The organism is Tangfeifania sp., from assembly GCF_055108615.1.
In genome coordinates, this window is the sequence record NZ_JBSQIC010000011.1 from 1 (window position 1) to 57,671 (window position 57,671).

The following is a 57,671-nucleotide window of genomic DNA, read 5'->3' on the forward strand; positions in this document are numbered from 1 at the left end:
TTTTTGGCCAGTGCCGATGTAATGGACGAATCCAGTCCGCCGGACAGCAACACCCCGTAGGGAACATCCGACATCAGCTGGCGGTGAACGGCATCCTCCAACGCCTGCGATAATTCATCGATATCTGCCGGATTGTCTTTTACATTTTCGTATTCCATCCAGTCCCGCTCGTACCAGCGTTTCAGTTCGCCGTCTTTGCTGTAAAAATAGTGCCCCGGCGGAAACTCCTCAATTTTGGTACAGTAACCTTCGAGCGCTTTCAGTTCCGAGGCCACGTAATAGTTTCCGTGCTGATCCCAGCCCTGGTAAAGGGGAATAATCCCGATATGATCGCGGGCAATGAGCCAGGCATCGTTTTCTTCATCATAAAGTCCGAATGCAAAAATGCCGTTCATATCGTCGAGGAATTTTTCTTTCTTTTCTCTGTACAGTGCCAGAATGACTTCGCAGTCGGAGCCCGTTAAAAACTCGTATTTCCCTTCAAACTGTTTTCTGATTTCCCGGTGGTTGTATATTTCCCCGTTTACACCCAGAATCAGCTTCCGATCTTTACTGTACAGGGGCTGACCGCCCGATTCGGGGTCAACTATCGAAAGCCGCTCGTGGGCAATAATTGCTTTTTCGCCGCAATAAATACCCGACCAGTCGGGCCCGCGGTGACGCAGTTTTTTCGACATCTCCAGCACCTGCGGTCGCAGAACCTGCGGGTCTGTCTTTAAATCAAATGCACATACAATTCCACACATATCTTTTAAAATTAAATGTTTTTACTTGAATTTTTTGTCAAATATAAACACTTTGACAATAATACAAAACGAACAATAGATATTTTCTCGTTTGCTTGATTTTTTATTTACATTTAGTAAGATTTCCAACAACCTTAAAATGATTTACCAGACTGACACCAAATGTGTAATTCTTCAAGGGTTGGTAGAATTTTCTACGCCAGGGCTGCAAAATTTTTCACACAAACGACGCTATGTTCACGAAGAATGCAATTAGCTAAACATGTCGTGTGCCTTTATTGCCGGGTTTTCTATCCGGAAGCGAAAGAATCAGAAAATCGGTTTGAACGTTAAATCACTTAATTTGTTTACATTGCAGTAGTAGATTGTTTAACAAAAAAAAGCAAATTGATATGAGTTATTATTTAAACACAGTAGTAAAAGGAAAAAGTTTTGACGAAGTAATTGAACTGGTTAAAAACGAACTTCAAAAAGAGGGGTTTGGCGTACCTGCCGATGTGGATATGCAAAATACATTTAAACAAAAAATTAATGTCGATTTCAGGAAATACCGGATTCTGGGGGCCTGTAATCCTGCGTTTGCCCACAAGGCAGTAACTAGCGAAAAAAACATTGGCGTATTATTACCCTGCAGTGTAGCGGTTCAGGAACACGAAAATGGCGATGTTGAAGTAGCTGCAGTTGACCCTGTTGTTTCTATGGCAGAAGTTAAGAACGAAACAGTGCAGGAAGTAGCCGCAGAGGTTAAAAACCGACTGGAAAAAGTGATTCAGAGATTGTAATCTCACCTGAATAAGAAAACTAACCAGTTGACAAAACGTCAGCTGGTTTTTTTTGCAACGACCGTTTCAACTCGTGCATCAAGTGATTGAAGTAGTGCGACGACCATTTAAAGTTGTGCAACAACCACTTGAAGTATTGCAACAACCATTTGATATTCTGCAACGTGCAATTCAAGTGCTGCAATGGGCGTTTGAAGTAATGCAACGGGTGTTTCATGTATTGCAATGAAAACGGGGCTCCTGCTTTTTTGTTGGCCAAAAAATCTTGAAAGGATTCATCAACATTAGACCCGGATGTAATCCGGGGTACAGACGTGCCCATTTAAAAGAATCCTGATGGGATTCAACCAAATCAAACAGTTATTATTGCATCGAACCCCTGTCTTTTTCTAATTGACACCAGCTCAATGTTCTATTCCAAATTCTTTTGCCCTTTCTTTGTTTACCAATTTCCCATTTCTTAGTCCCGCATAATCCTGGCATGAAGAGAATTCCCAGTCTTCAGGGTTCTTCACAAATCCTGCTGTTACAGGATTTTGATGGATGTAGTTGAAACAAACCTGCGGGTAATCTTTCTCTCCATCAGGAATATTAATCGATGAACCAAATGCTGTTTCAAACCATGCCGGTGTTACACCTGAAATATCAGTTAAACAATTAGCTTTTGTACGGTGCTGGAAAAGACTTCCGGTGAAACTCTCCTGTTTTTGAATGGCTCTTGTATATGAACGGAGTAAAATAGAAATGGAATCATTAATAGACCGCGCCTTAGTGAGCTGGTGACTTTCGGTCACCTGCTCACTAATATTAAAGTTCAATTTCCTATCATATAAAGATTTTTTTGCGTCCGCAGTATCATTCGGCCCCGTACAAAAACCGGAACTGTTTTTACCGTTTCGCCAATGCTGTTTTCGGCTACTTTTTGAAACGAGTCGCCGGGTTTTATAATGGTGCAGTCGCCTTTTACATTAAAAAAGTAGATGTTGCCGGCCGCATAAACGGGCGACGCATTGAAATTGCCGCGCAATTTTTCTTTCCAGGTTGGTTCACCGGTCATCGCATCGAGGCAGGTAACCATTCCGCGATCGTGCACCATATACATTTTACCATCCACAATTACCGGAGTGGGAATTTGCGGCACCTCATCCTCGTACATCCATTTCACATGCGTTTCGGTTACATCGCCCTTGCCGGTGGGATCGACGGCATACTGCCGTGTAAAAAAAGGCTTGTTGTCCAGAAAAATCCATCCTGAATTGACAAATACCAGCCCGTTCCAGTAAAGCGGCTGGCTCACGGTTGAATCGTAGCCGTATTCGATGGTCCAGACCACTTCGCCGGTATTTACATCGTGGGCAAAACACATAAAAGCGGCGTTGCTGATTAGGAGTTCACGCCCATCCGCCTCAATTACAATGGGCGTTTGGTACGATTTCCGGTAAACCGGTTCCAGCGGGTCGTAAATTTCAGCAGGCCGCACACTTTTCCAGATGGTTTCGCCGGTTTTTTTATCGAGCGCCACCACATACGGATTTTCCGTTCCTTCCAAATGCACAATCAGCATATTTTTATGAAGGATGGGCGAAGATGCCGGTCCCTGCATGTGGTCGCATTTCAAATCCTCGCGTTTCCACTCCACTTCAAAATTACGTGTATTAATACAGGCGGTGCCAAAAGTTCCGTAATGCACGTACACATAGCCATCTTCAATACAAGGTGTGGGCGTAGCATACGAGTTGGTGCTGTGAATGTGTTGCGGATTTTCGCTGGTAAACACGGTTTGTTTGTTCAACAGTTCTCCACTTTCAAAATCGAAACACAATGCGTAAAATTCAGTGCCGTCGTCGGTAGCAGATGTCAGCCAGATTTGATCGCCAAAAACCACCGGCGACGACCAGCCCTTCCCTTCAACCGGTACTTTCCAGGCAATATTGGTTGAATCGCTCCACTCAAGCGGGGCTGATTCCACATTGGCATGTCCATCCATTTCCGATCCTCTGAAATGGGTCCAGTTTTGGCCCGGTTCTGATGTATTACACGCACTTAACAACAACAAAGAAACAATTGAAACAAACAAGCGGCTAATCATGATTTTTGATTTAAGTTGATTTGGCAACTAAAATAAAAAAAGAATATGAAATTATGACATTTCCATGTTCACTCATTCTCCGCGAAACAAAAATAAAATATAAATTAGCCCAAAAACACATTAATTTTGAAACAAAAGACCTCAAAATACGCCACTTATTTTCTGATTCTGTTTTATTCAGTTGGGGCATTGGGATTTGCAATTCTATACATTAAAAATACCTTTGACTGCAGCAGGATAACTGCCAACAATTACAGCACATCATTTTCGTTTGGCATAAAAATGTTTAAAAAAATTACAGGCCGGGCATTTACGGCATATCCGGCTTTGTGGGATTTGCCGATAAAATTGTTGACACTTTTCATAATCACAACCAGAAAGAACTGGTAGCAAACCTGCGCGAGGAAACCTTAAAAGCCATTAACGATCAATTCAGTACCAATCCTATTTTGTAACCATTTCATAAAACCTTGTCTTTAACAGGTCATAAATCAGTTTCTGTTCAAAAAAATTCACGACCTTTACAATCTTTAATAAAAAAATGAAAACGGATGGAGGAATTCAACCCACATATCCGGACAGAAAGAGGTAGATGAAATGAAAAAAGTTTTGATTTTGGGGGCAGGCATGGTTGCAGGTCCCATAGCACATTATTTGCTCGATAATAATTTTAACGTTACAATAGCCAGCCGCACACAGGCAAAAGCCGAAAAAATTATCAGTTCACGGCAAGGCGGCACAGCCCTTTCGTGGACAATTGACAACACAGGACTGCTGGATAAACTGATAGCCGAACATGATATAACCGTAAGCCTGCTTCCCGCCGAGCATCATGTTGAAGTTGCACGGCATTGCCTGGAACACAAGAAAAATTTGGTTACTACTTCCTACGTTTCAGCGGAAATGCAAAATTTACATGCCAATGCTCAGCAAGCTGGTGTATTATTTTTGAATGAAATTGGAGTTGATCCCGGTTTCGATCACATGACAGCCAAACGCATTATCGATAAAGTGCACGAAAATGGCGGAAAGATAAATGAATTTTACTCACTTTACGGGGCTTTACCCGCTCCCGAAGAAGCCAATAATCCTTTTGGTTATAAATTTTCGTGGCCGCCACGCGGTGTATTAAAAGCCAGTAACAATGGCGCAACGTTTTTAAAAAATAACGAGGTGGTAGAAATCCCAACAGAAAACCTGTTTAAAAATCCGTTGAAAATCGATTTTCCCGAAGTGGGCAATATGGAGGTTTATCCCAACCGCAATTCGCTGCACTATGTTGGACATTACGGGATACCAGAAGCCCGGACTGTTTACATGGGAACATTCAGGCATCCTCACTGGTGCGAAGCTATGGATGTGATCAAGTCGCTCGGTTTGCTTTCGCATGAAATACAAAACTTTGAAGGGAAAAACTTCAAAGAAGTAGTTTCAGAAAAAATTGGCGTTTATCCCAAAAACGTGAAAGAAAAACTGGCAGGAACGTTAAACCTCGAATTGGATCATCCGGCAATTATTGCTTTGGACTGGCTTGGCTATTTCGACAATAACATGATAAATCTGAAAGAAGGTTCAACTTTCGACCTCACTGCCATGTTAATGTTACAAAAGATGATGCTGCCCGGAGAGGCCCGCGATATGGTTGTGATGCTGCATTTCTTTTTAATTGAAAATTCAAAAGGTGAAAAAGAGGTCATCCGGTCGCGAATGCTCTATTTTTCGACAGCTGGAAACACATCGATAGCGCGCACTGTTGCCCTTCCGGCCGCAGTTGCCGTAAAGCTGATTTTAAACGGGGAAATTAACAATACCGGGGTTCAGATTCCGGTTATAAAAAGCATTTACGAGCCAGTGTTAGACGAACTGGAAGCCCTCGGAATTAAAATGAATGAAGAGTGGGGCCTGCCTGAAAGCGCTAAGTTGAACTAATGACATAACGCATGGAAACAACTAAAAGAATTTATATTTTTCTGATTATTGTTACCCTGGTAATGGTGCTGATTTATGCACAGGGAATCATCATACCTTTTATTCTTGCCATCCTGTTTTTATTCCTCATACGGGTTATCAGAAACATTCTTTCAAAAATTAAATACGTAGGCAGGCTGCCCCAATGGGTTCTAACAATCATATCATACGTGCTTTTGCTTACTTTCCTGGTTTTTACCGTGGAAATGATAAGCCAGAACATTCAGCAACTATCGAAGACTTTGCCGGTTTACGAGGCCAATGTTAATAAAATAACCAACTCCATAAACCAACAATTCAATGTGGACTTATCATCGCTACTGAGCGATTTTGCCGATGAATTGAATTTTGGAGACATTCTCTCTAAAATATTCTCTACACTTACCGGGCTGTTTGGCGATGCTTTCATGGTTTTCCTTTACTTAATTTTTCTTTTACTCGAAGAACCCATTCTGCCCAAAAAAGTAAAAGCCATGTACCCCGACCCAAAAAGTTACAACAGGGTTAACGGCCTGATCAAAAAAATTGACAAATCGGTAAGTAATTATATAGCTGTAAAAACTCTTGTCAGCCTGATAACCGGAATGCTGAGTTATTTTGTGTTGCTGATTATTGGTGTGGATGCCCCGCTTTTCTGGTCGTTCCTGATTTTCGTGCTGAATTTCATCCCATCCATCGGGTCGCTGATAGCAACTCTTTTCCCCGCCATTTTTGCTATGCTTCAGTTTGGCGAAATAACACCTGCAATCCTGGTGTTGGCAATTGTGGGTGCTATTCAACTTGTCATGGGAAACCTGGTTGAGCCGCGCATCATGGGCACTTCTTTGAACATCAGCCCGCTGGTGGTTTTTCTTACACTTGCGCTCTGGGGAGTTATGTGGGGTGTTACAGGAATGTTGCTCAGTGTTCCCATTACGGTAATCATTATAATAATCATGTCTGAATTTCCTGACACCCGGCCAATCGCAGTACTTCTCAGCCAGCACGGGGAAATAAACAAAAAAAAAGAAAAAAGATAAACTTTTTATCAATAGAACATTCAATGCCTCCCGTTACAAAAAAAAATTAATCCACAAAAAACGAAGTCCCTTTTTTGAATTTGGTTTGGATTTTTGAGCTTTGGATTTTGACCACTTTATTCTTTAATGCGCGCAATTTCAAAAGGCACGGCATATTTTGCCGGTTCCATTTTATACCTGTAAAACAGCGAAAACTGGTAGGTTAACTCCACCCCAAAATAAAAAATGATGGACACAAAATAAATCCAAATAAGAATTACCACAAACGAACTGGCAGCTCCGTAAACCGCTCCAAGATTGCTGTTCCCGATAAATAATCCAATTATTATTTTCCCCACCGCAAACAAAATGGAGGTAAAAACAGCCCCAAACCAGCTGGCACTCCATTTTACCTTCACATCAGGCAGGAAACGGTAAATAAATGCAAAAACGGTGGCAATAATTACCAGCGATAATATAGTATTCAAGATTTGAGCTACCACCACAAAATCGGGGCTGAACCGGTCAGAAAGGAAATCTTTCAGAAAGCCAATGGAAGCGTCAACAACAAGCGAAACCAGCAACACAAACCCTAAACTCAAAATAACTCCAAACGATAAAGCACGGGTTTTCAGCAGGTTTAAAACACTCATTTTCAAATTCGACCTGATTCTTATCCGCCAAATATAATTGATGGAATTTTGCATGGCACTGAACAGTGTTGTAGCCGAAACCAGGAAAAACCCAATCCCGATTATTGTTCCCAAACCACTGTTTTCAGCAATTTTGTAATTTGTAATGGCATTTCGTAAAACCCGCGTACTTTCCGAGCCAATGAGCAGGTTAATTTCATCAAACAATTTTTCGCGGATGGCTTCATCACCTGCAAAATATCCAAAAATAGAAATAATGATAATAAGTATTGGCACCATTGAGAAAATAGCAAAGTAGGCGGTTGTCCCCGCATGCTCAACCGGCCGGTTGCTGTTAAAATGCAAAAGCGCTTTTTTTACTATTTTAAAACCATCAATAGTTTTTGTAACCAAGTTATTTTTATACATTTTTTTGTCCACTATTAACACAGGTTCAAATCGGTAAACAATCTGAAAAAACTATGCCATGCACAAAAACCCACTAAAAAGCCCCCCAACAAATAGAAATGGAAAAAACTTGTTGGGTTTTTCCTTAAAGTTGTGGAAAAGTGTGGAATTTTATCCACGAAAAAGATTTAAATTACGGCTCATTTTAATAATCTGTCATTGGTACAAATTTGGTAACCAATCAACATTTACAATGTTATTGTTACAAAAATTATTCGAGACCTTTTGTCAGGAGATTGAACATTAATTTATGCGGTTCCGGTTTTCAACTTTCATAATTTCCATATTACTTGTTTGCGGAAATATTTTCAGCCTGCAAGCACAGGAAAATTATGAAGTCCGCCGAATAACTTTTCAGGGAAACAAAACGCTCGACAAAGATTTCCTGCTGGACAAAATGGCGTTAAAAGAAGTTTCTTACCTTGAAAAAGTTTTCACCGATAAAGAACCTTTTTTATACAGCGAAGAGCTGGTTAATCTGGCTCTGGAACGCCTCATCCGGATTTATCAAAGCGAAGGTTTTTTAAATGCCCGGGCAACACTTCTGCCACTAAAAACAAATGAGAAAAAACAAACCCTGAAACTAACAATTGAAGTTGAGGAAGGCGAACCGGTTGTAACCGACAGTGTTTCAATAACTATTCAAAGTAAAACTGAAAACATTGACAGCCTGCTGGAAAAAGAAAAGGTAATAAAAAAACTGGAACTGGTTAAAGGAAAGCGGTTTCGCGACAAAGCCATAAATGATGATCTCCGCGTAATTGAGGATGCTTTTAAAAGCCAGGGATACGCTTACGCCACTGCCACCTATATTTTAAACCTTAAGCTCGATGACAACAGTACGGGTATTCATTACTCCGTCAATCCCGGCCCCAAATCATACATCGGAGAAACTACCATTTCGGGCAACAAAAATGTTTCGGAAGAATTCATAAAAAAACAGCTGAAGTATTCCGATGGTGATTTATACAGCAAATCGGTTTTAAATGAAACCCGTCAAAATCTTTACCGTCTCCGCATGTTCAGGGTGGTTTCCGTTTTTCCTGAGAAAGTACCCGAAACGCAAAAAAGTCCCATCCCCGTTTCGGTTTATATTGAAGAAGCACCCCGGCTGAACACGAGGCTTGGTGCTGGTTACGGTACGGAGGATAAATTCAGGGCATTTCTCGATTTAAGTTACCGTGGATTTTTGGAAAGTGCCCGTCGCCTCAACCTTTACCTGAAACACTCGGCACTCGAACCCTACTTGGCACGGTTAAGCTGGATTCAGCCCCAATTTCTGGGCATGAACAGCTCCATATCTGTCAATCCGTTTATCAACCGAAAAGAGGAACCCGGCTACACAACCCGGACATGGGGAGTTAATGTGCCGGTAACGTATCATTTCAATCCCCGGTTAAACAGTAAACTCACCTATTATTACGAAGATGTGGAACAGTTACTTGAAGCCGGCGACGAAGAGTTTTCCGATTTTGAAAGCGACAAGTTTCCGTACAAAAAATCAGGGGTTTTGCTCAGCACTGTCTTTGATAATTCCACCCCCAGGTTTTCTCCGTCCGATGGGATGAACGTTTCATTTGGTTTTAAGATGAACGGATATTTATTTGGAAGTGATTTTAACTACACTAAACTGTGGGCCGATTTCAGAACCTACCGGAAAACCGGCGACGTGATCCTGGCATTCCGGCTAATGGCCGGGGGAATCAATTCGTCTGACAGCAGGCAATTCATCCCGGTTGAAGACCGTTTTTACTCGGGCGGCAGCAACTCCATCCGTGGCTGGAACCGCTCCGAACTCGGTCCAAAACGCGAAAGCGGAACTCCGCTTGGCGGGAAAAGTATTTTCGAAAGTAATTTTGAAGTACGCTACCCACTGTTTTGGCGGCTCAGCCTCGTGGCATTTATAGAAGCGGGCAATGTTTGGGAAGAATCTTTCACTTATCATTTTAACGATTTGGGATATGCTGCCGGATCGGGTATAAGGATCGACACACCAATTGGCCCGGTGCGTTTCGATGCAGGGTTTCCGTTATGGAACGAGAAAAAAAGTCCACAGTTTTTTATAAGCGTGGGACAGGCATTTTAAAATAAATTTTACAACAATGAGAAAAGGCATAAAATACAGTTTACTTTCGGTGGGAGGACTCCTCCTTCTGGTGGTACTTGTACTGGTATTGGCCGCCTTGCTCATTCAGACCCAACCGGGGAAAAGAAAAATTGCATCCGTTGCCGAAAACCAATCCGCCCGCTTCCTGAACGGCGAACTGCAAATTGGCAAAATCGACGGCAACTTTTTCACCCACCTCTCCATAAACAATATTTTGCTGAAAGCTGAGAATGACACGTTGGCCAGCATTGAAAAAATTGAACTGTATTATAGCCTTTGGCCACTGCTTTCCGGTAAGCTGGACATTCACTCAGCCGGTTTGTACTCTCCACGCTTATTCCTCAGCCAAAATTCAGATTCTGTATGGAATTTCCAGCAGCTCATAAAACCCGGCCCCCAAACAAGCAAAACTTCCGAAGAACCGGGTTCGTTTGAAATTAACCTGGGGAATTTCATGCTCACAAACGGCAACATAAAAACCGAAGCGCTGGACACTATTATTCCCAAAGAAATTAAGAACCTGAACACAGAGCTTTCGCTGAACTGGGCTGAAAAAAGCCAGGAGCTCACGCTGGATTCATTTTCATTTTCAACCCTTCAGCCCGATTTCATTCTGAACCAACTGAAATTTAACGTGAAACGCGATACCGAAACCATCGAGTTGAGTAATTTTTATGTAGAAACAGGAAGAAACTCCCTGGAAGGAATGGCCGAGGTGGAATCCGATTCACTCAAAAATGGCGCTGCTAATTTCGAAACCGCTGCGGTTGACATTTCTGAGTTCAGCTATTTTTTGCCTTCGCTGACGCTGCCTGCCCGGCCAACTGTAAAATTAACGGCAAACTTGGAAAATAATGCGGCGAAAGCTACAATCGAATTATCCGACCAGGATCAACATATTCTCATCAATGCCGGCACCTCCAACCTGCAGAATTTTCTTTCTGAAAAAACAAATATTCAACCCGGTTATCAACTCACCGTTGATTTCGAAAATGTTGAACTGGGCTACTGGCTCAACAATCCTGATTTAATGTACTTCCTGAATGGCACACTGGAAGCAAACGGCCGTGGATTTGACCCGAAAACAGCCAGCAGTGAAATTAGCGGACAGTTGAACAACTGGGTTATTGAAAACAGGCAAATCGACCGGCTCAATTTCACACTAAACCTGGAAAACGGAAATGTGACAGGTAATTTCCGGGGACGTGGAAATTTCGGTTCGTTCAACCTGGTTCACCACATTCAAAACTTCATGGAAAACCCTGAATACAAACTGAACCTTACTACAAACGACCTCAATTTAGCGCTGCTCACCGGAATCGACAGTCTTTATTCAAACCTGAATTTGCAGGCGGCAGTTACGGGAACCGGATTCGATCCTGAAAAAATGAGTGCCAATGCTACAATTTCCGGAAATGGTTCAGAATTTCAGCACATTCAGATTGATTCACTGTTTGCAGCCGGCAATTTCAAAAACCAAACCATTAATATCGATTCGTTGAGGCTAAAAACGCAAATGGCCCGGCTTGAAGCCAGCGGCGTGTACAGTTTAACGTCAAACTCCGACCTGCAACTTTCTGCCAAAATTGACAGCCTCAATGAATTCAGTGCTTACCTGGCCGGGGTAGATGTAAACACCAGCGGAAAATTGACGGCACACCTTTTCGGAAGGCCCGATTCGCTAAACCTGGAATCGAACGTTGAGCTGAACTCTTCGCGATACGATGACATTCTGCTGGAACAACTTCAACTGGCAGCAACCGGATGGATTACAAAAACCGACACCATGCTTAGCGCTCAAATTTTCGCAGGCAGACTGGAATCGGGGAACCTGAAAGTGGATTCAATCACGGCGACTATTGATGGCAATGCAGATTCGTTATTCCTCGATGCCCGGCTTCAGGCTTCAGAGTTAACCACCAGCCTGCAGACCGGCATTGTTCCGGGAGAAAAAACAAGGCTTACGCTAAATAGCTGGGAAACCAATTATCAGGAACAGCACTGGGCTTTGCAAAACGCACCAGCCACCATTGAATTCGATTCGGTAAATTACACGGTAAATAATTTCAGGGTGGCCTCTGGCAACACCGATTCGCCGCAGGTTATCAGTGCAAACGGAATAATAAGTCTCCGGGAGGAGGAAGATTTCACCCTCGAAATTGACCGGCTAAACATTGGAACACTCAGTCGTTTTTTGGAGTTGGAATACCCGGTTACCTCCCTGTTCAGCACAAAAATTAACGTAAGCGGCAATGCAAAATCGCCCGAGCTTAATACAACATATTCGTTTGCCGGTGCATCTTTTGCAGGGTATGAATTTACCGGCATCAACGGAAATCTGGATTACAGCGAAAATGAATTACGGGTTGAAACCAACATTTTTTCGAAAGACAGCGGAAAAGTTGAACTGACTGCCAGGCTTCCGGTTCAGGCTCGTCTCGATTCTATGATGTTTGGTTTTAGCAACAACGATTCGGTCAATGCCCGAATGAACATCACAAATTTATCGGCCGCTATCTTGCAAAAACTGGATATTACAAATGATTTTTCAGGCTTTCTGGAAAGCAAAGTTAACGTTTCCGGAACTATGGAATCGCCGCTGGCAAATGGTAATTTTTCGGTAAACGAGGCAAAATACAATGATTATGGTTTCCCAAAAATAGATGCTAATTTCAATTTCCGGGAAAATCAGTTCTCTGCCGAATCGGAAATAGAAACCGAAGATAATGGTGAATTTAGTTTTTCAGCTTCGCTTCCTGTTCAGTATGAACCGGATTCGTTAAGTTTTAATTTTAATCCTGAAGATTCCATTAGCGGACAGGTTAATCTGAAGAATTTTTCACTGGCGATTTTAGAAACAATGAATCCTTCTGCAGAAATCAACGGACAGGTTAACGGGAAAATGGTTATTACCGGCACTGCAAATTCGCCACAACCGGTAGGAGCCTTAAAGCTCGCTGATGCCTCTTTCAAAATGGATGAATACGGAATCGATTATCAAAATATCAAACTGAACCTGAACTTCCTGCGCGATAAAGTTGAAGTGGATTCATTCAGGATAATGAGTGCCGACGGGAACCTCACCGGGAAGGGAGAGGTTAATTTTGAATCGGAATTGTACAAAGGAGACCTCATTCAGTCGGAGATTAAACTTGTTTTCAATAAGTTCAACCCGTTTAACCACCGCAGTTTCAACATGCAGGTTTCAGGAAATGCAAGCCTTGGCGGTGAAAAAGATAATTTGGTTTACGGCGGCAATTTAAACATCCCCCAGGCTGAAATTTATCTGCCGGCTATTTTACAGATGATGGGAAAACTGAATGTGCCTGAAATGCCCAAGCCAATCCTGGTCAGGGAAGCCGAAAAGTTATCACTTTATACAGATTCAACAACCTTCACCAATCCAGAACCTGGATCTGCACCAACCGACTCGCTAAATTTTGAATTTCTCGATAAACTCCGCGGCAGGCTGGGTGTAAAAATTCCCAAAAACACCTGGATTAAAAATAATGACATGCGCATTGAAATTTCAGGCGATGTGGAACTCATTAAAAACGGGGAGTTTTTTGAATTATTCGGCTCGGTAAATGTGGTGCGCGGACAGTACGATTTGCTGGGCAAAACTTTTATAATTAACGAAGGCACAATCAATTTCCAGGGAGGTGAAGAGATGATGCCGCAAATGAACATTACTGCTTCTTACCGGTTCAGAAACGCACAGCGCGCCGAGCAGGTGCTCACAGTTGACATTTCCGGAACGGCCGAATCGCCCGAAGTGAGTTTCAAATTAGATGACAGCACCATTAGTGAAGGCGATGCCCTGTCATACATTTTATTCGGAAAAAGCATGAACGAACTCACCATCGACGAGCAAAACAACGTGGCCGGGGCGGGTGGCGGCAGCCTGGCCGGAAAAGCAGCCGCCTCAATCCTGTCATCCCAAATAACAAATTTCCTCGGCGACAAACTGAATGTGGATTATATTGAAGTGAAAAGCGATGGCAGCTTCGACAACGCTACGGTGGTGGTGGGCAAATACATCACCAACGACCTTTTTGTAAGTTACGAGCAGCGTTTTGGCGAAACAGACGAAACAAACATGGCAAAATATGAAGTGAAACTGGAATACGAACTGTTCCGGTTTCTGTTCTTCGAACTCAACAATTCCTCCAACGACAGCGGCTTTGATGTGATCCTGAAATTTGAGGTGGAGTAGGTTAATTCACCAAAACTGCCACCCATTCATTTCCACCGGGAGTTTTCAGGTTTACAATTCCGCCGCCTTCCATCTCTTTTTCGCTGTGCCATTCGCCGGCCCGCACGTTCATCCATTTCAGTTTGAATGGGACTGAAAAATCATTCAGGTTCAATCCCACTTCGCCTTCATCCGGGAAAAATATCACATACTTTTCGCCGGGTTTCGCAGCAAGGTAGGCTTCGTTTTCTTCTCTTTCTGAAAGTAAATCCATACCGGGCTCAACTTCCCAGAATTTAACTTCTTCTTCAATTTTCCGGGCAGCTTTCACCGAGTTCATTGAAAGTCCGGAAAGACCCAGCCCGGAAGTTGGCCGGTGAAAACGGGCCGATGCCGCACCACCAACCAGGTGCCGCCACCAGCTGTCAATGGCATTGTTGCTATTTCCATGGGGGCCGCCGTCGGCACCATAAGTTTTTACGGTATTAACGGGCCGCGGATGTTTGGCAATGTACTCCCGCACCCACTGGAAATTATCCCAGTGTGTCTGGTTGCGCTGGTGGTTGTTTTGCGACACATCGCAAAAGGAATACAACTCAGGATGGTCGAAAGTACGTTTGTGGTTCTCTGATTTCAAATCCCAGTTGTCCCACATCTCGGTAACAAAAACAGTTTTGCCTTGTTTTTTAGCTTCATCCAAAATAAATTGGGCCCAAAAAACAGCCCACTCTTCTTCTGCCGAAGTTTCGTTGTCCATGCAGTAAAGCACGTGATTATGTTTTAAAGAATAGGAAAGCATTTTTTCCACGAACTGCCGTTGAAATTTAAGCAAAACCTCGTTGTTCTGCTGTTTTGGAGTAGTGAAGAAAAACGGCTGTTTGTTACGTCCCGGATGGTCGGGATATTCCACTACCAAACCCGATTCTCCATACGAATAATTTACATTGTTTCCCGGATTATATGGATGTGGTGGCCAGTTGTTACGAGAATAATCAAACCGATCCCACACCTCAATCTGAACAATGATATCGCGTTTGGCTGTTTCTTTCAAAAAAAACTCAAAACGCTGCCAGTATTCCCGGTTCCATTTATCCAGGTTGTATTTTCCATTTCGCAATTTTTTAAACGGATAGAGCTCAAAACCACGGTCGTTGCGGTCGCTCATGGTATTGCGCACATAGTTGGCACCCACTGCTTTCATGGAATCGAGATGCGGAACCAATTTCTCCGCCGGCCACTGAAACAGGTTATCGTCGCTGCTGGCACCGAGCAAAAGCACAGGTTCTCCATCAAATTGCCAATACCAGGGATTTTCGTCCCAGGGTTGAATAGCCTGAGCTGTGGCCTGTCTATTCTGAAAACTCACAAAAAACAGAATTCCAGAAACAATCGGTAAAAAATACTTTTGAAACATCATGACTAATTTTTTAATTTTTCAGTATCCGCCCGGGCGCATCAAACCCCGCGTTTGCACTATCCAGAACCAGAATCCAGTCCAGGTTTTCGCCGGGAGTTGGCGGCGTAAAAGTACGGGTGCCAAACCCCGGGAATTCGCCAATTCTGGTTGCTTCTCCGTTGCGCGGGTTATACCACCAGGCTATTACTTCAGCGCTTCTTACTGCATCCATTTTTACAGTGAACGGCCGCCCAACCGGGGCATAAACCATTGCATAAGTTCCCTCTGAATCCCGCGTGGCCACAAAACGGTACTGCCCGGCTCCGGGAACGGAAGTAGGAACATCGTCAGCAACAATTATGGAATTATCGGGAATGCGGGTCAGGAAAGGCCGCGATTCCATGAGCTTCCGGCCGTATTGCATTTGCGCCGAGCCCGGCTGATTAATTGCCTCGTACCATGGCATGAGCGGAAAATTAACGGGATTACGACCGGGTTGCCACATTTGCCAAATGGAGTGATGACCGTAAGTGTGGCCAAAAGCGCCGCTGAACAAATTCCAGTACAACGGGCGCCGCACATCTGCCGAGGTGGAATGGCCATTTTGCTGCGGGTTAAACTGAATGGGATGATCTTCGTAAATGGGTTCCCCGTCGATAACCGGTTTTACAGGAATGCGGTTGTAATCTTTCAGGGTATTTTCATAAACACCGGTAAAATTTACATTGTGCCCGTTCTGGCGCATGTTAAAATCGAGCCACGCTTCTTCGTGAAAATATTCAGATGAGCCCAAACCTCCGGTTGGATGAAAAGTGATGAGATGCGCTCCCTCGTCTCCCTCACGCAACCCGCGCGCCATGGAACTTACAATCTGCCGGTGGCTTTCCTTTTCAATCGGGCGATCACCGCCTACAATCCAAATTATGTTTGGAGAATCTTTATACCGCTCTCCAACGATTTCGCCAAAAATTTTTGCATTTTCGGGCGTGAAAACCACCGGTCCCACACCCCACTTTTTATTCCATTTATCGCCCCAGGTGGGGAGCAAGCCAATTACCAATCCTTTTTCTTCCGCCTTTTTAATCACCCAGTCAACATGCCGGAAATAGGCTTCGTTAATCTGGGTGGGATCGTTATCAATCAACGGTTTTTCACCTTCAGCATTAGGTGTATTCAGCCCGTCGAGTTCGGCCAGCACCACTGCCTGAATCACCGTAAAACCTCTCTCCCGACGGTTTTCCAGGTATTTTTCGGTTTCCTCTTTCGAAAGCCGGTGAAACAGCTCCCAGGCCGTATCGCCCAGCCAAAAAAAAGGAGTGCCATCTTCAAAAACCAAAAAACGTTTGTTTTCGGATACAATTATTTCACCACGCGAAAAATCAATTGGCTCGCCTGTCCATTTATTTACCTGGCCTGAGGAAATTGTAAAGATTGTCAGAAAAATAAGGAGGAATGAAAATTTAATTTTATGATTCATTTAGCTGCAGGTTTTTATAAAATTAGTACATAGTTTTAATTCATTTTTGAAAAATAGAAATAATTTAACGACTTCAAAAAAAGATTCATTCAAATAACTGGAAAAAGTAAATACTGATGGCATTATTTGCTAACAACCCGGGGGTCTCCTGGCAGTATGCCAGATACCTGAATCGACCATTTATAAAAACTGATTTCTTACTTCCCGATTCCCTTACCTTAGAGGGGGAATGCTCATTTTTAGAAGAATATAAAATCAAACATTGGTTTTAATTTGCTTTTGCTAATTTTACGTATCTTTATTAGCAAGTGGATGAGAATTAAGAACCGGTACATAAAATATTTTATTATCGCATGGGTGCTGTTTTACGCAATCCCCGGCAGTGCTTCTGTTGCATTTTACCATTACGGTATTGAAAACGGACTGCCCGAAGCCAGGATTATAAGCATTAGCCAGGATGCCAACGGATTTATTTGGCTGGCCGGGGAGAACAGGCTTTTCCGGTTCGACGGACAACAATTTAAAGCTTATCAAAACACAGGGAACGGCATTTCGGTCATTCCCGGCGGCAAAATCACCACTTTATTCACCGCTTCTGACGGAACTCTTTGGTTAGGTTCAGAAAACGGTATTTCGTGGTACAATTTTTATAAAGACAAATTTATTGGACCAGTTGACGGTTGGGAAAGTGTACATGTAAATGATTTTGCTGAGGACAATGAAAAAAATTTATGGATTGCTACCGACGAAGGACTTGCCCGCTTTAACCCCAAACAAAGTAAAACTACCTGGTACACAGGTTCAGACACTATAAAAATTCCTGAAAATGCCGTTTTGCCTGTCAACGACATTAATGTAACAGCTTGTCAACCCGATGGAAAAATTTGGTTTTCCGGATTCTACGGCGGGCTTTACCGGTTGGATCCGCAAACGCTCGAAGTTGAAAATTTCAATAATTTTGGAGGAACAAATTTTGGGAGTTTTGATATCGCTCACCTCCAATTTGCAAATAATCAGATTTTTGCAAGCACAATAAGCAATGGATTTTTTTGGTTCGACCCCGAGGAGAAAGAAGTGAACCATCAACATTTCGATCATCTGGGATACACGATTAAAAATTTTCGAATAATTGATGATTCTATCGCCTGGCTGTCAAGCAATAACGGATTAATCAGGTTTAACATTCAAACCGGTCAATTCGATCTGCACACTAACATTCCCTCCGACCCGATGAGTCTTGAACGCACAGCAGTCGATAATATTTATATTGACAATGATAAAAACCTTTGGGTTTCGTCGGGAATCAGAGGTGTGAATTTGGGACTGACCAACGTGCTGTTCAATCATTTTGTCGCTTCATCAGGGGGTGCCTATCAACTCACGCAAAAAGAGGTTACCTCTATCCTTTTCGATCATAACAACAACATGTGGCTGGGCTACGAGGGTGGTTTTGTAGAAAAACACAGCCATACCCCGGTACAAATGAAGCAGTTTCAACTTAAATCAAAAAAAAGCAGTGGCCCGCCGGGATCTGTAATGGCAATTTTTGAAGACAGCCGGCAACGCATTTGGGTTGGATCCTGGCAGGGTGGTTTGCAAGTATTTAATCCCGTCAAGTCGGCTTTCGAACACGTTAACTTTAAACCCGATTCACTTAACCGCCAGCTTGAAACAGCTGATATCAGAGGAATTACGGAAGACAATGATGGAAATATATGGATAAGTTTTCACGGAGTCGGAATTGGCAAATACAACCCGGAATCGAATTACATGGAACTGTTTCGCCACGACCCTGAAAATCCTTTCACCAGTTTATCGAACGATTATTCGTACAACCTTTGCACCGATCACGACAATAATCTTTGGATTGCCACTGTATATGGGGTTACCAGGTTAAACCTCAAAACCGAACAGTTCAGCACCTACTTTCACGAAGAAGAAAATCCGGCTTCACTTTCAGAAAATAAAATCAATACAGTACACTGTGATGTTGCCGGAACCGTTTGGGCAGGTACCGGCAACGGGTTAAATATTTTTGTGCCTGAACGTAACACTTTCATTCCGGCACTGACGAGCGACGACTTTCCCTTCCTGGATATTTCAGCCATCGAATCGGTTACGCCCGGTGAAATCTGGTGCAGCACCCAGTCGGGAATCCTCCGGCTCAACTACAACCCGACTTTAGGAAACGACAGTATTTCAGTTCAAATCCGCTTTTTCAATTACTCCGACGGCCTTGTTTCCACGAATTATTTCGCCCGGTCATCTGCAACCGACGGGGAAAACAACATATATTTTGGGGGCAACGAGGGAATTGACTTTTTCAACCCACGGGAAGTAAAAGATTTGCAAAGGTCACCGGGAAAAACCTTAATCACCGAAATTTCAGTCGATGGCCAGCCCTACTTCTCCCGCATAGATACTACAAGCCCTGAAATTCCATTATTAAAACTGAGCCACGACAAACGAATGATAAATATACGGTTTACCACAATTGATTTTAGTTACCAGGCTCGCCAGAGTTACCGTTATATGCTGGAAAATTTTAACACTGACTGGATTTATTCACAAAACGAACAAGTAGCAACATATACCAATTTATCCCCCGGTAATTATTTTTTCAGAATTGAAGTAATGGATAAAAACGGGAAATGGCAAAGCCAGCCTGCATTGTTTCAGCTCAAAATAAAAGCCCCTTTCTGGAGAACTCCTCTGTTTATTATCATTATGGTCGTTTTCATTGTCCTCCTTTTTGTATTTATTTTAAAATGGAGATCGCGCGTCCTCATTAAACGGCAAAAAAAGCTGGAACAAATAATTGATGAAAACATCAGCGAACTGCAACAAAAAAACGAACAACTGGAGCAGGCCAACCAAACAAAAAACAAATTTTTCTCCATCATATCGCACGACCTGCGCAGCCCTTTTTCAGGATTGGTCGGAATACTCGATGTTTTAACTGATTCTGACTATAATATGAATAATGACAAACAAAAAGAGTTGTTGCAAGCTGCCAAAAAATCTGCCGACAACACATTTGAACTGCTCGAAAACCTGCTCACCTGGTCACGCTCGCAAATGGAAAAAATCAACATTTCACCGAAAACAGAAAACCTGGGTAAAATTCTGCAAAATAATATCGAATTAAAAGAAGCTTCAGCACTGCAAAAAGGAATTACAATCAACCGCAAGTTCCCGGAACAAATCGATGCATTTTTTGACACGGATACAATAAACGCCATTACCCGGAACCTGCTCAGCAATGCACTAAAATACACGCCGCCCGAAGGTGAAATTACTGTTTCGGCAAAAAGTGAAAACGGGGTTGTAACTGTCCATATTGCCGATACAGGAATTGGCATGAATGAAGAAGAGGTGCGCCAGCTGTTCAACCTGAACAAAAAGAGCCGAAACGGTACCCAGGGTGAAAAAGGTACCGGGCTGGGGTTAATCATCTGCAAAGAATTTATTGAAAGAAATTCAGGGAAAATATGGGTTACGCCCAATCAACCCCAAGGTACGGTTTTTCATTTCTCATTGCCGGTTCAGGAGATTTAACAGGCAAACAATTCTTTGACAAAAAAAATTAGAACATCCGTTTAAGAAATTTTGAGAAAATCTGTAATTTAATATTTTACAGATTTTTTCAAAATTTCAAATTGTGTAATACGCTTTTCAGACACCGCCCTGAAGGACGGTGCTGTTTTTATACAAAAAAAATCTGCCAATGTAGAATTAGTAAAATAGTCAAATATGAAATTAACAGCCAATGTAATCGGTGCCACCGGATTGGTAGGCAAACAGCTTGTACAACTTCTCTTGGAAAATAAAAATTTTGAGAAAGTGCGAATTTTTGTGCGCCGCAGTCCGGGAATTTCACATCCCAAACTGGAAGAACAAATAATTGATTTTGACCACGAAGAAAGCTGGGCTGAAAAACTGACTGGCGATGTGCTTTTTTCAGCATTGGGAACTACCCTGAAACAGGCCGGCAGCAAAGAAAAGCAATACGAAACGGATGTCACTTTCAACCTGAATTTCGCCCAAAAAGCCAAAGAAAACGGCATTGAAAACTACGTGCTGGTTTCGTCGGTGGGTGCAAATACCAAATCGCGAATTTTTTATACCTGCATGAAAGGTGAATTAGAAGAAGCTGTTTCGGAACTGAATTTTAAAAATCTCGCAATTCTGCGCCCGGCATCGTTAACCGGCGACCGAGAAAAGCGACGGCCAATGGAAGAATTGTCGGTTCCTGTTGTTCGTTTTGTTACCAAATTCATTTTCAAAAATTTCCGCCCCATTCACGGAAAAACTGTGGCAAAGGCCATGATAAATGCTGTGTTACATCCTGATCCTGAAAAAATAATTTGGGAAGCCGCGGATGTTTTCCAATTGGCTGAAAACGACTGAGAACTTATTTTTGTACATTTAACCTTCATTCAAACTAAACTACCATGACTGGTAATTTCATTCGCGGGCTGATAATTCCCTTTCTGTTTCTGTCTGTAAATACTGTTTCCGGGCAAAGGATAATGGAGAAACCGGACGGGGGTGCTTTTGCAGCAGTTGCCGGCAACAGGTGGGTTCCCTGTTTCAATCAAAAAATAATTAATTATGTACACAGGATTACTTCACGGACATAACCTTTTTCGCTGGCTGGTTTTAATTGTTCTAATTATAGCCATTACTTTTTCAATTTACGGATGGCTGGGAAAAAATGAATGGACCAAAAGAGACAAAGTTTCGGGTTTGCTGCTCACAATTTTCATGGACATCCAGTTCCTGATTGGTTTAATACTTTACGCTTTTGTAAGCCCGCTCACCAAAGCAGCGTTTGCCAATTTTGGGGCGGCAATGCAAAATGCCGACCTTCGGTTTTATGCGGTGGAACACATTCTCATTATGCTGGTGGCCCTGATATTAGTCCACATAGGCAAAAGCAAAACGAAAAAAGCCGTATCGTGGAAAAAACATCGTGTGGCCGCAATCTGGTTCGGGCTGAGTTTTATTTTGATCCTGGCCGGAATTCCATGGGACAGGGCTTTGTTCTACTAGCCTGGTTGAATTAATTTACTGAAAAATATTCTCCCAAACTACCTTTTCAACCGGATATAAACCGGAAAATGATCGCTTACGCCACCATAATAGTTGGGGCCACCGTAAGTGCGGTTGGGCGACATTTCTCCCTCACTGTTCCGGTATTCCATCCAGTCCTGGTAAAAAACAAAACCTTTTTCTGCAATAACCCGAAATCCTTTATCGTCGAGCAAACCGGTTGAAACGATGATATTGTCAAGCATGTTCCAGTTCCCGCGATAATTGTACGAGCCACGCCCTTCTGAAGCTTCGGGAAACATCAAATTAACCAGCCCTCCTGCTGCTTGATCGGGAGGCAGCGCGTTAAGCACTTCCTGTAAACTTTTGTTGGAGGGTTCATCGTTCATGTCGCCCATTACAATAACATGGCTCCTTGAACCAGACGCAGCCCTGACCGAATCAACTTTACTTTTCAATATGCGGGCCACCTCCATTCTTTTGGGTTGAGTTTGCTCAACTCCGCCAATCCGCGATGGCCAGTGGTTAACAAATACATGAAATTCTTCCCGGTTGCGGGTACGGCCTCTCACGTATAAAATATCGCGTGTTACGTAATCGGGATCATCTGCAAAATGCACGGGAATAGTAAAATGATCGGTTACTTTAAACTCTTCGGGACGGTAAATTAACGCGCAATCAATTCCACGAAAGTCAGGACTTTCAGAATGCACAATCTCGTATTTTCCCCTTGCCAGCAGCCCTGTCCGGGTGAGGTCGGTCACCACCTTTTCATTTTCCACTTCGCACAAACCAACTATTTCGGGCAAATCGCCTTCGTTAATGGCGCTGATAACCCGCGAAAGATCATCCAGTTTTTTCTGATAGCGGACCCTGTTCCACTGTTTTTCACTTTTGGGGGTAAATTCCTCATCGTGTTTCCCGGGTTCATCTTCCAAATCAAACAAGTTTTCGACATTGTAAAAAGCCACTGTCATATTTCGCTTGGCAGCATTCTGCCAAGGGGCGCAAGAAGTGAACACCAGAAATGGCAACGCAAAAAGCAAAATTTTTAGGCCCTGCCGGCGTGGGGAAAAACCTGTATATTTTTGCCTGCTAATCTTTAATATCTTCATAAATTATCTCTCCTTTCCAATTGAAACATCATAAAAATCAGTTACCAGTGTGGCCATCATTCCGGCGGCCCGGGCAGCCTGCATTCCCAGCTCCCCATCTTCGAAAACCTGACAGTGCCGCGGCAAAACGCCCATTTTTTCGGCACATTTTAAAAATGTTTCCGGGTGGGGTTTCGGATGTGCAACATCTTCGCTCGAAACCAATATGTCAAAATATTTATCCAATTCCAAAATCTTTAGCGACTTCCACGCCAGCTTTTTGTAACCTCCGGTACCGACAGACATGGGCATTTCACCGTAATATTTTTTCACCAGGGTTACCACCGGTTCCACGGGTTTCATTTTATGCATCTTCTGTTCATAAACCTGTTCTTTTAAATGCCCGATTTTCTCCGAATCCATTTCTGTTCCAAACATTTCATTCAATTTTTGAATGGTTTGAACAGCGGGAATTCCGGCAAGCGTGGCAAACAGCTCCGGGGTGAATTCAATTCCATAATCGCTAAGGATTTCTTTATAAGCCAAAAAATGAACCGGCATTGTATCGGCAATTGTACCGTCAAGGTCAAAAATCAAAGCCCTTGCTTTTGGGTCGATAACTAATTCTTTCACGAAAGATTAACTTTTTAAGATTGGCCTCAAAATTAAAAATAAATGGCCATTTGTTGCAATCCTTTTCAGATAAGGGGTAATTTTGTGACCGTTTCTTTAAACAATAACTGATGAACCAGGATACAATATTATACACACTCCCTCAGTGGTTTGTATTTGCAGGCATAATTGCAAGTGTATATGGCTGGGTTGAAAAGAAAAAGATGTTCAGGATGATTGGGCCTCTTATATTTATTCTGCTGGGTTTGTATGCCGGTTTTGCTATTGCCAGCGGCTATTTTTCGGCCTACGACTACCTGACACCTGCCGAAATTATGAACGAAGAACTGGAACAGGAAACTTTTGAAGATCTTCCTCTCCAGGCGAAAATACTGCCGGCCTACTGGATTTTCATCGTTTCGGGCATTGTTGCTATTCCGGCATTTATTTTTGAATGGAAAGAAAAGAAGCTCAGAAATCTGTTTATGATACTGACCGGACTTACGGCACTGTTTGGCTTTTTTATTATTGTCGGAGAACTCAGAATGCTGTAATTGTTTAGTTACCCAGGGAATAGCAGGTTAACATTTCTTCATCTTTTATATAAATTTTGTTACCTGCAAAAACCGGATGTGCATACACTTCGGTTTCCGACACCTTGTAAACTTTAATCTCTGAATATTCTTCCGGATTGGGCTCAAAAAATATCAGGTTACCTGTCGCCGGCAATGTAACCATCACACTCCCCAAATCGAGCAGAGCTGCAAACCGGTTATGCGCGGTGGTATCGGCCCATGCCGTTTCGCCGGTTGAAGCATCGAGACAAAAAAGCTTTCCAAGTCGTGCACCATTCCCATATAAATAGCCATCCTTTAAAACAGGTGAATTAAATGAAACGCCATAATTTGGATTTTCCCAATTCAGCTGATAGGAATATTCATCGCCTGATTTTTCAATTGTAAACGATTTGGTTCCCACACCTTGTCCGGCAACAATCACATTTTGCCCGTCGATAACCGGTGTTGACGAATTGTAAAACCTTCTTTCTGTAGGCGTTGGTATGCGCCATAGCTCATCTCCATCATAAGAAATCCCCAACAAATCGGCCCCGGTTTGAACAACCAGGATTTTTTCGCTTCCCACATTCATGGTTACGGGCGAAGAATAGGTCGCGGGCTCATTCTCTATCGTCCAGATTGTTTCCCCGGATTCAGCATCAAAAGCAGCCACTACTCCGTTATCTTGCCCGCCGAGGTGAGCTACACACATATTATCGATTACAATGGGCGACATTGCTGCATAAAATTCCGGAACTTCCGTGTACCGGTCAACTTTCCAAATAACATCCCCGGTTTTTGCATCAAGGCAATGTAAAATTCCTCCCACCCCGAGTGTATATAAATTCCCATCTTCCACAAGAGGTGTACTTCGTGGTCCCGGGTGATTTCGCGGTCCACCTGTAACCTCCGGTGACGGATTTAAAATCGTTTCCCAGACCTCTTCTCCGGTATTCGCATTCACACAAACAGCTACTTCATTATTGTTACGTTTAACATGTAAAAAAATCTCATCTCCCATTAGTATTGGTGATGAATTGGCAAGACCTGCTTCCTCCTGCCAAAGAATAGTCAGCTTTTCAGGCCATTCAGACGGAGCCTTAAATCCGTCAACTTTTGCATCTCTGTTTTCACCCCGCCAACCGGGCCAGTTGTTAGTATTGTTACATGATACGGTGAAAAAAGGCAAACATAACAATAAAAGAATTTTCATTTCGGTTTTTTTCATTTCAGGTTATTTTAAAGTTGATTTATTATTTCTTCCTAATTTAATACATTTTTAAACAGAAATCAAACACACTGAATTAAATATCAATTATTTTTGAAAATTAACGGAATATTAGAATTTTATCAAAAAAAACACCAATTTGCCAACAATTAACTGAACCTATCCACCTATTTTTTATATTGCGGCTGACAATAATTTTATTAAACAGTTATTAAACCGAATTAATTATGAATCCACAGGCTGAGGAACTCAATGCCATTATTAGTCAAAAAAGCGAGGTTGTTTTTGAACTGCTTTCAGAAAAAGGGAAAAATATTTTCTTTCCGAAAAAAGGAATATTGGGGCAAACTGCCGAAGCAAAAGGCACAAAAATTAATGCGACCATTGGTGCCGCAATAGAAGACGACGGCTCACCCATGCGGCTTGATGTGCTGGCTTCAAAAATCGATCTCGATCCTTCACTCGTTTTTCCGTATGCTCCAAGTTTTGGGCGACCCGATTTGCGTTCGAAATGGAAAAATATGATTTACGAAAAAAACCCGTCGCTGCAAAATACAGTTTTGAGCCTGCCGGTTGTTACCAACGCACTAACACACGGAATCAGCATGGCAGGTTACCTGTTTGTCGATCCGGGCGACGAGGTGATTGTGCCGAGCCTCTTCTGGGGAAATTATAACCTCACGCTGGCTAATGCTTACGGGGCGCAACTCACAAAATTCAATTTATTTAAAAACGACGGATTTGATCTCGATGCCTTTGAAGAGAAATTAAATGAAGGCGGAACAGGAAAAAAAATACTGATCCTGAATTTCCCGAACAATCCTTCAGGCTACACGCCAACACAAGAGGAAGTTGATTCAATTGTTTCTATCATCAACAACTCCGCCGAGAAAGGTAACGAAATTGTGGCCATTACTGACGATGCCTACTTTGGACTGGTTTATGAAAAAAATATTGCCAAAGAGAGTATTTTTGCACCGCTGAGTAATTTGCACGAAAATGTTCTTGCCGTAAAAATAGACGGTGCCACCAAAGAAGATTATGTGTGGGGTTTCCGTACCGGGTTTGTCACTTTTGGAATTAAAGGCGGCGATCCCGAACTCTACAATGCGCTTGAATCGAAAACTGCAGGCGCTATCCGCGGTAATATTTCAAATGCAGCCAATATTTCGCAATCATTACTTTATGCTACCTACAACAATCCAAAATATTCATTGCAGAAACAGGCCAAATATCAAACCATGAAAAACCGCTTCAACGCGGTTAAAGAAGCTTTGGAGGACGAGAAATACAAAAAATATTTCACTGCCCTTCCGTTTAACTCGGGTTATTTTATGTGTATCCAACTTACAGATGGGTTAAATGGAGAAGATGTACGGCAGGTGCTCATTAAAAAATACAGCATCGGCACCATCAGCCTGAATAATATTCTTCGCATTGCATTTTCGGCTGTTGCTGCCAACGATGTAAAAGAAATGTTCGATGGAATTTACAAGGCCTGCGAAGAATGCAGCTGAAAAAAATATTTTTCAGAAACAAAAAACTGGCTGTCAGTTTTAAAACCGGCAGCTTGTTTTTTTTTTAGTGAGACAATACGATTGCTTTACTCCATCAGGTTTTCATCCCGGATAATCATTAGAATAGCCGAGTGCGGAAGAATGATGTATTTTTCGTTTTTAAATTCAATTTCGTATCCGCTTTTATTCAGGTAAATGGCCAAATCGCCCATTTGCGCCTGCAGGGGTACATATTTTACATTGTCCTGTTTTTGTTTCCAGGCTTCGTCTTCTTCCGAAATGGCCGGAATAGGGTACCCCGGCCCCACTTTTACAATGTAGCCGCTCAATATTTTTTCACTCTCCTGAACCGTTGGCGGCAGGTAGAGCCCTGTTTTTGTTTTACTCGACGGCGTTTTGGGCTTCACCAAAACACGGTCGCCTACCATTATAAATTTCTCCAGATCTCTTTCTTCAATTACAAGTGACATAATTTCCCTTTTTTTGAGAGTTGCAAAGATAAAATATTCTGATGGGTTTCGGCAAACCAAACCCGATACAAACACCGGCAATAAATATTACCAACATCTTTCCGGTTTCCTTTATATAAAGAGATATTTATCTTAATTTGGCATTTCATAGAAAACATAAAAAAACTGTTATGGGAAATAAATGGAATACTTTCAGCCGGTTGATTACACAAGACGACAGCCTGCCAGCCGCCCAGGCCATGTTATATGCCATTGGGGCAACAAAGAGCTGAATATTGTTTCAGTTTTCGAAGCTTACGGAGAGCGCATAAAAGGAAAGATTTCAGATAAAGATTACAAAGGTATTATAAGAAATTACATGACAGTAACCGGAAAAACAGTGGGAGAAAACCTCGAAGAAGTTCCTGACCTGAAAAAAGGGCAGCAAATAATTCATACGTTTGATAATCCCATCAAAAAGAAAGGGCACATACAAATACTTTACGGAAATCTGGCCGAAAAAGGTGCGGTGGCCAAAATCACCGGAAAAGAAGGCGAACTGTTCTCAGAGCCTGCCCGTGTGTTCGAAAATGAATACGATGCCATTGAAGGCATTCGCACGCAGGTTAAACCGGGCGAAGTAATTGTTATCCGGAACAGCAGGCCAAAAGGGGCCCCCGACATGCCGGAAATGCTGAAACCAACCAGCGCCGTGATGGGAGCCGGACTGGGAAAAGATGTGGCACTTATTACCGACGGGCGGTTTTCAGGCGGTTCACATGGATTCGTGGTAGGTCATATTACTCCCGAAGCGTATGAGGGTGGCACTATCGGCCTGATTAAAAACGGCGACCGGATCACCATCGATATCACAAAAAGCCGTATTGATGTAGATCTAACTCCGGAAGAAATAGAAGCACGGCAAAAAGTATGGCAAAAACCTCATCAAAAAGAATTATCGGGCGTGCTGAAAAAATACAGAGCATCCGTTTCTTCCGCTTCGGAAGGTTGCACAACTGTATAAATAAAAAAATTAATTTTTTTAAATCACATAAAATCCTCACAAACAATTAATTAACCACAACACACATAAAAACATGACAAAATTCATAGTACTTGGTATTGCATGGTAATAGTTTTTATCATTATATTTGTATAACAAACAACAAGGCAAAGAAAAGTACAATCTAAAAAAAAGTTCTATAAAAGTGTAACGAATAAAAAAATGCAACGTCTTAAGGTTGTAAAAAGAATAAAAACAGAAAAAATAAATAACAAAACAAACAGGAGACAAAGTCATGAAAACAACAAACAATGTTCAGAAAGCAAACTTGAAATCAACAGTAGCAGTAGTAGTTCTCGCAGTAGCAATGGTTCTTACCAACGAAGTTTCAGCAGCAGGTTACAGTTTAAGAGCAATGAACGCATACCTGGCAGAAGAAACCGAAGAAGCACTTGCATTGGAAGCATGGATGACAAACGAAAACAATTTTTATGCAACCGTTTCATTGGAAGCTGAAACAGAAAATGCAATGGAACTGGAAAGCTGGATGACCGATGCCAACAATTTCTACAGCACCGTTTCACTGGAAGCCGAAACAGAAGAAGCACTCGAGGTTGAGAACTGGATGACCAACGAAAGTAATTTTTACAACACCGTTTCACTGGAAAATGAAGCCGAAGAATCGCTGAAAGTTGAAGACTGGATGAAAAACGACAACTTATTCAACAAAGCAAACAATGAAAACGAAGAAAAAGAAACCGTAAAAAATGAGAAAGACGAGAAAAAAAGTTTCGGAACTGGTTACAAAGCAACAAATTTCGGAAGAAGAACATTCATCATGTACGAAGAACCGGAAGCCAAATTAAAAATTGAAACCTGGATGATAGACTACAAATACTGGAACGGAAAATAGAAAACCATACAAAAAAGCCACGAAAAGAAAACAATGAAAACAAAAAAGCCGGCAATCGCCGGTTTTTTTTATGTTGCCGGGTATTCGTTGTGAATATCGGTCAGCACCTCGAAACCGGTTTCGGTAACCAGCACGGTGTGCTCAAACTGTGCCGACAATTTGTTGTCGATGGTGCGGGCCGTCCAGCCGTCGGATTTGTCGATAGAAGTGGTCGGGCGTCCCTGGTTTATCATGGGCTCAATCGTGAAAATCATGCCGGGTTTCATTTTCGGGCCTTTGTTGCGGCGAGAGGTGTGGTCCACCTGCGGCTCTTCGTGAAACTGCAATCCAACGCCGTGTCCACAATACTCATACACCACGCTGAATCCTTTTGCTTTAGCGTAGCGACTAATCACAAAACCGATGTTTCCAAACGGGTTGCCGGGTTTTACCTGCTGAACGCCCAGGTCGAGGCAGTGTTTGGTAACGTCGATCAGCTTTTCGGCCTGCGGTGAAATTTCACCCACCGTAAACATGCGCGAGGTGTCGCCGTAATATCCGTCCAAAATTGTTGTGATATCGATGTTTAAAATATCACCTTCTTTCAAAACCATATTTTCCGACGGAATGCCATGACACACAATTTCATTAGGTGAAATACAGCTCGATTTGGGAAATCCGTTGTACCCTTTAGTGGCCGGCACTGCATTGTGCTCAACAATAAATTCCTCAATTTTATTATCGATAAATTCAGTATGTACACCTGCTTTTACAAACTGCGCTGCAAAGTCGAGTGTTTCGGCGGCCAGACGGCTGCTCCTGCGAATTCCCTCAATTTGTTCCGGGGTTTTTATATTAATTCCACCCATAACCTGTTTTAAAATTTTGTGCAAAATTGGTTAAATCCAATTGCATTTCAAAATTGAACAATAAATTTGCAACAATGTTTTGGGGAAGTTGGAAGACGGAAGTTGGAAGTTCGGAACCAAAAACCAGTAACAAGAAACGAGAAACCAGCAACAAGTATTATGAAACACAAACAGCACCTTTCTACCAAATCCTATTTTATCAATCGTTTTGGAAAATTGTCCACACCGTATATATTTTACCAGATGCAGGAAATTGCCTGGGAACATGCCAACCTTTTGGGTTTTGGCTACGAACAACTGAAAGAAAAAAACCAGTTTTGGGTGCTTTCGCGCCTGCAGGTGAAAATTGACCGTCGTCCGGAATGGACCGAGGATTTCACGCTGGAAACCTGGTCGCGCGGCACCGACGGATTTTTTGGTTACCGCGATTACATTTTTGCCGATGAAAAAGGCAACAGCATCATTCAGGCCACCAGCAGTTGGCTGGTTTTAGACACAGATTCCAAAAGAATTGTGCGCTTAAATAATTTCAAGGAATTCCCGAAATACAACGAAAGCGTGTTTGGCACCAACGCCCCAAAAGTAAAATCACCCAAATCGGAAGCACCGCTCGATTTTTCACCGGTACGGTTCAACGAAATCGACATCAACCAGCATTTTAACAGTGGTCGTTACCTGGAACGCATCATTGATAGCTACACGTTCGATTTTCACGAAAAAAATGAACTGACCAAATTTGAAGCGAACTTTTTAAAAGAAGGAATGCCCACCGACCGGCTGGCCGTAAAAAAGCAGGAACTTGATTCATCCAATCATCTTTGCAGTATAATTCGCGAAAATGACGGAGTGGAACTGATACGTGCGAAGCTGATCTGGCAGGGACGGTAAAAAGCTGTCATTTCCGCGCACGCAGGGAATCTCCTAATATTCATCGGATGACTCCGAGTCATCCGATGAATAACCGCCACCGAACAATTCCAGTACTTTCCCCATCTTCTTTTCCATTCTATCAACGTTGTCAGGTCTGTCGACGCCGACAAGTTGCTTTTTACGGCGGGGCTTCCCCACCTGACAGCGCCTGCAAACCTGTCAGCGTGAACAGGAAATATCCATCTAACGGTTGTAACCGCGAGACGTATAATATCACAGCAACTCAATAATCTTCCCCACCTTCTCCTCCATCGGTAAATGACCGTCGATCCAATGAATTGTTGTGCCGCGTTTTTCCATACCGCGGAACCAGGTCATCTGGCGTTTGGCAAACTGGTGGATTGCAATTTCCAGTTGCCTAAACATTTCGTCGTACGATAATTCGCCGGTCAGGTGCAGTGTCAGGTATTTGTACTCCAACCCGTAATAAATCAGTTGTTCCGGAGTTAATCCTGAATCCAGCAATTTCTTCACTTCGTCGATCATATCTCCTTCCAAACGCTGTTTCAACCGTGCGGTAATTCTTTGCCGGCGTGTTTCGCGATCGAATTTCACGCCAATATTCAGGCTCCGGATTTCCGGCATCGAAGTGTCGATTTCTGGATTTTCACGGTAATACATTTCAATCTCAATGGCGCGAATGGCGCGGCGGTCGGTTTCCACATCAGTTTTATTGTGGAGATCCGGTTTCAAATCTTTCAGAATTTGCGTAAGTTCTTCTAACGATTTTCCCTCCAGCTCTTTTCGCAGTTGCTTATTTGGGGGCACCTGGATGAGCTTGTAATTTTTCAGCACCGCCTCTATGTACAATCCGCTGCCACCACACAAAACCGGAAAATTGCCATGCGATTGAATCTCCTCAAAAACCCGGATAAAATCGGCCTGAAACCGGTACACATTGTAATGCACGCCTGGTTCCTCGATATCGACCAAATGTGATGGAATTTCCCGGCCATCGACAAAATAATCGTCGTAATCTTTTCCGGTACCCAAATCCATGCCGCGGTACACTTGTCGCGAATCAGCCGAAATAATTTCGCCATCGACTTTTGCTGCCAGATTGGCTGCCAACCCGGTTTTTCCAGTGGCGGTCGGTCCTAAAATGGTGATTAGGTTGTATGTTGAATGTTTTTCTTGCATGGTAAAAAATGATTGAGTACAAAACTAAGAATAATTAAATTTCTTAATATTTAGATATTTTCAGGAAAGGATGATATTTCTCTTTTATGACAAGATGTTGCTTAAAGAAGCTGTAAGTCATATCGACAACTTTAATCCCACGCGAAACCCGCAAAATCATAAAACGCAAATTTCGCAAAGAAAAGGTGAAGAAACGCAGAAATGGATTCAAATTATTATGAAATTGGAGGTTAAAAAAATGTTCCGAAAAAAAAATTTAGAGTTATCAATCTTTAAACAAGTTAAAACCTGGCGGGTTTTGCGTGAAAATATTTTGCGCTCTCTGCGTGGGATATCTTCATGCGCCTTAGAATAAAAACAAGCATTGATTCATCACCAATCAATACTTTCTAAAAAAATTAAAAAACAATCTGTCGCTTAGGATACTGTTTTACGAACGATTATATTTGGAATAAAATTACAATCGTTTTTTAAAATGATAAAAGAGGCATGTGTAGAAACTTTTGAAGAGGCACAAAAAGCTGAACAGCAAGGAGCCAGTCGTATCGAGCTTTGTTCCGATTTGGCAAACGACGGGCTTACTCCTTCGCTGGATCTGATACAAAAAACCTGTGATGCGCTAAAAATTCCGGTGATGGTGATGATTCGCCCGCGGGCAGGAAATTTCGTTCATTCTGAAGAAGAAATCAACCGGATGAAAACCGACATCCACCGTGCAAAACAAGCTGGCGCTGCAGGCGTGGTGTTCGGATTGCTGGATGCCGGGAATAAAATCGATGTGCAGAATACACGCCTACTAACTGAATATGCATATCCGCTGCCGGTAACCTTTCACAAAGCCATCGACGAACTGGAAAATCCGGTGGAGGGAGTGGAAGTGCTGAAAAAAATCAGCGGCATCAAACGAATTCTGACCTCGGGAGGCAAACCATCCGCCATGGAAGGACTCGAAACACTGAAAAAAATGTTGCAAACTGCCGGTGAAAATCCCATCATTATGATTGCCGGAAAAGTAACCGGTAAAAATGTGGAAGAATTACAGCAACTGACCGGTGCAGTTGAATTTCACGGGCGGCGAATTGTGGGAAACCTCTCAAGTGAAAAAGCAGGCAGTAGGTAATAGGCAGTAAGCAAATTTCCTAATGACCAGTGACCAATGACCAGTGACCAATGACCAGTGACCAATGACCAATGACCAATGACCAATGACCAATGACCAGTGACCAGTGACCAATGACCAGTGACCAATGACCAATGACCAATGACCAATGACCAATGACCAGTGACCAATGACCAATGACCAGTGACCAATGACCAATGACCAATGACCAATGACCAGTGACCAATGACCAATGACCAATGACCAATGACCAGTGACCAATGACCAATGACCAATGACCAGTGACCAATAATTCTAAAATCTAATAAAAAAATGAAAAAGTTAATTTTTATAATTCCCGTTCTTTTTGTGCTGATATCGCAGGCACAATACGAACATGAAGTAACCGGGTACGTTTGGCCCGAAGACGAAAAAGTGTTGCAAAAACTGGAAGAGTGGCAGGATTTGAAATTCGGGTTGCTGATGCACTGGGGTGCTTACAGCCAGTGGGGAATTGTGGAATCGTGGAGCATTTGCCCCGAAGATTACGGCTGGTGCGAACGCAAAACAGGTTCCAATCCCGACGATTATTTCACCTATTTGCAGGAGTACGAAAACCTGAAGCTAACGTTCAACCCGGTTAATTTCAATCCCGAAAAATGGGCCGAAGCCGCCAGCGATGCCGGAATGAAATACGTGGTTTTCACTACCAAGCACCACGACGGATTTTGCATGTTCGACTCGAAATACACCGACTACAAAATTACCGACGAAGACTGCCCGTTCAGCACTAATCCGCGGGCCAACGTGGCAAAAGAAATTTTCGATGCCTTCCGGGCAAAAGATATGTGGGCAGGTGCCTATTTTTCGAAACCCGACTGGAACCACGAAAACTATTGGGACCCGAAATTCCCGCCGTTCGACCGCAACGTCAACTACGACCCGGAACTCTACCCTGAAAAGTGGAAAAAGTACGTGGACTTCACGCATAACCAGATTATGGAGCTGATGACTGATTACGGCGACATCGATATTCTGTGGCTTGACGGTGGCTGGGTAGCCAAAAAACCCGCGCCTATGATAGAGGAAGCATACGCCCGCAAAGCAGAAGGCGTTTCTTCGGGATTCATTAAAAACCGGGTGGTGAACCAGGACATTCGCATGGATGAACTGGCAGCCAAAGCGCGTGAAAAACAACCCGGACTCATTGTGGTGGACCGGGCAGTGCGCGGCCCCAACCAAAACTACCTGACCCCCGAAAACCGCGTACCCGAAACGCAACTCCCATACCCGTGGGAATCGTGTATTATTGCAGGAGGTGGCTGGTCGTGGGTGCCCAACCCGAATTTTATGACACCCAAACAAGCCATCCACATGCTTGTGGACATTGTGGCGAAAGGCGGAAACCTCCTGTACAACATCGGACCGGGCCCCGACGGAACCTGGCCACAGGGAGCTTACGAACTACTCGCTGCCATGGGCGACTGGATTAAAGTGAACGGCGAAGCCATTTATTCCACCCGCGCCATCGAGCCGTATAAAACCGACAACATCTGCCTCACGCAGAAAAAAGATTCCAAAGAAGTGTATGCCATTTACCTTGATGAATCCGATAGCGAGAACCTCACTTCGAGTGAAAACCTCGCTAAGGGGTTGCCGGAATCATTTACGGTTAAAGGCATTTTTGCGGCTGACAATGCCAAACTCAGCATGCTTGGTACCCGTGGCAACCTGAAATGGGAAAACACCGACGAAGGCGTGAAAATTTTCATTCCCCGTAAAATCCGCAATAATTTACCGTGCGATTTAGCCTGGGCCGTGAGTATTTCGGAAGTAAAGTGAGTTTCAATCAGTCATACCCTCACTCCGAGTGAAGGTATGACTTTTTGGGGAATGACAAAGTTCATTCTTCAAACAATTCTTTAACGGTTTTCATAGGCAAAAACATCTTTCCGCTGCCGGGCAGTTTAATGAACCCATATTTTCTGTAAAATCTTTCAGCCTCATTATCCAGCGGATCAACAACTACAGAGTAAGCTCCTATGAGACAGGAAGCATCGTAACATCTCTTTAATGCATCAAATAACAACAATTTTCCAAGTCCTTTTCCTTGAAAATTTTTATCAATTGCCAATCGGCCAATCAAAATCGTTGGTAGGGATGAATAAGATTTTGGAAACTTTTTCCTGAAGCTATCCGGGATTAAATCATTAGAAATGCTATTGCCAGATAATGTATAATAACCGGAAACATTACCTGATGTTTTGTCAACCGAAACAAAACATGCTGAAAGCTTCCGCTTTACATCTTGTTTTGCCTGCTTCCAAAAATAAATATCCAATAAATCTTTCCCGCATGAGAACCTGTTTCTGTCATGGTTTGAATCGAGCGAAACCGTTAAATAACTCATTGGGAAGTTAACTTTTTGTATTCTTCTTTTGCCGAAAGCAATTCTTCATTAGGCTTTGGAGGATTTAGCAATGCTTCAAAAAAAATTTCTTTATCTTTTTGAGATGCGAGTATTTTTTCCCGCTCTTCGATAATTTCCTTAGCTTTTTCCTGAACTGTTACAATAACAAAATCAGTTAAATTCCTGTATCCGCCAAGCGCAGCAGCCCGTTCAAAAAGCTGCTTTTGTTCTTTCGGTAGTTTTGTGTCGAACCTTGCTTTTTCTTGTTTTAATGAACTCATAACTTATCAGTTTTTTTGCAAAAATACGGATAATTTCCGTACAATACAAATAAACATACGGGTAATACCCGTACAAAAACAAGTTGAAAGAAACTTCACAATTCTTATGGTTTGATTATTTAAAGTTTATTATTTCGGTTGAGGAAGTGTTTGGAATCACCCCATTCATCGTAGCCGATTTCGCTGCCTGCCAGCTCAATACGGGCTTCTAAGCAGTTGCGGCACAACTCGGCATCTTCGTCGAGGCAGGGTTTGTCTTCGTACAGCAGGTAATCTTTCCGGTACTGGCAGGGAGTGAGGTTGGGCATAATCACGTTAGCGCCCACCGTAAGCGCTTTTTCGCGTCCTGCCGGGTCGATGGCCTGTAATGCCGTGGCCGCAGCAATGTTAATGTCGGGCATCAGCAGGCGGAGGGCTGCAATCATGTTCAGCGCCAATTCAAACCGTTCCTGTTTGGGTTGCAATAAATGACGGTGCGCAAAAAGCGGGGTGTGTGCATGTTCGATGTACGGCCCCATTCCACACATATCGATGTCCATCTTTTTAAAAAAGAGGAGGTCGCCGGCCAAATCATCGAGGGTTTGAAACGGCAGGCCAATCATCACGCCTGTCCCCACCTGGTAGCCGGTTTCGCGCAAAAACTGCAACGCTTCCACACGCTTTTCAAAAGAATGATTGGGTGTGTCCGGATGAATTTTGTAGTACAGTTCGCGGTTCGACGCTTCGATGCGCAACAGGTAACGATGCGCGCCGCTTTCGAACCACCGGCGGTAGGTTTCGCGGGATTGCTCCCCGCAACTCAGTGTAATGCCCAGTTCGTTGTTCGAGAGCAGCTTTATCTTTTTCAGCAGATTATCCACGCGCTTTACAAACGCCGGCGATGACAATTCGCCCGACTGCAACACCACTGAGCCAAAACGGTTATCCCACGCAAAACGGCACGAGTCCAGGATTTCATCGTCGGTGGCATTGTAGCGCACCACTTTTTCGTTGCTTTTGCGAATGCCGCAATACCAGCAATCTTTTGAGCAGATATTCGAAAATTCCACCAATCCGCGAAAATAGACTTTGGAACCAACCACGGCTTTTTTCACTTCTGCTGCCTTCTTCAACAAAGCCTGACGTTCTTCTCCTTTCAGGCTCAGCAAAAATGCCAGCTCCTCGCGGGTAAATTCGGTTTTCGATAAAACATTGCTCAATTCCATGGACACAAAAATAGTTACTTTCAGCAGGATTTTTATGATGGAGCAATTTAAATGATTTGAGAATTAAAAATAACACCGTCCTTCAGGGCGGTGTTTTAAAAGTGCGTTGGTGCATGAAATTATGGAAAATTTTGTAAAATAATAAATTACAAAATTTTCCATAATTTCCTATAAGCGAATAGCTTAATCATTTCAACGCCCTAAAGGACGGTGCTGGTTTTGTCCAAAGAAAATCTCCCGCAGATTTCGCGGATAAACGCTGATTTTTATAGTTTTCTGCGAAAATCCGCGAAATCTGCGGGACATCAATAAATTTAATGAACATAAACCAGAAATCTTGGTCTTAAAAAACAGAAAAACATCACCAATCGAAAAACTCAAACGCGTATAAAGCTGATAATACAACTACAGTCCAGAATGAATTGGATTTTAGTACCTGTCATTTCGAGTGTTCACCTAATTTTTTATTAGGCAATCTGAGGCACGAAGATGAGCCCGCCTGACCGGACGGGCAGGAAATCTGCTCCTTCAATGAGAGATTTCTCCTCCCAAGTCGTCGAGATGACAATTCAAAATATTTTATCGCTCACGCAACCTTTTTCAACCTTCCTGCATCTACCTTCCAGCAACTAAAATCTCAGCGTTATGAAATCACTTTACTCTACTTCAAAAATGAAAACAGTTCTCTTTCTTGTTTTTGCATTATTTTTAAGCATCCACTCACAGGCACAGGAACAACAAGAAGAAGACAAAACACTGTCGCCTTTCTTTTTTGTAAAAGGAACCGATGACAGCGTGGATCAGCTACCGTTGAAATCGACTTCCGCGGAAGTCAACATCAGCGGTGTAATGGCCGATGTAACAGTGCGCCAAACCTACTGCAACACCGGTCAGTTACCGCTGGAAGCCATTTATGTTTTCCCGGCATCGACAAAAGCGGCGGTTTACGCGATGCAAATGGAAATTGGCGACCGCATTCTCATTGCAGAAATAAGGGAAGCGGAGCAGGCTCGCGAAGAATATGAAGAGGCCAAGGAAGAAGGAAAAACCACGTCGCTGCTCGAGCAACAGCGCCCGAATGTTTTCCAGATGAATGTTGCGAATATTATGCCCGGAGACACCATCAATGTGGAAATGAAATATGTGGAACTGATTACCCCGGAAGAAGGAATTTACGAATTTGTCTATCCTACGGTTATGGGGCCGCGTTATGCCGAAATCTCTGCCGACGAAGACAGTTCGTGGGTAGAAATTCCTTACACTCACGAAGGCGAAGCGCCGCTGTACGATTTCGATATCGACGTTAATTTGAATGCCGGTATGAAAATCCAGTCAGTCGAGTCGCCTTCACACGAAACGCTGGAAATCGATTTTCCTTCTCAGAATTCTGCAATTTGCTCACTACCGGAAGAGGCGAAAAAATCGGGAAATAAAGATTTTGTGCTGCACTACCAGCTTTCATCCGACCGACTGGAATCGGGAATGCTGCTTTACGAAGGAGAAGATGAAAATTTCTTTTTGACCATGATACAGCCGCCCCGGCAGGTTCATGAATCCGAAATTCCGCCGCGCGAATACGTGTTCATCATGGATGTTTCAGGCTCTATGAATGGTTTTCCTATCAGCATTTCAAAAACATTGCTAACCGATTTGATTTCTAACCTGAAACCTACCGACAAATTTAATGTGATGTGTTTTTCAGGCGGTTCGCAGGTGTTATCGGAAACTTCGCTCGATGCCAGCCAGGAAAACATCGACAAAGCGCTCGACATGATAAACAACAAGCAGGGAAGCGGCGGCACCAATATGCTGGCGGCGCTAAAAAAGGCTTTTGCACTGAAAGGAACGGAAAATTATTCACGCACTTTTGTGGTGGTAACCGATGGTTATGTGACTATCGAAAAAGAAGCATTCACGCTCATAAGCAACAGTTTGTCGGAAGCCAATGTCTTTGCTTTCGGAATCGGGAGTTCGGTAAACCGCTACCTGATTGAGGGACTGGCCCGCGTGGGAATGGGCGAACCGTTTGTAATTCTCGACCATGAAGAAGCGCCTGAAAAAGCCGAAAAATTCAGGAAATATATTCAGTCGCCGGTGCTCACAAACATCGATATCGATTTTAATAATTTCCAGGTGAACAGCGTGGAACCACCAACTGTACCCGATGTTTTTGCAGAACGGCCTATCCTGATTTTCGGAAAATGGGAAGGTGCCCCGCAAGGATCGTTCGAAATCAGCGGTTTATCAGGTAGTCACGATTTTCATCAAAAACTGTATGTAAACAATTATCCGCCATCGGAACAAAATTCAGCACTTAAATATTTGTGGGCACGCCATGTTATCCAGCGGCTCGACGATTACGGCCAACTGAATCAATATGGCGAGGAGGATGAGGCAGTGAAAGAAGAAATCATCGAACTTGGGTTGAAATACAATCTGCTAACGCGTTACACCTCTTTCATTGCTATCGATTCGCTCATCCGCAACACAGGAGATTCAACCGCCACAGTTACTCAGCCCTTGCCACTTCCCTCCGGAGTCAGCGATTTAGCCGTGGGAAGTTACAGAAGTGGAGGCAATACTTCTGCTTTATATTCAGCCGATGCTTTCAAAAGTTTTGGTGGAGAGCAGCAAGTGGCAGAGAACAGATCCTCCATCGACCAGATGTATCCGAACCCTGCCTCTGAAAAATTCAAAGTGTGGCTCAACATCCTGGAAACAGACAAGGAAAGCAGGATTGCACTGCTTTTATTCGATAATCTCGGACATAAAATGGATGAAGTTGAAGTGCATTACACTGATGACGGGTACATTCGTGTAGGCTTTGACCTGGCAAATTATTCCGTTATTAATGCAGGAGTTTACCGGCTCACACTTCTCATTGACGGGAAAGCAGTGGATTCAAAAAATATTGTGGTATCTCGATAATCAACTTATAAAAACATATGACCATTATTTAATTCATAAAAACATATTGAACAACATATAAAAACCTTGCATTTCTCCTCCTTTTTTGAAAAAGAAACTTTTACTTTTGAAACTGAATCCTGCGGGAAGGCAGCGCTGACCTTAGGGAAAGAAATCAAAGGATAAAGGATGAAGGATTATGGATGAATAAACAGGATTAATCCGTCATTGCTTTGAAACTTCCCCAACTTTCTTCCCGCATAATATTTTAGAGAATAATGACTGAAAGTCAGAAACGACTGGGTTTTGTCGGCATTATTATCGACAACCGCGAAAAGTGTGCAGGCATTGTAAACGATGTTTTGAGTGAACATGCCGAGCTAATTTTGGCCCGAACCGGCCTGCCCAACGCCAAGGGAACTACTTCGGTAATTACACTGGTTATCGATGCCACAACCGACGAAGTGGGCGTTTTAACCGGGAAACTTGGTCGTATTAATGGAGTTTCAGTCAAATCAGGATTAGCCAAAAATAATATCAACTTAAAATAACAGCACCATGTATAATGTACCAGCCGATTTTATAAACGAACAACAAGTGTGGGATGTGCTTAATACCCACAAAACTGCCGATAGTTACAAAATCAGGGAAATATTGGCCAAAGCTGCCGAAATGAAAGGCCTCGACTTGGAGGATGTGGCCGCGCTCACAAATATCAGCGACCCGGTTTTGCTCGGAGAACTTTTCGATACGGCCAACCAGGTGAAAGAAACCATCTACGGGAAACGGCTCGTTTTGTTTGCCCCGCTCTATATTTCCAACCTTTGCTCCAACGAATGCCTTTACTGCGCATTCAGGGCAACTAACAAAGATATTGTGCGAAATGCGCTCACCCAAAAACAAATAGCGCGCGAGGTGGAAGTGCTCATCAATCACGGGCATAAACGAATTCTGATGGTAGCCGGAGAATCTTACCCGAACCAGGGATTTCAGTACATTCTCGATTCCATAAAAACAATTTACAGCGTGAAGTCGGAACATGGCGAAATCCGGCGTGTAAATGTGAACATTGCGCCGCTATCAACCGATGACTTTGTTGAGTTAAAAAAAGCCAACATAGGTACTTACCAGATTTTCCAGGAAACCTACCATCGCGAAACCTATAAAAAGGTACATCTTAGAGGAAAAAAACGCGATTACAACTGGCGTGTATGGTCGTTGCACCGGGCCATGGAAGCCGGCATCGATGACCTGGGCATCGGCGTACTTTTCGGGCTGTTCGATTACCGTTTTGAAATCCTGGCCATGATGCAACACATCCGCGAGCTGGAAAAACAATTTGGAGTGGGGCCGCACACCATCAGTGTTCCCCGCCTGGAGCCGGCCACCGGCAGCGACCTGGCCACTAACCCACCCTTCCCGGTTTCCGATATCGATTTCCGGAAAATTGTGGCCATTCTTCGGCTGGCAGTTCCGTACACCGGCATCATCATGTCAACGCGCGAAACAGCACAAATGCGCCGCGAAACATTTGCACTGGGTGTGAGCCAGATTTCGGCCGGCAGCCGCACCAACCCGGGAGGTTACGAACATGAGGAAGATGAGGACGATCCTTCAGGCCAGTTCAGTCTAGGGGATCATCGTCCGCTCGACGAAGTGATTCAGGATGTGGCAAAAATGGGCTACATTCCTTCGTTCTGCACCGCCTGTTACCGGCTTGGCCGAACCGGACAAGACTTCATGGATTTGGCCAAACCCGGTGATATCAAACTGCATTGCGCACCCAACGGTTTGTCATCTTTTAAAGAATACCTGCAAAATTATGCGACTCCCGAAACTGCTGAAATAGGAAACCGTTTAATCAAAGAAACCATTGCCGGGATGGACGGCCTGGCCAAACAACGCGCCGAAAAACTAGTAAAACGCGTGGAAGCCGGACGGGATGATGTGTATTGTTAATATTGAAAAGGTTTCTTAATTTTGAGAAAAGTTACAATATGGAAGAGTTGAAATTTAAATATTGGAAAGACGGAAATATTTGGGTTGGATATCTTGAAATTTATCCTGATTACTGGACACAAGGAGAATCGAAAGAAGAACTGGAAAATAATTTAAGAGAATTATACAAAGATTTAACTAGTGGTGATCTTCCCAATCCCGTTAAACAAGGAACACTAAAAATTGCATGAAACGCTGAAAACTGATTAAAACAATTGAAAAAATGGGTTGTGTTTTAATTCGGCACGGAAGCAACCACGATTGGTACCAAAATCCGAAAACAGGATTTTTTCAACCAGTTCCACGGCATAATGCGATTAATGAAACCCTGGCTAAACACATTATAAAAAAACTTCAAAATCATTAAGCCAACTGAACCAATCAAATGGAAAAAACGCGAATTGAAACTGATCTCCTCGGGCAAAAGCAAATCCCTGCTGATGCACTTTGGGGAATACACACCGCACGGGCAGTTGAGAATTTCCCACTTTCAGGTAAAACCATTCATCCTGAATTAATTAAAGCTTACGGCGAAGTCAAACTGGCTTGCGCGCAAACCAACATTCACCTGGAAGTTTGGAAAGACAGGCCCACAAAAGCAGGTGCCATTGAAAAAGCATGCTTCGAAATGAGCCAGGGATTGCTGAATGAACATATTCTGGTGGATGTCCTGCAAGGTGGTGCCGGCACTTCTACCAACATGAATGTTAACGAAGTGATTGCCAACCGGGCGCTACAGATTCTTGGTGAGAAGCCTGGCAGTTATGATATTATTTCACCGTTGGATGACATCAACCTGCACCAATCTACCAACGATACTTATCCCACTGCATTAAAAGTTGCGGCTATTCGATTGCTGCGATTGCTCGAGCAAAGTGTGCTCGAACTGCAGGAAGCCTTTCAGCAAAAAGAAAAGGAATTTGCACACATCGTGAAAATTGGCCGCACCCAATTGCAGGATGCAGTTTTGGCAACCCTGGGGCGCGAAATGAGCGCCTACGCCGAAGCTTTCAACCGCGACCGCTGGCGCATTTATAAATGTGAAGAACGGCTTCGGGTGGTGAATCTTGGAGGAACAGCCATTGGAACCGGACTGGGCGCACCCAGAAAATTCATTTTCAGGGTAACTGACCGCCTCCGTGAAAATACCGGAATTGGGTTGGCACGCAGTGAAAACCTTATCGATGGCACCCAAAATGCCGATGTTTTTGTGGAAGTTTCGGGGATTTTAAAAGCGTGTGCATCTAATCTTTACAAAATAAGCAACGACTTACGCCTGATGAGCAGCGGCCCCGATGCAGGTTTCAACGAAATCAACCTCCCCGTAAATCAGGCAGGCTCATCAATTATGCCCGGAAAAGTAAACCCGGTAATCCCTGAAGCAGTGGCCCAGGCAGCTTTGCTTGTCATGGGCAATGACCAAATCCTCACACAGGCCTGTAGCGCCGGCAATCTCGAACTCAACCAGTTTATGCCACTCATTGCACACACTTTGCTTGAAAATTTATCCTTGCTCGAAAATGCATGTAAAATATTCAAAATAAATTGTGTTATTGAAATTACGGCAAATCAGGAAGTTTGCCAAAAAAATGTAGAAAATTCCACGGCAACTGTAACCGCACTGTTGCCTAAAATTGGCTACAATAATGCCGCAATAATTGCAGAAAAAGCACAAAAAGAGAACATCTCAATAAAAGATGCTGCAATAAAACTGAACCTCATTTCGAACAAAGAATTCGAAGATTTGATAACTCCGGAGGCTGTGTGTAGATTGGGGAGCTAATACCCTATTTTTCAACAAAACTTTAAATTCTGATAATCAACAAGATGAAAAAAATCCCTTTATTTAAGATAAAAATATATTAATATTCTTTGGATTTGACACTGGAAGTTATTAATATTGAATCTAAATTAAAATAAAATCGAAAGTAAATTAGATTGTATAACTCAAAATTGAAAATTATGAAAAAAGTATTATTTGCATTCGCATTTGTTTTAGCGTATGGTTTGTCAGTATCAACAGCAAGTGCAACAGTAGTTGAAGATGAGAAAGACAAAGTAACTGTAGTTGCCGACAAAGGTGACAGCAAAACTGCGGAAGCTGAAAAAGCACCAAAAGCAGAAGCTTCAAAATCGGAAGCAAAAGCTGAAGGATGTGCCGGAAGTGAAGCAAAAAGTGAAGCTAAAGCCGACGGTTGTTCAGGAAGCAAAGCAGAGGCAAAAGCTGAAGGATGTGCTGATAAAGAAAAAACAGCTACAGCCTCAGCCGACACAAAATAGTTGAGAGAAATCAATATATTTAAACGTAATTAAAAGCCGTTCGCAAAAGCGAGCGGCTTTTTTTTGTTACTGTTGGCAATATGCTTTGGAATTTGTACTTTGCCTGTTTCAAAAAAAGGTAAATGAGGGCACCAAAAACATTTCGGCTACACATTGGAATTTTCGGAAAACGGAATGCAGGAAAATCGAGTATTCTGAACGCACTAACCCATCAGGATGTTTCCATAGTTTCTGAAGTAGCAGGCACTACAACCGATCCGGTAGAAAAGCCAATGGAACTTCTTCCGCTTGGACCGGTTTTGTTTATAGACACCGCCGGAATTGACGATGCAGGTGATTTGGGCGACAAACGTGTGACTAAAACACTGGCCGTTTTCGACCGCACCGATCTGGGGGTTATCATTACCAATTTTTCTGACTGGGGCAATTTTGAACTGCAGCTGATGGAGGAATTCAAAAAGAGGGAAATTCCCTTCATTATCGTATTCAACAAAATAGATAAATACACTGAACAACTTGATATCACTTCCGAACTGGACAACCTGAAAATCAAATATGCTTTTACTTCGGCTACCGAAGGAAATGGAATTTTAGACCTCCGGCAATTATTGCTCCAGTCGGCCCCGTCCGATTTCATCAATCGCCCGAGCATTCTGGCCGATTTGGTTGGGCCAGGCGAAGCTGCAGTTTTAGTTGTTCCCATCGACAAGGAAGCGCCCAAAGGACGTTTGATTTTACCGCAGGTCCAGAGCATCCGCGATTTGCTCGATTACGATTCGTTTTGCATGGTGGTAAAAGAACGTGAACTACGCCAGGCACTTTCAATTATGAACAAGCCGCCAAAACTGGTTGTAACAGACTCACAGGCTTTTCTGAAAGTGGCAGCCGATACACCTCCCGAAATACCTTTAACTTCTTTTTCCATTCTTTTCGCCCGCTTCCAGGGCGATTTACCCGAAATGGTGCGCGGTGCCATGGCTATCGACAACCTGAAAACAGGAGATAAAGTTTTGATTGCCGAAGCCTGTTCGCATCACCCGATTGGCGAAGACATTGGCACGGTAAAAATTCCCCGCTGGCTCACGCAATATGTTGGCGGCAAACTGCAAATAGACAATGTCCGCGGTCACGATTTCCCTTCCGATATTTCAGAATATAAACTGATTATCCATTGCGGTGCCTGCATGTGGAACCGGAGGGCAATGCTCAGCCGGATTATGAAAGCCCGTCAGGCCGGAGTGCCAATTACCAACTACGGGCTTACAATTGCCTTTTCGCTGGGAATATTTGAAAGAGCCCTTCAACCTTTTCCAGCGGCTCTTGAAACGTATAAAACACAATCGGACAATTAATTAAGAATCATTTTAAATAAATTCATAAATTAAACGAACGCAGTCAGCCCTTGTCAAAAACTTTGTACCAGAATAAAACGATATGAATAAAACAAAACATTATTGCTTTCTTATTTTTCTGTTTTACTCAATAAATCATTCTTATTCACAGGAAAATAAAACACAAAATACGAGAGATGAAGCCGTTCAGGTTTTTATTGATTGCGAACGGTGCGACATGGACCACATTCGCAGGGAAATTCCTTATGTAAATTATGTTCGCGACGTGAGGGAAGCACAGCTTTACATTCGCGAAACAAGACAGAACACAGGGAGTGGCGGCCGCGAATATTCCTATTTTTTTACCGGACAGGAGAAATTTGAAGGGATGAAAGATACGCTCATTTACATATCGGGGCCAAACGACACCGACGATGAAATCAGGGCCGGCCGCACCAACATGATGAAAATGGGATTAATGCGGTATGTCGCACGAACTCCTTCATACAAAGATGTCAATATTGAATATGATGGCGATGCCGAAATTGAAACCGTGGTTGATAAATGGAACAACTGGATTTTTGAGATTGAAACCAGCCCCAGATTTGAATCGGAAGAATCGTTTAAAGAATTCTCCCTCCGCAATTCGTTCGATGCGAGCAAAATAACAGAACAATGGAAAATCGAGGTGAAATTCGATCATCGGCTCAGCCATACAAAATACACCTATGATAATGAAACATTCAAAAAAGAAAAAACTGGAGTTGAACTGGAAAACCTGATTGTGAAAAGTCTCGGGCAACACTGGTCGGCCGGGGCCCGTGTCGATTTTCTGACCTCCAGTTTCAGCAATATCAAATTCAGAACTGGAATTTTCCCGTCACTCGAATACAACCTTTTTCCCTATTCTGAATCAACTCACCGGCAATTGCGATTTTTATACGGAATCGGAGTTTCTCTAAACCAATACAACGATACCACGATTTATATGAAAATGAAGGAAAACCTTGTCAAGCAACAATTACAGGTTGCCTATAGAGTGCAGGAGAAATGGGGCTCGGTAAACATTTCACTGGAGGGGTCCAACTACCTGCACGATTTTTCAAAAAACCGGCTTGAACTTTGGGGAGACATCGAAGTAAGGCTCATGAAAGGATTGGAACTTAGTGTTTTTGGCGGAGTTGCTCAAATTCACGACCAACTCTCTCTTGTGAGAGGTGAATTGTCGGAAGCCGATATTCTTCTCCAGTTACAGGAACTGGCCACCGCATACAGTGTTGATGGTGGAATAAGCCTTTCCTACACTTTCGGATCCATCTACAACAACATTGTAAATCCGCGGTTTGGAAACGGGAGATGGTAAATCAGCTACAGGAAAAGCAAAACTTCGCATCTTTTTTATATTTTCATCCTTAAAAAATAAAGCATCCGTCATTTTTATATTCTTCCGTTCTTCTTATTGGAAGCTGAAACAAGCTCTTGTACGAAAAACCGATTGAACCGGAAAACAAAATTGTTCCGCTGATTGGTGCTGTTCCAGGCGAGGCGGTGGTATCCGACAGCACTTCCATCAACCTTTATAAACTTGCGCATGCTGCCCTATAATACAATCTGGCTGGTTGTCAATTATTTTTTTTACCGGTTGTTTTCCTGAAGAATCCAAACAATATTATTTTCCCGAAGCTGTCTTTTTTCAAAATTTTCAGCGCTCCTTTTTCAATGGCAAACTGAAATTCCTGGTTTTTTCTGAAATCATCCGGATGAATGAGGGTGATAAAATTTTTTGCGATGCTCCATGTGAAGTTTCCCTCGTCTGCAATAAAATTTATCGGTAAATTTGTTTCATAGCTGAAATCCGCATTTTCTGAAAATTCAATCCTTAAAAAAAGCTGTTCTTCTTTTAACTGCTCTTCCTGTTTATGAATAAGTTCTTTTTCCGGCTCAGTGTAATACTCGAATAAATTCCACTGTCCCGGCAATTGCTTTGAGGGCCTGGCAAACATTTCGGAAGTTTTTAACCAGTAAACTATTTTTGAAAAAACAGCTTTAATCTTCATACATTTATTCTCAATTCTTTTTTTGACCAGCTTCCCGGTAAAAAGTTTAATAAAAACAAGCAAGTTAATTAAGAATGAAGTCAGACGAACCGCTTTGGTTTATAATTAAACATAAAGAACCCGGCACTATCCTGGTAAAAAGAAGATGCCGGGAACCATTGTTATTGTAATACTAAAAACTAACTGTGAACTAATTCTTCTTGTTAAAAACAAGTTTGTACATAGCAACCAGCGAAACAATCAATCCGCTAAAGGCTGCAATTAATGCAATTGTCATAAGTGATTCCATAATTCTAATTTTTTATGATTTTATTTGTTGATATTATTCTATTTCCATCGCTAACATTAACCAGGTAAATTCCCGGTGCTTTGTCTGAAAAGTCAACCTGCTTCTTATCAGCATAAAAAGCATCGACTCCTTTTTTTGCACACACCGTTTTTCCAGGTTGTGGGTGCATAAATCGGGTCATCAGTAATCGCGGTCGAGTGAAATTTCAAATTATCAGATGTAAGCTCTTTGTAAAATTCATTGGATGGCCTGTCAAATACCGAATTGTCAGAAAGTTGTTGTTCCAATGCATTGAACACAAAATAATCGTAAACACTCGGCAAATTATTGCTGTTATTGAAACTGCAAATGATATCAGCTTCGCCTCCGTTTTTATTTTCACCTGAAAGTTTTTCTACTAATGCAACCGGATAGTAAACATCAGGCAACAAGGCACCTTCAAATCTTAATTTTCAAGCACAATTTACTTAAAACGAATTACAGGGAAACCCTAAGAACGGGGGTAATAAAACCTGACTTTCCAGTAAAGTTTTACTGAAAAGTCCCTAAAAACAACTCTCAGAGAAAGGCATAAATGAGATGTAATTATGTATAATAAAAGTACGCTTCACTTAAAACTGAATGGACTTTACCGGGATAATATCAATAAAAATTTTCTGTTTCCTTAACATTAACGATAATCTTTTCAGGCTTTCGTTTCTTAATTTTATTTCTAATAAATTTGAAAAAAAATAAAAATGGATAATCTTGAGTTTTACAGAGCTTCATCGCTTTCAGAAACACTAATACCATATTTTGAATTTGGATTAAACGCCGGCTTTCCTTCACCTGCCCAGGATTACACCGAATTGAAAATAGACCTGAATAAAGAACTGATTAAAAACCGGGATGCTACATTTTTCGCGAAAGTAAAAGGGAAATCGATGCAGGATGCCGGCCTGAATGAAGGTGACATTTTGGTAATTGACCGAAGCCTGGAAGCCGAAAACGGCAAAATTGCGGTTTGCTTTTTAGATGGAGGGTTCACGGTTAAACGGATCAAAATCGAGAAAGGGGTTTGCTGGCTCATGCCCGAGAATCCTGAATTTGAACCGGTAAAAGTTACAAAAGACAACGATTTTATTATCTGGGGCGTGGTAACATACATCATAAAGGCGTTATGATTGCACTGGTTGACTGCAATAATTTTTACGTGAGCTGCGAAAGGGTTTTCAGGCCTGATTTAAACAATGACCCGGTGGTTATTCTCAGCAACAACGACGGGTGCATTATTTCGCGCAGTAACGAGGCCAAAGCACTGGGAATTCCCATGGGGGCGCCGGTTCATAAATGGGTAAAAAAACTGGATGTTCACCATGTTAAAATTTTTTCGAGCAATTACGCTTTATACGGCGACATGAGCCAGCGTATCATGAATATCCTTTCCGGTTTTACTCCTGAAATTGAAATCTATTCTATCGACGAGGCCTTTTTAAACCTTTCGGGAATACCCGGCAACTTAAACGAATATGCCCTGCAAATTAGAAAACGGGTAAAAAAATGGGTGGGAATTCCCGTGAGTATTGGAATTGCACCAACAAAAACACTTGCAAAGCTGGCCAACCGCATATCCAAAAAATTTCCCGAAAAACTCAACGGGGTACACACAATTGACACAGAAGAAAAAAGGATTAAAGCATTAAAATGGGCACAGGCAGGCGATTTGTGGGGAATTGGCAGCCAGTATAAAAAAAAGCTGGAAGCGTATGGAATAAAAACAGCATGGGACATCACCCAATGCAGTGAGGCATTTATGAAAACCCATTTTACGGTGGTGGGTGCCCGCATTAAAAAGGAGCTGGAAGGGATTCCATGCATTTCGATGGAAGAAATTCCTCCGGCCAAAAAAAATATTGCCACCACCAGAAGTTTCGGGGTTTTGCAAACCGAACTCGAAAAAATTAAAGAGGCCGTTTCAACATTCACAGTTAACTCAGCCTTCAAACTGAGGCAACAGAAAAGCTGCGCACAAACCATGATGGTTTTCATTCATACAAACGGGTTCCGCACCGACTACCCGCAATACAGCCGGAACATTGTAATTAAGCTGCCCGTTGCTACCAACAGTTCTTCTGAATTGGCAAAATACGCCACCAAAATGGTTGAAGCCATTTTCAAACCCGGGTTTCATTACCATAAAGCAGGTGTTATTCTTTCAGATATTATCCCTGAAAACCAGGTGCAGTTGAACATTTTTGATCCGAACATAAACCGCCCAAAACAAAAGGAATTGTTTCGCGTGGTGGACCTCATGAACGGAACAATGGGAAGGGACACGATAAGGCTGGCTGCCCAGGGAAAAGAAAGGAAATGGAAACTGAAACAGGAAAGGCTCAGCAAACGTTATACAACCAACTGGAAAGATATACTTGAAATTTAGCTGAAATATGTGCTTCTACTACAACCTGAGCAAAATGGCCCAACGCTATAAAGAACGGGCCCAAAACAACGAGGTGCTTCGAAAAATGGATCTGGTTAACGGGTTTACATTTCCTGAAATGCCGGTAATTGTGAATTCAAATATGAGCCTGATACACTGGGGGTTGATACCGTTTTGGGCGAAAGATGACGGGATAAAAAAATACACCCTGAACGCCCGGGCAGAAACCCTGTTCGAAAAACCTTCATTCAAAAACAGCATTTTCTCCAAACGCTGCATTGTGCCGGCAAGCGGTTAGTTTGAATGGGATCACACCAGGAACCAAATCCGATACATTTGCAATTTTTGTTATTGTGCTTTTGCTGGTTTTAGGTAGGAGGATAAAAAACAAAGAACCTGATGCAGAATACCACTTAAATCCAACTAAAGTTAAAGAAATTGCAGACTTTATTGAACCGTTCCGCAAAATGTGGGATAACAGGTTTAACAAATTGGAATCGGTTATGGATGGGAACCAAAGTATTGAAACTTGAAACACTAAGCAAATACGATTTTAAAAAAGGTGTTGGAATTAGGTTGCGGCACAGGGAAAAATACTGATTGGGCACATTTTTTTACTGCAAGATAAATTATTCCAGAGATTTACCGAAAAATAAAATCCGGCCATTTTTTAAAGCCGGATTTATACCATATTCTATTTTCAGAATACATATTATTTAGGGAACGAAGGTTTTGGCTGTCCTTCAGTTCTTCAGACACTTTGCATACTGCTTCTTAAATTCCCCTTGCATTCCGGTCGAGCTGTTCTTCATCCGAAAAATCGTTTTCAGCGGAGTGCCCTTTCAGCGGAACGATTTTCTCATGAATGGCATCCACAAACCACTCAGGTTGCGGGAAAAAGAAATCTTCCAACTCGTGAGCAGGTGTTATCCAGTTGCGCGAACCAACCACCACCGGCGGAGCGTCGAGGTAGTCGAATGCAAGCTCAGTAATATTCGAAGCCATGTCGCGAAGGAAGGAACCGCGGCCGGTAGCATCTCCCGAAATAACAATCCTCCCGGTCTTTTTAACCGATTCAATTACCGTTTCATAATTAAACGGTACCAACGAGCGGGCATCGATTACTTCTGCCGAAAAGTTGTACTTTTCTTCAAGAATTTTGGCAGCATCCAGTGCCCGGTATAAAGTAGCACCTATTGTCAGAATTGTCACATCGCTGCCTTCACGCTTCACATCAGGTTCGCCCAGCGGAATTTCGTAGTACCCTTCCGGTACACCGCCTTCATGAAACTGTTCGCCGATGTCGTAAATGCGCTGGCTTTCGAAGAAAACCACCGGATCGGTCCCCTGCAGGGCTGAATTCATCAAACCTTTGGCATCGTATGGAGTTGCAGGAAACACCACTTTCAATCCCGGAATATGTGCGGCCAGTGCAGTCCAGTCCTGCGAGTGCTGTGCTCCATATTTCGAACCCACTGAAACACGGATTGTAACAGGCATTTTCAGCACGTTTCCACTCATGGCCTGCCATTTGGGCAACTGGTTAAACACCTCATCGCCGGCACGGCCCAAAAAGTCGCAATACATAATTTCAGGAACCACCCGACCACCGCACATGGCATAACCGATGGCTACTCCCACTATTGCACCTTCGGAAATGGGTGAATTGAACAGGCGATGATAAGGCAATGCTTCGGTGAGCCCCCGGTACACGGCAAAAGCGCCGCCCCAGTCGCGGTTCTCTTCCCCGTAAGCAATCAGCGTGGGGTCTTTGTAAAACCGGTCGAAAATGGCTTCGAAAATACCGTCGCGCAACGCGAAAGTTTTTATCTTCGAGTACGGTTTCCCGTTTTCGTCAAACATGAACCGCTCTTTTTTGGCAATTTGCTGCACACGCGGATTTTCTTCCATCGGGTGGTTCACTTCAGGTTCGCGGTCTTCCATTTTATCCACACTGCCGTTGCTGAACATCATCTCCCCTATCAGGTTCGGATACTTTTTCATATCCATGCGCGGCGAAACCTCATCGTCGATGGCCAGCTTCATGGTATTGGTAACGAGTTCTGTCGTTTCAGCCTTAATCTTCTCCAATTCTTTTTTGGTGACAATGCCCGCATTTTCCAGTTCATTTCCAAACCACACGATTGAATCCTGTTTCTCCCAGGCTTCAATCTCTTCTTTTGTCCGGTACGTCGAAGCATCGGAGGGCGAATGCCCGCTAAAACGGTAGGTTAAAACATCAAGCAGAACCGGGCCACGCTTTTCTTCCAGCACTTTCTTTTTGCGACGATAGGCATCGATAACTGCCAGCGGATTGTAACCGTCCACCCGTTCGGCATGCATCTGGTCGGCATTGAGTCCGGCACCCACCCGGGCTGCTATGTCGTAACCCATGGTTTCGCCACAGGTTTGTCCTCCCATTCCGTACTGGTTATTCACAATGTTTATGATGAGCGGCAGGCCGCCTTTCATGTCGTCGTCCCACAACGTACGGAATTGATCCATAGTGGCGAATGAAAGCCCTTCCCACACGGGGCCGCAAGCCATTGAAGCATCGCCAATGTTAGCCACCACGATGCCTTTTTTGCGGTTCACTTTTTTAAAGAGTGCGGCACCAACCGAAATATCTCCCGAGCCGCCAACAATAGCATTGTTCGGGTAAACACCAAACGGCGTAAAAAATGCATGCATCGAGCCACCAACTCCTCTGTTGAAACCTGTTTCGCGGGCAAAAATTTCGGCCAGCGTTCCGTAAAGCATAAATTTAACGGCAAGCTCTCTGGTGGAGCCTGTATGACCTGCCTTCACCGGCGCGAGCGTTTTCCCGTTGAAATGGGTTTCCATAATTTCTTCGAGGGTTTTATCATCCAGCTTACTAATGGCTGATAATCCTTTTGCCAATATTTCGCCGTGGCTGCGGTGCGAACCAAAAATAAAATCTTCAACATCTAAATTGTAGGCCATTCCCACGGCTGCTGCTTCCTGTCCAATGGAAAGGTGAGCCGGTCCCGGGTGGTTGTAGGGAATCCCGTTGTACTCGCCGCGGGTTTTTATCAGGTTCAACATGGTTTCAAACTCGCGGATGACCACCATATCGTTATAAATACGCAGAAAATCTTCTTTCGTGAAGTTTTCTTTTTCTTCTTCAACTGTTTTGTTGTACTGATTAACCGGAATTGGTTTGAAATCGATTTGTCCAGGCTTGCGTACTTCTTCCGGATTTATGAATTGATTTTTTGGCATCTTAAATTATTTTAGTTATTCATTATTAATCATTAATAGTTCCGAGTTTCGGGTTTACAGTTCCGAGAGTTCCTTTATTTTAACTATTATGCTATTTGAATTTATTTCCTTTAAAGTCACTTGATTTTAAATGGCTCATCAAAGCCCCTGTCAATTTGCCTACTTCATCAGCTATCAAATAGGCTTCGTTAAATTCTTCTTCAGTAATATAACCGTTATCAAGGGCCCGATATAACTGAGAGCGTGATTCTCCGGCAGAACCTTTAGATATGGACAAGAACTGCGAGAACTCTTTGTTGCCTCCTCGCTCAAAACCTTCGGCAATATTGTCCATAGCTGAACCGGATGAACCTTTTATTTGACTTACCAATTTGAAATCTCTGTAAAACGGTTTCTTCAACGTAAAGCCATGAATTAATTTACAAAGTACCCTTGCTTTTTGCCAGGCTATAATATCTTCAAAACGATTAAAAGTTGCCATAACTTGAAACTTTAAATGTTAAACTTTGAACTCTGAACTCTGAACTCTGAACTCTGAACTCTGAACTCTGAACTCTGAACTCTGAACTCTGAACTTTGAACTCTGAACTCTGAACTCTGAACTCTGAACTCTGAACTCTGAACTCTGAACTCTGAACTCTGAACTCTGAACTCTGAACTATAAACTTTAAACTGAAAGGTTCTCTATCTGTGCTTTCACTTCTGCCAGAAAGCGTGTGGCTTCGCCGCCATCAAGTGCCTGATGGTCGTAGGTTAACGAAAGCCCCATCATGGGCACAAAGCCGTAAACGTCCTCTTCAATTTCCATCGGACGCGGAACAATAGTGCAAACGCCAAGAATAGCAGTCTGCGGTAAATTTATTACCGGGGTAAACATTTCCACACCATAGTTTCCGAGGTTGGAAACGGTAAAACCTGCCTCTTCGGGGCTCAGCAAATCGGGGTTGATATTTCCGCTGCGAGCCTGTGAGGCTAATTCCTGCAGTTGGCGCGAAAGGCCGGCAACAGAAAGATCGTCAGCGTTTTTTAGAGCGGGCACCATCAAGCCACGGTCAGTGTCAACGGCCAAGCCGAGGTGTACTTTTTTAAACCACTTCATTTTATCGCCGAGGTAGTGGGTGTTTACCCGTGGAAATTTTTCGAGTGCGCGGATCACCGCAAAGCAAACCAAATCGTTGATGGTTACGTTTTGTGAAATGGTTCCCTCGGCATATTCTTTTTTGAATTTTTTGCGTAGTTTCAATACCTGGCGGGCATCGGCACTCAGGTGGTGAGTAAGCTGTGCCGAATTTTGGAGCGACTGGTGCATTGCCGTCGCAATCAGTTTACGGATGTTTGGAATCGATTTGATTTCAAAATCGTTGCCCGACTGAAGCACTTCATTTTTTTGAGTTTCTGGTTTTGCAACTGGCCGGGGTTGTTTTGTTTCTGCTACGGTTGTTTTATCCGCTGCTTCCACATCACGGGCGATTATTCTTCCGCGTGGTCCGGTACCTTTCACCGAACGTACATCCACACCCATCTTCTCCGCCATGTTTTTTGCGAGTGGGGAAATACGGACACGGCGGTTTTCTGAATCCTCATCCACTTCAAATTCAGTTACTTTGGATGCCCCTTCTGCAGGCTTCTCCACTTCGGGTTCTTGGGTTTTAGTTGCACTTGCATCGCTCCCTTTGTGTGGATCAAATTCCTCCACCGGTTCACCCTCTTTACCTATAACTGCCACGTTTGTCAGCACCGGCACTTCGTCGCCTTCTTCAAAAAACGCAGCCAAAAGGACTCCATCTTCTTTGGCTTCTTCTTCAAAAGAGGCTTTATCGGTTTCGTAAGAAAAAAGTATGTCGCCCTCGCTCACCTTCTCACCAACCGATTTGTACCACTGCCCCATAATACAGGATTCAACTGATTGTCCCTGGCGAGGCATTAAAACTGGTATTGCCATATTTTATTGATTTTTAAAATTTTGTTTCACTTGTTAATATGAATTAAAAAATTAAGCATTAGAATATTTTATTGAAATACAGAAAGTTCAAAATATTTCTAATTTCACGATGTAAAAATATAATTTATAACTTGTAAATACAAGTTGTGTAATATGTTTTAAAAAATTTTTAACTTTGAGACAGAATGGAAAACATGCCGCAATACCGGAAATTGTACGAATTGCTTCGGAAAAACATCCTGAAAGGAATTTACGAAGAGGGAAGCTTATTGCCCTCTGAAAATGAACTTTGCGCAGTACACGGCATGACACGCCCCACCGTACGGCATGCACTGGACTCGCTGGTAAAAGACGGGTTAATCATAAAAAAACAGGGCAAAGGCAGTATTGTAAGAAAGCCACCACAAAACATCGGAATTTTATCGATTGCGGGCACAGCATCGGCTGTTGGGGTGCGGTACCTGAGAACAGAGATTCTGCAAAAACCGGAAATCAGGCCGTGGCCCGAAGAATTTCCATTTGAACTCTCGGAAACCGAAAAAGAGGCCGGGTGCATTTACATGGAACGCCTGCGGTATGTGGATGGTCAGCCGGTTTTTTACGACATTAACCACCTGCCAAATTTGAATTTACCCCGGCTGACAAGCCGTTCATTCGAAAATAAATCGCTGTTTGAAATGCTGCGGGAACATTACCAGGTGGAAATTTTGGGCGGAGAGCAAAAACTGAAGGCTATAATTCCCGACCGAAAAATAAAAAGACTTCTTAACTTAAGAAACCGCACACCAGTGCTCTACATCGAGCGAAAACTGGTTACCAACAAAGAGGCGTTCAACATCTATTCAACTATCTATTTCAATTCCGAAAAACACGCGATTTACGGCAGTTTTTAGTAAAAAATTAGCAAAGCTGATTTATCCGGAAATTACATAATACCCAATTTTTCTTCAGATATTTTTTCTGGCCTTTTATTTAATTCTATTTTTGCGAAGTTTTTCTTATTGAATTTCAAGCTAAAAAAACTAAAATGCAGTTTATTTTGGATCATTAAACAGCAATGGATTCCAGGAAAGTTAAATGAAAACAAACAGGTTTGGAAGAAAATACACTACATGCAGAAACAGTTAAAGAGGCGGTAAACCTGCGTGGCGAACCGGCTACATTTGCAAACGAAAAATACGGAGAACATCTACGTAATAATTTTGATATCTGGCTGGCCGGCTCGGAAAAACCAACTCCTTTGGTAATTTACATTCATGGCGGCGGATTTGTTGGCGGCGATAAATCGAAATACTTCGATTCTCCCGATTTGGTCCGTTTTCTCGATGCCGGTGTTTCGGTGGCGGTAATTAACTACCGCTTCATGACAGAAGCCCCCTACGGAATAATGGCCAGTTTTAACGATTCAAAACGGTGCCTGCAATACATACGTCACAATGCCCAAAAATACAACATCGACAAAACACGAATCGCCTGCTCGGGTGGTTCGGCAGGTGCCGGAACAGCTCTTTGGCTGGCTTTCAGCAACGACATGGCCGACCTGCATAATGCAGATCCCGTATTGCGCGAATCCACCCGCCTGACCTGCGCCGGGGCTTTTGCCACACAATCAACCTACGATATTTTTCAGTGGGAAAAAACCATTGAAGTTCCAATGGCTGAAACCCGCGAACAACTTGTGGCAATTGCTGCTGCATTTGGCCTGCAATATAAAAACGGAATGGATTTGTTCAATAACCATGTAAAACGCCGCGAACTCGATTTCCTCGCTAAAATGGATAAAAACGATCCGCCCATTTTTGTTCTCAACAAACATAAAGCCGGCATCCCTGCCAACCAGGATGATTTAAACCATCATCCGAATCATGCCAGGGTTATAAAAGAAAAAGCAGACAAGGTGGGGTTGAAGGCAATTGTTTACGCCCCTGAAATTGGAATTATGGACCCATCAGGAAAGGATCTGGTCGATTTTTTTCTTGAAAATTTTAAGCTCCAATAAAACCGGA

The 57,671-nt window shown here is 43.0% G+C and carries 53 protein-coding genes; 32 read left to right on the forward strand and 21 right to left on the reverse strand.

All coding sequences use genetic code 11. The features are described 5' to 3' along the window. Positions 1–746, reverse strand: a 746-nt coding sequence (locus ACTCNA_RS03920) for an asparagine synthase-related protein (protein WP_462946590.1), incomplete at its 3' end; no start/stop codon positions are given. A 392-nt stretch (positions 747–1,138) separates the two neighbouring features. On the opposite strand from ACTCNA_RS03920, the gene ACTCNA_RS03925 reads away from it, so the two are divergent. Next, complete coding sequence (locus tag ACTCNA_RS03925; protein ID WP_462946591.1) at positions 1,139–1,528, forward strand: DUF302 domain-containing protein; 390 nt, start codon at positions 1,139–1,141, stop codon at positions 1,526–1,528. Between the two features lie 404 nt (positions 1,529–1,932). Here ACTCNA_RS03925 and ACTCNA_RS03930 read toward each other — a convergent pair whose 3' ends face one another. Both ACTCNA_RS03930 and ACTCNA_RS03935 read right to left on the reverse strand, forming a co-directional pair. After that, complete coding sequence (locus ACTCNA_RS03930) at positions 1,933–2,346, reverse strand: transposase (protein WP_462946592.1); 414 nt, start codon at positions 2,344–2,346, stop codon at positions 1,933–1,935. Then, positions 2,343–3,617, reverse strand: a complete 1,275-nt coding sequence (locus tag ACTCNA_RS03935; protein ID WP_462946593.1) for an outer membrane protein assembly factor BamB family protein — start codon at positions 3,615–3,617, stop codon at positions 2,343–2,345. The genes ACTCNA_RS03930 and ACTCNA_RS03935 overlap by 4 nt, the downstream gene beginning before the upstream one ends. 329 nt (positions 3,618–3,946) lie before the next feature. Between ACTCNA_RS03935 and ACTCNA_RS03940 the strand changes: the two genes are divergently transcribed. The 3 genes from ACTCNA_RS03940 (at position 3,947) to ACTCNA_RS03950 (ending at position 6,604) form a co-directional block, all read left to right on the forward strand. Beyond that, on the forward strand, positions 3,947–4,072 hold the full coding sequence (locus ACTCNA_RS03940; protein ID WP_462946594.1) for a hypothetical protein: 126 nt from the start codon (positions 3,947–3,949) through the stop codon (positions 4,070–4,072). A gap of 142 nt (positions 4,073–4,214) precedes the next feature. Then, positions 4,215–5,546, forward strand: a complete 1,332-nt coding sequence (locus ACTCNA_RS03945; protein ID WP_462946595.1) for a saccharopine dehydrogenase C-terminal domain-containing protein — start codon at positions 4,215–4,217, stop codon at positions 5,544–5,546. An 11-nt stretch (positions 5,547–5,557) separates the two neighbouring features. Next, positions 5,558–6,604 (forward strand): AI-2E family transporter, encoded by a 1,047-nt coding sequence (locus ACTCNA_RS03950; protein ID WP_462946596.1) that lies wholly within the window; start codon positions 5,558–5,560, stop codon positions 6,602–6,604. A gap of 116 nt (positions 6,605–6,720) precedes the next feature. Here ACTCNA_RS03950 and ACTCNA_RS03955 read toward each other — a convergent pair whose 3' ends face one another. Further along, positions 6,721–7,644, reverse strand: coding sequence for a YihY/virulence factor BrkB family protein (locus ACTCNA_RS03955; protein WP_462946597.1), 924 nt, complete (start codon positions 7,642–7,644; stop codon positions 6,721–6,723). A 289-nt stretch (positions 7,645–7,933) separates the two neighbouring features. On the opposite strand from ACTCNA_RS03955, the gene ACTCNA_RS03960 reads away from it, so the two are divergent. Next, positions 7,934–9,769: a BamA/OMP85 family outer membrane protein gene (locus ACTCNA_RS03960; protein ID WP_462946598.1), complete on the forward strand. Its 1,836-nt coding sequence runs from the start codon at positions 7,934–7,936 to the stop codon at positions 9,767–9,769. 16 nt (positions 9,770–9,785) lie between these two features. After that, the gene (locus ACTCNA_RS03965; RefSeq protein WP_462946599.1) at positions 9,786–14,006 is read left to right on the forward strand and encodes a translocation/assembly module TamB domain-containing protein; all 4,221 of its coding nucleotides are present in this window, start codon (positions 9,786–9,788) and stop codon (positions 14,004–14,006) included. A gap of 1 nt (position 14,007) precedes the next feature. Here the strand turns inward: ACTCNA_RS03965 and ACTCNA_RS03970 are convergent, their stop codons facing one another. Next, on the reverse strand, positions 14,008–15,402 hold the full coding sequence (locus ACTCNA_RS03970) for a putative collagen-binding domain-containing protein (protein ID WP_462946600.1): 1,395 nt from the start codon (positions 15,400–15,402) through the stop codon (positions 14,008–14,010). 10 nt (positions 15,403–15,412) lie between these two features. Then, the gene (locus tag ACTCNA_RS03975; RefSeq protein ID WP_462946601.1) at positions 15,413–16,858 is read right to left on the reverse strand and encodes a glycoside hydrolase family 140 protein; all 1,446 of its coding nucleotides are present in this window, start codon (positions 16,856–16,858) and stop codon (positions 15,413–15,415) included. A 312-nt stretch (positions 16,859–17,170) separates the two neighbouring features. Here ACTCNA_RS03975 and ACTCNA_RS03980 point away from each other — a divergent pair, with 312 nt between their 5' ends. The 3 genes from ACTCNA_RS03980 (at position 17,171) to ACTCNA_RS03990 (ending at position 21,913) form a co-directional block, all read left to right on the forward strand. Beyond that, entirely contained in the window at positions 17,171–20,416 is a 3,246-nt protein-coding gene (locus tag ACTCNA_RS03980; RefSeq protein ID WP_462946602.1) for a ligand-binding sensor domain-containing protein, read from the forward strand. 195 nt (positions 20,417–20,611) lie between these two features. Beyond that, a complete protein-coding gene (locus tag ACTCNA_RS03985; protein ID WP_462946603.1) occupies positions 20,612–21,268 on the forward strand; it encodes an NAD(P)H-binding protein in 657 nt (218 codons plus the stop codon). Between the two features lie 204 nt (positions 21,269–21,472). Then, positions 21,473–21,913 (forward strand): hypothetical protein, encoded by a 441-nt coding sequence (locus ACTCNA_RS03990; protein ID WP_462946604.1) that lies wholly within the window; start codon positions 21,473–21,475, stop codon positions 21,911–21,913. Between the two features lie 38 nt (positions 21,914–21,951). On the opposite strand, the gene ACTCNA_RS03995 is transcribed toward ACTCNA_RS03990, so the two are convergent. Both ACTCNA_RS03995 and ACTCNA_RS04000 read right to left on the reverse strand, forming a co-directional pair. Continuing rightward, a complete protein-coding gene (locus tag ACTCNA_RS03995) occupies positions 21,952–23,028 on the reverse strand; it encodes an endonuclease/exonuclease/phosphatase family protein (protein ID WP_462946605.1) in 1,077 nt (358 codons plus the stop codon). A 3-nt stretch (positions 23,029–23,031) separates the two neighbouring features. Beyond that, positions 23,032–23,640 carry an HAD family hydrolase gene (locus ACTCNA_RS04000; protein ID WP_462946606.1) on the reverse strand — a complete coding sequence of 203 codons (609 nt, stop codon included), beginning with the start codon at positions 23,638–23,640 and terminating at the stop codon, positions 23,032–23,034. Positions 23,641–23,750: 110 nt separating this feature from the next. On the opposite strand from ACTCNA_RS04000, the gene ACTCNA_RS04005 reads away from it, so the two are divergent. After that, on the forward strand, positions 23,751–24,173 hold the full coding sequence (locus tag ACTCNA_RS04005; RefSeq protein WP_462946607.1) for a hypothetical protein: 423 nt from the start codon (positions 23,751–23,753) through the stop codon (positions 24,171–24,173). Between the two features lie 4 nt (positions 24,174–24,177). Here the strand turns inward: ACTCNA_RS04005 and ACTCNA_RS04010 are convergent, their stop codons facing one another. Then, positions 24,178–25,404: a PQQ-binding-like beta-propeller repeat protein gene (locus ACTCNA_RS04010; RefSeq protein ID WP_462946608.1), complete on the reverse strand. Its 1,227-nt coding sequence runs from the start codon at positions 25,402–25,404 to the stop codon at positions 24,178–24,180. 227 nt (positions 25,405–25,631) lie between these two features. On the opposite strand from ACTCNA_RS04010, the gene ACTCNA_RS04015 reads away from it, so the two are divergent. Next, a complete protein-coding gene (locus tag ACTCNA_RS04015; RefSeq protein WP_462946609.1) occupies positions 25,632–26,921 on the forward strand; it encodes an aminotransferase class I/II-fold pyridoxal phosphate-dependent enzyme in 1,290 nt (429 codons plus the stop codon). Positions 26,922–27,007: 86 nt separating this feature from the next. Here the strand turns inward: ACTCNA_RS04015 and ACTCNA_RS04020 are convergent, their stop codons facing one another. Further along, the gene (locus ACTCNA_RS04020) at positions 27,008–27,391 is read right to left on the reverse strand and encodes a co-chaperone GroES (RefSeq protein ID WP_462946610.1); all 384 of its coding nucleotides are present in this window, start codon (positions 27,389–27,391) and stop codon (positions 27,008–27,010) included. A 181-nt stretch (positions 27,392–27,572) separates the two neighbouring features. On the opposite strand from ACTCNA_RS04020, the gene ACTCNA_RS04025 reads away from it, so the two are divergent. Next, positions 27,573–28,394: an IlvD/Edd family dehydratase gene (locus tag ACTCNA_RS04025; RefSeq protein ID WP_462946611.1), complete on the forward strand. Its 822-nt coding sequence runs from the start codon at positions 27,573–27,575 to the stop codon at positions 28,392–28,394. Positions 28,395–28,668: 274 nt separating this feature from the next. Beyond that, a complete protein-coding gene (locus ACTCNA_RS04030) occupies positions 28,669–29,286 on the forward strand; it encodes a hypothetical protein (protein WP_462946612.1) in 618 nt (205 codons plus the stop codon). A gap of 68 nt (positions 29,287–29,354) precedes the next feature. On the opposite strand, the gene map is transcribed toward ACTCNA_RS04030, so the two are convergent. Continuing rightward, positions 29,355–30,134 (reverse strand): type I methionyl aminopeptidase, encoded by a 780-nt coding sequence (gene map, locus ACTCNA_RS04035; protein WP_462946613.1) that lies wholly within the window; start codon positions 30,132–30,134, stop codon positions 29,355–29,357. Positions 30,135–30,293: 159 nt separating this feature from the next. On the opposite strand from map, the gene ACTCNA_RS04040 reads away from it, so the two are divergent. Further along, positions 30,294–31,022 (forward strand): acyl-[acyl-carrier-protein] thioesterase, encoded by a 729-nt coding sequence (locus ACTCNA_RS04040; protein WP_462946614.1) that lies wholly within the window; start codon positions 30,294–30,296, stop codon positions 31,020–31,022. Between the two features lie 255 nt (positions 31,023–31,277). Here the strand turns inward: ACTCNA_RS04040 and miaA are convergent, their stop codons facing one another. Further along, complete coding sequence (miaA, locus tag ACTCNA_RS04045) at positions 31,278–32,204, reverse strand: tRNA (adenosine(37)-N6)-dimethylallyltransferase MiaA (RefSeq protein ID WP_462946615.1); 927 nt, start codon at positions 32,202–32,204, stop codon at positions 31,278–31,280. Positions 32,205–32,298: 94 nt separating this feature from the next. On the opposite strand from miaA, the gene ACTCNA_RS04050 reads away from it, so the two are divergent. The 3 genes from ACTCNA_RS04050 (at position 32,299) to ACTCNA_RS04060 (ending at position 35,145) form a co-directional block, all read left to right on the forward strand. Then, positions 32,299–32,559 (forward strand): hypothetical protein, encoded by a 261-nt coding sequence (locus ACTCNA_RS04050; protein ID WP_462946616.1) that lies wholly within the window; start codon positions 32,299–32,301, stop codon positions 32,557–32,559. A 120-nt stretch (positions 32,560–32,679) separates the two neighbouring features. Then, entirely contained in the window at positions 32,680–33,324 is a 645-nt protein-coding gene (locus tag ACTCNA_RS04055) for a copper homeostasis protein CutC (protein ID WP_462946617.1), read from the forward strand. A 312-nt stretch (positions 33,325–33,636) separates the two neighbouring features. Then, a complete protein-coding gene (locus ACTCNA_RS04060) occupies positions 33,637–35,145 on the forward strand; it encodes an alpha-L-fucosidase (RefSeq protein WP_462946618.1) in 1,509 nt (502 codons plus the stop codon). Between the two features lie 61 nt (positions 35,146–35,206). Here the strand turns inward: ACTCNA_RS04060 and ACTCNA_RS04065 are convergent, their stop codons facing one another. The 3 genes from ACTCNA_RS04065 to hydE form a co-directional block, all read right to left on the reverse strand. After that, positions 35,207–35,713: a GNAT family N-acetyltransferase gene (locus ACTCNA_RS04065; protein ID WP_462946619.1), complete on the reverse strand. Its 507-nt coding sequence runs from the start codon at positions 35,711–35,713 to the stop codon at positions 35,207–35,209. Then, positions 35,710–35,994 (reverse strand): type II toxin-antitoxin system TacA family antitoxin, encoded by a 285-nt coding sequence (locus ACTCNA_RS04070; RefSeq protein WP_462946620.1) that lies wholly within the window; start codon positions 35,992–35,994, stop codon positions 35,710–35,712. Before ACTCNA_RS04070 ends, ACTCNA_RS04065 begins: the two co-directional genes overlap by 4 nt. 119 nt (positions 35,995–36,113) lie before the next feature. Then, positions 36,114–37,199 carry a [FeFe] hydrogenase H-cluster radical SAM maturase HydE gene (gene hydE, locus ACTCNA_RS04075; RefSeq protein ID WP_462946621.1) on the reverse strand — a complete coding sequence of 362 codons (1,086 nt, stop codon included), beginning with the start codon at positions 37,197–37,199 and terminating at the stop codon, positions 36,114–36,116. 645 nt (positions 37,200–37,844) lie between these two features. Between hydE and ACTCNA_RS04080 the strand changes: the two genes are divergently transcribed. The 10 genes from ACTCNA_RS04080 to ACTCNA_RS04125 all read left to right on the forward strand — a co-directional run bounded on the left by ACTCNA_RS04080 (position 37,845) and on the right by ACTCNA_RS04125 (position 47,320). After that, the gene (locus ACTCNA_RS04080; protein ID WP_462946622.1) at positions 37,845–40,127 is read left to right on the forward strand and encodes a VIT and vWA domain-containing protein; all 2,283 of its coding nucleotides are present in this window, start codon (positions 37,845–37,847) and stop codon (positions 40,125–40,127) included. 257 nt (positions 40,128–40,384) lie between these two features. Then, the gene (locus ACTCNA_RS04085) at positions 40,385–40,657 is read left to right on the forward strand and encodes a TM1266 family iron-only hydrogenase system putative regulator (protein ID WP_462946623.1); all 273 of its coding nucleotides are present in this window, start codon (positions 40,385–40,387) and stop codon (positions 40,655–40,657) included. 7 nt (positions 40,658–40,664) lie between these two features. Further along, the gene (gene hydG / locus ACTCNA_RS04090) at positions 40,665–42,065 is read left to right on the forward strand and encodes a [FeFe] hydrogenase H-cluster radical SAM maturase HydG (RefSeq protein WP_462946624.1); all 1,401 of its coding nucleotides are present in this window, start codon (positions 40,665–40,667) and stop codon (positions 42,063–42,065) included. A 38-nt stretch (positions 42,066–42,103) separates the two neighbouring features. Next, positions 42,104–42,295 (forward strand): hypothetical protein, encoded by a 192-nt coding sequence (locus ACTCNA_RS04095; RefSeq protein WP_462946625.1) that lies wholly within the window; start codon positions 42,104–42,106, stop codon positions 42,293–42,295. Positions 42,296–42,309: 14 nt separating this feature from the next. Further along, entirely contained in the window at positions 42,310–42,471 is a 162-nt protein-coding gene (locus tag ACTCNA_RS04100) for a type II toxin-antitoxin system HicA family toxin (protein ID WP_462946642.1), read from the forward strand. Positions 42,472–42,489: 18 nt separating this feature from the next. Next, a complete protein-coding gene (locus ACTCNA_RS04105; protein ID WP_462946626.1) occupies positions 42,490–43,887 on the forward strand; it encodes an aspartate ammonia-lyase in 1,398 nt (465 codons plus the stop codon). Positions 43,888–44,066: 179 nt separating this feature from the next. Beyond that, positions 44,067–44,384: a hypothetical protein gene (locus ACTCNA_RS04110; RefSeq protein ID WP_462946627.1), complete on the forward strand. Its 318-nt coding sequence runs from the start codon at positions 44,067–44,069 to the stop codon at positions 44,382–44,384. Between the two features lie 122 nt (positions 44,385–44,506). Next, positions 44,507–45,736: a [FeFe] hydrogenase H-cluster maturation GTPase HydF gene (gene hydF / locus ACTCNA_RS04115; protein WP_462946628.1), complete on the forward strand. Its 1,230-nt coding sequence runs from the start codon at positions 44,507–44,509 to the stop codon at positions 45,734–45,736. 82 nt (positions 45,737–45,818) lie between these two features. Beyond that, positions 45,819–47,078, forward strand: a complete 1,260-nt coding sequence (locus tag ACTCNA_RS04120) for a hypothetical protein (RefSeq protein ID WP_462946629.1) — start codon at positions 45,819–45,821, stop codon at positions 47,076–47,078. Positions 47,079–47,194: 116 nt separating this feature from the next. Then, positions 47,195–47,320, forward strand: a complete 126-nt coding sequence (locus ACTCNA_RS04125; protein ID WP_462946630.1) for a hypothetical protein — start codon at positions 47,195–47,197, stop codon at positions 47,318–47,320. A gap of 17 nt (positions 47,321–47,337) precedes the next feature. On the opposite strand, the gene ACTCNA_RS04130 is transcribed toward ACTCNA_RS04125, so the two are convergent. The 3 genes from ACTCNA_RS04130 to ACTCNA_RS04140 all read right to left on the reverse strand — a co-directional run bounded on the left by ACTCNA_RS04130 (position 47,338) and on the right by ACTCNA_RS04140 (position 48,489). Then, complete coding sequence (locus tag ACTCNA_RS04130; protein WP_462946631.1) at positions 47,338–47,772, reverse strand: lipocalin family protein; 435 nt, start codon at positions 47,770–47,772, stop codon at positions 47,338–47,340. Between the two features lie 293 nt (positions 47,773–48,065). Next, complete coding sequence (locus tag ACTCNA_RS04135; RefSeq protein ID WP_462946632.1) at positions 48,066–48,242, reverse strand: T9SS type A sorting domain-containing protein; 177 nt, start codon at positions 48,240–48,242, stop codon at positions 48,066–48,068. After that, entirely contained in the window at positions 48,169–48,489 is a 321-nt protein-coding gene (locus ACTCNA_RS04140) for a hypothetical protein (protein WP_462946643.1), read from the reverse strand. Before ACTCNA_RS04140 ends, ACTCNA_RS04135 begins: the two co-directional genes overlap by 74 nt. 309 nt (positions 48,490–48,798) lie before the next feature. On the opposite strand from ACTCNA_RS04140, the gene ACTCNA_RS04145 reads away from it, so the two are divergent. Genes ACTCNA_RS04145 through ACTCNA_RS04155 form a run of 3 tightly spaced genes read left to right on the forward strand, consistent with a single transcriptional unit; the run spans position 48,799 to position 50,778 of the window. After that, a complete protein-coding gene (locus tag ACTCNA_RS04145; RefSeq protein ID WP_462946633.1) occupies positions 48,799–49,224 on the forward strand; it encodes a LexA family protein in 426 nt (141 codons plus the stop codon). Then, the gene (locus ACTCNA_RS04150; RefSeq protein WP_462946634.1) at positions 49,221–50,480 is read left to right on the forward strand and encodes a Y-family DNA polymerase; all 1,260 of its coding nucleotides are present in this window, start codon (positions 49,221–49,223) and stop codon (positions 50,478–50,480) included. The genes ACTCNA_RS04145 and ACTCNA_RS04150 overlap by 4 nt, the downstream gene beginning before the upstream one ends. 7 nt (positions 50,481–50,487) lie before the next feature. Continuing rightward, positions 50,488–50,778, forward strand: coding sequence for an SOS response-associated peptidase family protein (locus ACTCNA_RS04155; protein ID WP_462946635.1), 291 nt, complete (start codon positions 50,488–50,490; stop codon positions 50,776–50,778). 476 nt (positions 50,779–51,254) lie between these two features. On the opposite strand, the gene ACTCNA_RS04160 is transcribed toward ACTCNA_RS04155, so the two are convergent. The 3 genes from ACTCNA_RS04160 to ACTCNA_RS04170 form a co-directional block, all read right to left on the reverse strand. Continuing rightward, the gene (locus tag ACTCNA_RS04160; RefSeq protein ID WP_462946636.1) at positions 51,255–53,723 is read right to left on the reverse strand and encodes an alpha-ketoacid dehydrogenase subunit alpha/beta; all 2,469 of its coding nucleotides are present in this window, start codon (positions 53,721–53,723) and stop codon (positions 51,255–51,257) included. 91 nt (positions 53,724–53,814) lie between these two features. Beyond that, positions 53,815–54,204 carry a four helix bundle protein gene (locus ACTCNA_RS04165; RefSeq protein ID WP_462946637.1) on the reverse strand — a complete coding sequence of 130 codons (390 nt, stop codon included), beginning with the start codon at positions 54,202–54,204 and terminating at the stop codon, positions 53,815–53,817. A 186-nt stretch (positions 54,205–54,390) separates the two neighbouring features. Continuing rightward, the gene (locus tag ACTCNA_RS04170; protein ID WP_462946638.1) at positions 54,391–55,665 is read right to left on the reverse strand and encodes a dihydrolipoamide acetyltransferase family protein; all 1,275 of its coding nucleotides are present in this window, start codon (positions 55,663–55,665) and stop codon (positions 54,391–54,393) included. A 185-nt stretch (positions 55,666–55,850) separates the two neighbouring features. Between ACTCNA_RS04170 and ACTCNA_RS04175 the strand changes: the two genes are divergently transcribed. Next, on the forward strand, positions 55,851–56,558 hold the full coding sequence (locus tag ACTCNA_RS04175) for a GntR family transcriptional regulator (RefSeq protein ID WP_462946639.1): 708 nt from the start codon (positions 55,851–55,853) through the stop codon (positions 56,556–56,558). Between the two features lie 200 nt (positions 56,559–56,758). Then, entirely contained in the window at positions 56,759–57,664 is a 906-nt protein-coding gene (locus ACTCNA_RS04180) for an alpha/beta hydrolase fold domain-containing protein (RefSeq protein WP_462946640.1), read from the forward strand. Positions 57,665–57,671 lie beyond the last annotated feature (7 nt).

Bases quoted from the DNA above. Each gene is read 5' to 3' on its own strand.
- ACTCNA_RS04110 (WP_462946627.1), top strand. From the start codon at position 44,067: ATGAAAAAAGTATTATTTGCATTCGCATTTGTTTTAGCGTATGGTTTG.
- ACTCNA_RS04010 (WP_462946608.1), bottom strand. From the start codon at position 25,404: ATGAAAAAAACCGAAATGAAAATTCTTTTATTGTTATGTTTGCCTTTT.
- ACTCNA_RS04105 (WP_462946626.1), top strand. From the start codon at position 42,490: ATGGAAAAAACGCGAATTGAAACTGATCTCCTCGGGCAAAAGCAAATC.
- hydE (WP_462946621.1), bottom strand. From the start codon at position 37,199: ATGGAATTGAGCAATGTTTTATCGAAAACCGAATTTACCCGCGAGGAG.
- ACTCNA_RS03935 (WP_462946593.1), bottom strand. From the start codon at position 3,617: ATGATTAGCCGCTTGTTTGTTTCAATTGTTTCTTTGTTGTTGTTAAGT.
- ACTCNA_RS04025 (WP_462946611.1), top strand. From the start codon at position 27,573: ATGGAATACTTTCAGCCGGTTGATTACACAAGACGACAGCCTGCCAGC.
- ACTCNA_RS04015 (WP_462946609.1), top strand. From the start codon at position 25,632: ATGAATCCACAGGCTGAGGAACTCAATGCCATTATTAGTCAAAAAAGC.
- ACTCNA_RS03945 (WP_462946595.1), top strand. From the start codon at position 4,215: ATGAAAAAAGTTTTGATTTTGGGGGCAGGCATGGTTGCAGGTCCCATA.
- ACTCNA_RS04065 (WP_462946619.1), bottom strand. From the start codon at position 35,713: ATGAGTTATTTAACGGTTTCGCTCGATTCAAACCATGACAGAAACAGG.
- ACTCNA_RS04080 (WP_462946622.1), top strand. From the start codon at position 37,845: ATGAAATCACTTTACTCTACTTCAAAAATGAAAACAGTTCTCTTTCTT.
- ACTCNA_RS03925 (WP_462946591.1), top strand. From the start codon at position 1,139: ATGAGTTATTATTTAAACACAGTAGTAAAAGGAAAAAGTTTTGACGAA.
- ACTCNA_RS04120 (WP_462946629.1), top strand. From the start codon at position 45,819: ATGAATAAAACAAAACATTATTGCTTTCTTATTTTTCTGTTTTACTCA.
- ACTCNA_RS04095 (WP_462946625.1), top strand. From the start codon at position 42,104: ATGGAAGAGTTGAAATTTAAATATTGGAAAGACGGAAATATTTGGGTT.
- ACTCNA_RS03960 (WP_462946598.1), top strand. From the start codon at position 7,934: ATGCGGTTCCGGTTTTCAACTTTCATAATTTCCATATTACTTGTTTGC.
- hydG (WP_462946624.1), top strand. From the start codon at position 40,665: ATGTATAATGTACCAGCCGATTTTATAAACGAACAACAAGTGTGGGAT.
- miaA (WP_462946615.1), bottom strand. From the start codon at position 32,204: ATGCAAGAAAAACATTCAACATACAACCTAATCACCATTTTAGGACCG.
- ACTCNA_RS04050 (WP_462946616.1), top strand. From the start codon at position 32,299: ATGTTGCTTAAAGAAGCTGTAAGTCATATCGACAACTTTAATCCCACG.
- ACTCNA_RS04055 (WP_462946617.1), top strand. From the start codon at position 32,680: ATGATAAAAGAGGCATGTGTAGAAACTTTTGAAGAGGCACAAAAAGCT.
- ACTCNA_RS04135 (WP_462946632.1), bottom strand. From the start codon at position 48,242: ATGACCCGATTTATGCACCCACAACCTGGAAAAACGGTGTGTGCAAAA.
- ACTCNA_RS04030 (WP_462946612.1), top strand. From the start codon at position 28,669: ATGAAAACAACAAACAATGTTCAGAAAGCAAACTTGAAATCAACAGTA.
- ACTCNA_RS04085 (WP_462946623.1), top strand. From the start codon at position 40,385: ATGACTGAAAGTCAGAAACGACTGGGTTTTGTCGGCATTATTATCGAC.
- ACTCNA_RS04155 (WP_462946635.1), top strand. From the start codon at position 50,488: ATGTGCTTCTACTACAACCTGAGCAAAATGGCCCAACGCTATAAAGAA.
- ACTCNA_RS03995 (WP_462946605.1), bottom strand. From the start codon at position 23,028: ATGAAGATATTAAAGATTAGCAGGCAAAAATATACAGGTTTTTCCCCA.
- ACTCNA_RS03980 (WP_462946602.1), top strand. From the start codon at position 17,171: ATGAGAATTAAGAACCGGTACATAAAATATTTTATTATCGCATGGGTG.
- ACTCNA_RS04130 (WP_462946631.1), bottom strand. From the start codon at position 47,772: ATGAAGATTAAAGCTGTTTTTTCAAAAATAGTTTACTGGTTAAAAACT.
- ACTCNA_RS04165 (WP_462946637.1), bottom strand. From the start codon at position 54,204: ATGGCAACTTTTAATCGTTTTGAAGATATTATAGCCTGGCAAAAAGCA.
- ACTCNA_RS04160 (WP_462946636.1), bottom strand. From the start codon at position 53,723: ATGCCAAAAAATCAATTCATAAATCCGGAAGAAGTACGCAAGCCTGGA.
- ACTCNA_RS04070 (WP_462946620.1), bottom strand. From the start codon at position 35,994: ATGAGTTCATTAAAACAAGAAAAAGCAAGGTTCGACACAAAACTACCG.
- ACTCNA_RS04145 (WP_462946633.1), top strand. From the start codon at position 48,799: ATGGATAATCTTGAGTTTTACAGAGCTTCATCGCTTTCAGAAACACTA.
- ACTCNA_RS03975 (WP_462946601.1), bottom strand. From the start codon at position 16,858: ATGAATCATAAAATTAAATTTTCATTCCTCCTTATTTTTCTGACAATC.
- ACTCNA_RS04170 (WP_462946638.1), bottom strand. From the start codon at position 55,665: ATGGCAATACCAGTTTTAATGCCTCGCCAGGGACAATCAGTTGAATCC.
- ACTCNA_RS03950 (WP_462946596.1), top strand. From the start codon at position 5,558: ATGGAAACAACTAAAAGAATTTATATTTTTCTGATTATTGTTACCCTG.
- ACTCNA_RS04040 (WP_462946614.1), top strand. From the start codon at position 30,294: ATGAAACACAAACAGCACCTTTCTACCAAATCCTATTTTATCAATCGT.
- ACTCNA_RS04175 (WP_462946639.1), top strand. From the start codon at position 55,851: ATGGAAAACATGCCGCAATACCGGAAATTGTACGAATTGCTTCGGAAA.
- hydF (WP_462946628.1), top strand. From the start codon at position 44,507: ATGAGGGCACCAAAAACATTTCGGCTACACATTGGAATTTTCGGAAAA.
- ACTCNA_RS03965 (WP_462946599.1), top strand. From the start codon at position 9,786: ATGAGAAAAGGCATAAAATACAGTTTACTTTCGGTGGGAGGACTCCTC.
- map (WP_462946613.1), bottom strand. From the start codon at position 30,134: ATGGGTGGAATTAATATAAAAACCCCGGAACAAATTGAGGGAATTCGC.
- ACTCNA_RS04005 (WP_462946607.1), top strand. From the start codon at position 23,751: ATGAACCAGGATACAATATTATACACACTCCCTCAGTGGTTTGTATTT.
- ACTCNA_RS04150 (WP_462946634.1), top strand. From the start codon at position 49,221: ATGATTGCACTGGTTGACTGCAATAATTTTTACGTGAGCTGCGAAAGG.
- ACTCNA_RS03985 (WP_462946603.1), top strand. From the start codon at position 20,612: ATGAAATTAACAGCCAATGTAATCGGTGCCACCGGATTGGTAGGCAAA.
- ACTCNA_RS04060 (WP_462946618.1), top strand. From the start codon at position 33,637: ATGAAAAAGTTAATTTTTATAATTCCCGTTCTTTTTGTGCTGATATCG.
- ACTCNA_RS03970 (WP_462946600.1), bottom strand. From the start codon at position 15,402: ATGATGTTTCAAAAGTATTTTTTACCGATTGTTTCTGGAATTCTGTTT.
- ACTCNA_RS04020 (WP_462946610.1), bottom strand. From the start codon at position 27,391: ATGTCACTTGTAATTGAAGAAAGAGATCTGGAGAAATTTATAATGGTA.
- ACTCNA_RS03955 (WP_462946597.1), bottom strand. From the start codon at position 7,644: ATGTATAAAAATAACTTGGTTACAAAAACTATTGATGGTTTTAAAATA.
- ACTCNA_RS03990 (WP_462946604.1), top strand. From the start codon at position 21,473: ATGTACACAGGATTACTTCACGGACATAACCTTTTTCGCTGGCTGGTT.